Consider the following 57,671-nt stretch of genomic DNA (forward strand, 5'->3'; position numbering starts at 1 on the left):
TATTTTGTGGTGATACCCTCTTTAGCGCTGGATGTGGCAGACTATTTGAAGGCACACCCAAGCAAATGTTTGATTCACTAACTAAGATTGCGCAATTAAATAAAAACACTAAAGTCTACTGTACTCATGAGTATACGTTAGCTAATGTCGAATTTGCGCAAGAAGTAGACCCTCAAAACTTAGTACTTAAAGATTACAAAAACATTATTGAGATAAAAAGAGAAAATAAAATTGTCACTCTGCCTTCTACGATTGAACAAGAATTGAAAATCAATCCATATTTAAAAAGTTTAGACAACAAAAATTGTTTCTCGATCCCAGATGAATATAAAATATCGGCTAATAAACCTGAATCAAATTTAGCTAACATTCGGTCATATAAAGATAATTTCTAATTTGAAAATTTGATTAACTGAGCAAACTAACACACAACCCCTGCGTCCCCATATGAATACTTGAGCCACACAGATAGAAAAGGTACTATCTGTGTAATTTTGTATCCTTCATAAAAATTTAATAAAACTATAAAATGAATAAACCACATATTATTGGTTTTGCAGCGCTTATGCTAGCGGGCTGTCAAATCACAGATACTGATAACAGTCAGTTAATCCAAGTACAACAGCCTGCCAAACATGCAACAGCACAACCTAATGATGTTGTAGATGCTTTAACGCTATTAGCGCTTCAGGGCGACAATTCTGCAGAAGTTGAACTTGAGCCTACTCCGATATTTGATGACGTGTGGGAGCGAATTAATTATCAGCTATCAATACCTGTGCCACAAAACCGTGCAGTTGTTACAGAAAGAAATTATTATGCGAAACATCAAAGATATTTAGATAGGATCTCAACACGCGGTGCACCTTATCTATATTACATAGTTGAAGAAGTAGAAAAAAGGCAAATGCCTATTGAACTTGCCTTACTACCCATTGTAGAAAGTGCATTTGATCCTTTTGGCTACTCTCATAGAAGTGCTTCCGGTATCTGGCAATTTATGCCAGTGACAGGCGAGCGTTTTGATTTAAAACAAAACTGGTGGTATGACGGCCGTAGAGACATAGTGCAATCTACACGCGCAGCATTAGATTATTTATCATATCTTCATAAAACATTAGAAGGTGATTGGTTAAATGCAATTGCTGCATATAACTCAGGTGAAGGACGCGTATCGAGAGCAATAAAGAAAAATCGTAAAAAGCATTTACCAACCGATTTTTGGTCTTTAGATTTACCGGCAGAAACAACCGCCTATGTGCCAAAACTATTAGCTTTGGCAGATCTACTTAAAAATCAAAAAGAATTTAATGTTACTTGGAAAAAAATTGTCAACGCACAAGTCATTGACAGTGTTGATATTGGTTCACAAATTGATTTAGCACTTGCAGCACAAATGGCTGACATTAACATTACAGAGCTATATCGCTTGAACCCAGCATTTAATCGTTGGGCAACAGATCCTGATGGACCTCATAGCTTATTACTACCAATAGACAAAATTGAAGGGTTCACCAAAAGTTTAGCTAAAACAAGCTTAAAAGATCGCATCAGATGGCAAAGATATCAAGTTCAAAAAGGTGATAGTTTATCTGTAATCGCTAATAAGTTTAGTACCAGTACTGATTCGATAAAAACTTTAAATAAGTTAGATTCAAATATGATCAGACTAGGGCAACAATTGTTTGTGCCACTAAGTAATGGTCAAATTGATAATAAAAACTTATCTAGGCAGATGAAACTCGCCTCTAAAGGCTCAGCTAAGAAAACTCAAGAAAAAAGCACTTATATTGTACGTAAAGGCGATACACTCTGGGACATCAGTCATTCGCAAGGCGTTACAATTCAACAGCTAAGCAAATGGAATAAATTAAAAACCAGCGCCATGATAAAGCCAGGGCAAAAGCTATTAGTTTATAAAAATAAAACGCCTAAAAGTGGATTAAAAACGGTTAATAGAACAATTACGTACAAAGTAAGAAGCGGTGATTCGCTTGCAAGAATAGCCAATAAATTTAATGTTTCAATTTCTGAAATCATTAAATGGAATAAAATTAGTAAAAATAAATACTTGCAGCCAGGTCAAAAACTCAAGTTACTTGTGGATGTTAAAAAGACCTAAATTTCGCTTTAGAGGTTTCAACATGGATGTTGAAACTTTAAGCATAAGTATCAATTCCTATTAAACTTTGTACTTCATTTCTACGTTCTTGATGGGCTAATGCATTATATGCGGCAATTGCATTGCTTGTTTTATGATCAGGCTGATCATAAATGGTGCTAGACTTTTCATTTTTCAAATTCGTTTCAAATACTTTTATCGCTTCCTTACTATTGATATAACTTGTATTTGTTTCATTCGAATTTTTTGTATCGGCAATACGCTGAGCAAACAATGTTTGCTCAGCTTGGTTTTTAGCCGCATTACTATCTAGTTGTACGCTTAGTGGCTTAGCGTATACTAAACCATCCAACCCAGTACTGAACCCATTTATGATAGACATTTAAACCTAATTTTTAATGATTTTAACATTATTATTTTAGTATTAATCCAAACTGCAATAAGTTCGAAAAACTACTCTTTCCCTGGCAATTTTTGCCAAGTTACCGTATCACGCACATACATAGGTTGTGCTTGTGATGCACTGACACATTCACCTTTTCCATGTAACTGGGTTGCAATTTTCAACATATACTTCGCATTAGGTAAAATAATATCAGTTAAAAATTTTATATTATCAGCTTGGTGTAAACTTGAATAAGTTTCAAAGCCAGTGCCTACCGCAACAGCCTCTTCACTGTCTAATGTTAATAGCTCGGGCTTTATAACAATTTCTTTATCTATCAGTGTGGCTATGCCATCTTCGTCTGCACGGTAATGTGCAAAATAAACCTCAGACATACGAGCATCTATCGCTGCATATACATTTTTAGCACCCGTTTCATCAATTGCTTGTTGCGCCATCGTTTGTAACGTTGAAATGCCAATAACAGGGATATTTGCTGAAAATGCTAAGCCTTGTGTAATGGCAACACTGATCCTAACACCCGTAAAACTTCCTGGTCCACGGCCAAAAGCAATGACATCCAGATCTTTTAGTTTTATATTATCTTCTGTTAGTAAAGACTCAACCAATGGTAATATTTTTTGACTGTGTTCTTGCGGGCATACTTCAAAATGGCTCACGCTCACATTATTACTATCTGCTGATATTGCAGCTGAAAGTGATTCAGTTGCCGCATCTAGAGCGAGTATTTTTAAACTCATTAATTTATTCTCACTTTAATCTTAATTCTGTATAAATAACATTCTAATTTGGGATCTGAGCTAAAAACTCAGCTGCTTTATTTAAATCTCTTGTACGTGTCATTTTAGGTAAACTAGCAAGAAAAGTCTCTCCATAATGCTTAGTTACCAATCTATTATCACAAATAACTAATACGCCTTTATCAGTATGGTCTCTAATTAACCTGCCCACACCTTGTTTTAATGTGATCACAGCTTGAGGTAGCTGAATTTTTGCAAAAGGGTCTTGCCCTACCTGTTTACATGCTTTCATTTTGGCTTGTAATAAAGGATCATCTGGCGCGATAAACGGCAGCTTATCAATAATAACACAACTTAGCGTACTACCTCTAACATCAACCCCTTCCCAAAAAGAAGCTGTACCTAGCAAAACAGAATTGCCATGATGTACAAATTTTTCAAGCAAAATGCGTTTTGACGTTTGGCCTTGAACTAAAATAGGATATGGCACTGAAGATGCAATACCTTGTGCCACTAACTCCATCATTCTATAGCTAGTAAACAAAATAAAACAACGCCCTTTTGCGGCTTCAATTAAGTGTTTTGAAACCTTTACTAAAGCATGTGCCATATCCTGCGAGTTAACTTCAGGTAAATACCTTGGTAAACAAAGCAGTGCTTGTTTTTGATAATCAAATGGACTTTGTACAATTAAACTTTGCTTGGGTTGTAAACCTAAAGAGGCGTTAAAGTGTGATAATGACTCATCTACAGATAAAGTCGCTGATGTAAAAACCCATGACGAATCTAATTTATTCATTAAAGCATTGAACTTTTCAGCAACATCAAGCGGAGTAATATTAATACTGACATGCATTCGGGTTGTTTCAAACCAATAACTCAGGCCTTTATCACTGGTATCAAACATCAGCTCCAATAACGCTTTAAATGCAATACAGCGCTCAAAACAATGTTCTATTTTTGTGCTTCTTTCAAGCGCAAGTTTGATCACTTGATATAAGAAAGTAATATCATTAATAATGCGTTCTGCGGCAAATTTAACGCCTGAATGTTTTAATATCTGGCACCAATCACCTCTGCCAGAACCAATCGGAAATTCAAGCCTAAAGTCTTTTAAACTTGACTCTAACTTATCAATCGCTTTACCTAATTGGATCATATCAAATAATTCAGAACGGTATATTAAACGTAAATCTTTTATAAGTGCTAACAAAGCACGAGTACTGACACTTTGACCAAAGTAATTACTGGCAATTTCTGATAACTGATGTGCTTCATCAAAAATATAACCATCGGCTTGCGGCATTAATTCTGCAAACCCACTGTCTTTAACCGACATATCAGCAAAAAACAAATGATGATTAACAACAATTACATCGGCTTCCATCGCTTTCATACGTGCTTTTTTAATATAACAATCTTCATAATCAGGACATGTTTGCCCTAGACAGTTATCAGATGTTGAAGTGACATAAGGCAGCACTTTTGCCCCTTCTTCGATGCCAATACAATCTGCCATATCTCCTGATTGTGTATCACTCGCAAATTTTGCAACCATGGCAAGTTGATGTAGTACATCAGGATCATCTGTTGGCACATGAGAAATATGCTGATTTAGCCTCATTGGGCATAAATAATTCGCCCTACCTTTTAATAAAGCTGTTTTTTTACCAACTTTTAATGCAGATAATACATTGGGCAAGTCTCTATGATAGAGCTGTTCTTGTAAGGCTTTAGTACCAGTAGATATAATAATTTTTGTAATTGATTGTGGATTTTCATGCATTAACGCAGGTACTAGATAAGCAAATGTTTTACCTATACCCGTCCCTGCTTCAATTACTAGCTGAGATTTATCTTTGAGTGTACTTTCGATAGCACAGGCCATTTCAATTTGTGCATCTCGGGGCTTATAACCATCAACTTTGGATGATAAAGGACCATCTTTAGCAAAAAATGATGATACCTTACTAAGTTTTTTTGACATGAAATTATCCAAATTGATTTGAAGTCATATTTTACATTTTTTCTGTTCAATATCAGATAAAAATGATTAATTTAGATAATTAAATCACGTGACATCTCTTTTATGGTAAATTTACTTATGCCCAAGTATCAAGTTTATTACCCGTTTCCCCCTTATTCGACTTATTTGCTTCTTGTTTATCTTCCACAAGATCAGAATCATAAGCATTCACGGCTTTATTTTGATCATTAAGAAACTTTATTTTTGCGTCTTTAATACCTGCAACATAAATCAAACGTTTATTTAATGGTTCAATATGTGCAATCCTAGGTAAAAACGGCAGTAAATTATCCATATATGCCTCAATAATTACATTTTATATAACCTTATTATCGGCTGGAATAACATATTCTTTAAATGTCATAAAAAAACACTTGTATACAATTACGTTCCATGTTTTTATATAAACACTTTAAAAAGGAAATATTTATTCAATATTATCCTTAACCTAAATTAAATTGGAAAAATTATGCTTTTAATAAACCTGAACATTATTCACCATCATCATATGAACGAATAGCCTTTCAGGTTTTCGCTGGAAGGGTATTCCTAAAAGGAACCCGAGGCGAATAAAAATCAAACATTCATTTTCGCCCCGAGGTCTCCTCGGGGTTTTTAGTTTTAAGCCCCAAAATTTTTTACAAATAGCTTAACAAAGACTAAAAATTAACGGGAAATGAGAATGACAGATACAACACGTTTACGCATCGCAATTCAAAAATCAGGCAGACTTTCAACTGACTGCCAAAACTTATTTAAACAACTCGGTATTAAACTAAATCTCAGAGAGCAAAAGTTAATTGCGCACTCAACTAATATGCCTATTGATATTTTACGTGTTCGCCACAACGATATCCCAGGTTTAGTAATGGATGGCGTATGTGACTTAGGCATCGTAGGTGAAAATGAATTAGTTGAAATGCAAGCTGAGCGTGAACAACAGTCTTTACCATTTCAAACAAAGAAACTAGCTCAACTTGATTTTGGTTATTGCCGCTTAGCACTTGCTTGGCCACAAGAACTCGGAGAAGTTGATACTAACTGGTTCCAAAATAAAAAAATTGCCACAACTTACCCTGCAATTTTAAGCCAATATTTAAAAAGAGAAAACATCAACGCTAGTTTAGTAAATTTATCTGGCTCAGTTGAAGTTGCTCCTCGTGCTGGTCTTGCTGATGCAATTTGTGATCTTGTATCTACTGGTGCAACGCTAGAAGCAAACGGATTAAGACAAGGCGAAACTATTATGGAGTCATATGCCTGCTTAATCCAAAACCCAGCATTAGATTGCCCTAACAAAACAGCCTTAATTGAAAAGTTATTACCTCGATTAAAAGCCGTTAAACAAGCTAAAGAAAGCAAATATATTATGTTGCACGCACCAAAGACTCGTCTAAAAGAAATATGTGATTTATTACCAGGTACAGGTCAGCCGACCATGCTATCCCTTGCGGGTTCTGATGAGCTTGTTGCCTTGCACATGGTGAGTCAAGAAACACTATTCTGGGAAACCATGGAATCTTTAAAAGCATTAGGTGCTAGCTCTATATTAGTGATGCCTATTGAAAAGATGATGGAGTAAGCACGTGTTTAAGTGGAATGAGGAAACAACTGCTTCACAGGAATCAATTTTACAGCGCCCTGCTATTGCCATAAGCACTGATATTAAATCGGCGACACAAGCGATTTTAGCTCAAGTAAAGGAACAAGGCGATGAAGCACTTATTAAATTGGCACAAAAGTTTGATAATGTCTCAGAGCTTGATTTATTAGTATCTGCTGGTGATATTGAACAGTCAGAATCTTTGATATCAATCGAGTTAAAACAAGCGATTGAAAGTGCATATAAAAATATTTTAGCTTTTCACACAATACAGCAACCTAAAGATGTCATGTTAGAAACTATCCCAGGTGTTTTATGTGAACTTAAGTATCAAGCAATCGAATCTGTTGGTATTTATGTACCCGGTGGCAGTGCACCATTACCTTCATCTGTATTAATGCAAGGTGTACTGGCCCAATTAAGTGGTGCAAAAACAGTCGTATTGGCAACACCGGTAAAAAATGAAGATAAATTAAATCCTGCAATTTTATATGCAGCAAAATTATGCGGTATTAAAACCATTTTAAAATCAGGTGGTGCAGGTGCAATTGCAGCGATGGCATTTGGCACCCAAAGTATTCCTAAAGTAAATAAGATTTTTGGACCAGGCAATGCATTTGTCACTATGGCAAAACAACTGGTATCACAACAAGTACCAGGATTAGCGATTGATATGCCTGCTGGCCCATCTGAAGTATTGATTATTGCAGATCAAAGAGCTAACCCTGACTTTATTGCTGCTGACTTGTTATCTCAAGCAGAACACGGAGCTGACTCTCAGGTTGTTTTAGTATCAAATTGCGAACAAATAATTGAAAAAACTAAAGTTGCATTAAGCCAGCAACTCAAAACACTTTCCAGAGCTGAAACAGCAAGGGCTGCACTTGAAAACTCGGCTTTTATTTTAGTTAATTCAATTGAGCAGGCTTTTGAAGTCTCTGCAAACTATGGTCCGGAGCACTTAATATTGCAATTAGGTTCTTGTGAGCCGTATTTACCGCTCGTTAAAAATGCAGGTTCAGTATTTGTAGGTGACTATAGCCCTGAATCTGCAGGTGACTATGCATCAGGTACTAATCACGTATTACCCACTTATGGTTATTCGAAAGTTTGCTCTAGTTTAAATTTATTAGACTTTTACCGTACATACACAGTGCAAACAATTACTAAGCAAGGTTTAACTGATTTATCTAAAGCGATATTACCCATAGCAAAAGCAGAAGGGTTAGATGCACACGCAAAAGCGGTGAGCATTAGACTAGAACAAGGAGAAGGCTAATGTCTGATGTAAAACCAAATCAAACATCTGGGTTATTACCTGAATATATTGCGCAGTTAACTGCATACAGCTCGGCAAAAAGTGAAAAGCTGACAGGGTCAACTTGGTTAAATGCCAATGAAAACCCTTATGCAAAAAATATCACGATTAGTGCTGATGATTTAAATCGCTATCCAGAGCCTCAGCCTGAAAATGTGATTTTTCGTTATGCAAATTATGCTCAAGTAAATACAAACCAAGTTTTAATGACCCGTGGTGCAGATGAAGGCATTGAGTTATTAATTCGTACTTTCTGTGAACCAGGTAAAGACAGTATCGCATTATTTTTACCTACTTATGGCATGTATAAAGTCAGTGCACAAAGTCACAATATTGGTTTGAATGCGCTATCACAATTGGATTTACAGTCAGATTCAATAGCGCAATTAGTCGAAAAAATTGGTGATTCAAAATTAGTATTTATTTGTAACCCAAATAATCCGACAGGTGCTTTAGTAGATACCAAAAGAATACAGGCATTATCAGATGCACTACCAAGCAATACTATTTTAGTTGTTGATGAAGCTTACATAGAATTTTGTAGTGATTATTCAAGTACAAAACTAATCAATGAAATAACAAATATCGTTGTTTTACGTACCTTATCTAAAGCATTTGCATTAGCAGGGCTAAGATGTGGCTTCACTTTAGCTTCAACAACCATTTTAGCAGCGATGAAAAAGGTCATAGCGCCCTATCCTGTGTCAACCGTTGTCGCAACTATTGCAAAAAATGCCCTAGAGAATGACGCTATTACTAGCATGCGTCGACAGGTCAATATTTTAAATAAACTCAAATGTGAACTGACAGATTGGCTTGATACTTCTCCTCAAGTGGAACAAGTTCTAAGTGGGTCAGGTAATTTTGTAACTTTAAAACTAACAAGCGCAGCATATATTCAAGTAGCGAGTGAAATGGGATTGATCATGCGCCCTTTTAATTTATTTGAAAGTGACACTTGGTTAAGAATAAGCATAGGCAGTAATTCAGAGCTAGCTCAAGTAAAAATTTGGCTTGATACCATAAATAATAACAATTTAAGCAGTAAGAGATAATCATGCAGAAACCATATTTATTCATAGATCGTGACGGTACTTTAATTGATGAACCAATTGAAGATAAACAAGTGGATACGCTAGCCAAAGTTAAGCTAGAACCGGGTGTCATTACTGCTTTGCTACAACTGCAACAAGCTGGATATACCTTAGTCATGGTATCAAACCAAGATGGTTTAGGCACAGATAGCTTTCCGACTGCTGATTTTGATCTTGCGCAAGATAAAATGATGGAGATTTTTACCACTCAAGGCATTTCTTTTGAGTCAGTATTAATATGCCCACATTTTGATGAACAAAATTGTGATTGCAGAAAACCTAAAACAGGATTACTAACCAGCTTAATGCAATCTGGCAAAGTAGATTTAGCTAAATCTTATGTCATTGGTGATAGAGAGACTGATATTGGTCTTGCTAAAAACCTATGCTGTGAAGGCATTTTATATGATGGTGATTGGCAAAAAATAGTGACCCAATTAACGACTTTAAACCGCCAAGCAAGTATCAGCCGAGATACTAAAGAAACACAGATTTCTGTTAAGTTAAACTTAGATGAGTCTGCAAAAGGTAGCATTAGTACTGGTTTAGGGTTTTTTGATCATATGTTAGATCAAATCAAAACCCATGGTAACTTTATGTTAGATATCCAAGCTAAAGGTGACTTACATATAGATGAGCATCACTTAGTAGAAGATATCGGCATCGCTTTAGGTAAAGCACTTAAAAAAGCATTAGGCACTAAATCTCAGATAGCACGATATGGCTTTGCCCTTCCTATGGACGAATGTTTAGCACAAGCCCAAATTGATTTATCAGGTCGCGCTTCATTTGTTTTAAATGCTAATTTTAGCAGAAAGAAAACGGGGGATTTAGATGTACAAATGGTTGAGCATTTTTTCAAGAGCTTAAGTGATAATGCCGATTTAAGTTTAATTTTGAGCGTCAGTGATGGTAATTGCCACCACCAAGTAGAAGGTTTATTTAAGGTATTTGCTAGAGCATTACGTATGGCAATAACACAAGATAAAAGCCAAAGCTTAGCCAGTTCTAAAGGGTGTTTGTAAGGAGATGTCAGTGTTAGCAATTATAGATACGGGATGTGCCAATATAAATTCCGTCAGATTTGCCTTTGAGCGTTTAGGTATCACACCTAATATTATTACAGATGTGGATCAAGTTAAATCTGCTGAACGTATTATTTTACCCGGTGTTGGTCACGCTTCTGTTGCTATGGATCGGTTAATATCAGGCGGTTGGCTTGAAGCAATCAATACCTTTGAAAGACCTATTATGGGTATTTGCTTAGGAATGCAATTATTATGTGAGCATTCATCAGAAGGTAATGTAAACACGCTCGGTAAAATTAAAGGTAATGTATCACAACTTGAAGTTGGTCAACTGACAAGTCCACATATGGGGTGGAACAATCTGAATGTTCTTAGGCCTCACGCTTTAACAAAAGGAGTGTCTAGTGATGATCAGGTTTACTTTGTCCATAGTTTTGCGCATCAAGTAAATGACTGTACGTTAGCCTCAACCCAATATGGTCAAGAATTTTCAGCCATAGTGGCGCAAGACAATATCGCTGGGATGCAATTTCACCCGGAGCGCTCAGCTAAAGTTGGCGCACGCTTATTACAAAACTTTTTAGATTGGCAGATTTAGGTTTATAAAAAAATGATTATTCCAGCTTTAGATGTATTACAAAACAAAATCGTGCGTTTATACCAAGGTAAATATGATACTGCGCAATTTTACCCGTTTGAACTGTCAGAGCGCCTAAAAGAATATGCCCAATCAGGGGCTAAACAATTACATTTGGTTGATTTAGAAGGTGCACGTGATCCGAGTAAAAAACAATGGCAACATATTCAAAACGCATTAAAAGAGCTCAAAGTACCTTTTCAAATCGGCGGCGGCATACGAAGCGAATCGGATATCTCCACTTGGCTAGACGCAGGAGCATCCCAAGTAGTGATTGGCTCTATGGCTGTAGAGAAACGCCAAGAAGTCAGCGAATGGATCAACAAGTTTGGCGCAAAACACTTTGTGATTGCATTAGATGTAAATAAGACAGATTCGGGCTGGTTACCAGCAACACATGGTTGGTTAGAGGCATCTAAGTATAGTCTATCTGAGTTAGTTGCTTTTTACTTGTCTATCGGTATTACTGACTTCCTATGTACGGACATAAGTAAGGATGGCACTATGACTGGACCTTCATTTGCCTTATATGAAGATCTGTTAAACGAGTTTCCTCAGATAAAAGTACAAGCATCAGGCGGTGTAAGCTCTCTTGAAGATATCAAAAAACTCAATGAACTTGGTGTATCGGGTATTATTTTAGGCAAATCATTATTAGATAACGCGTTTACCGTTGAGGAGGCAATAGATGCTTAGCAAACGCATAATTCCTTGCTTAGATGTAAAAAATGGCCAAGTTGTTAAAGGTGTTAAGTTCAAAAGCCATGAAGTCGTTGGCGAAATATTAGATTTAGCCAAAGCTTATAGTGATGCTGGTGCTGATGAACTGGTATTTTATGAGATCAGTGCCAGTGTAGAAAAACGCTTATTAGATTTAACTTGGGTGGAAACCATAGCAAAAAATATAGATATTCCATTTTGTGTTGCCGGTGGTATTAAATCTGTATCAGATGCTGCCCGTGTTTTAAAACAAGGTGCAGATAAAATAAGTATTAATAGTCCGGCAATTGCCAGACCTGAACTTATCAAAGAATTACATGATGAATTTGGCAAGCAATGTGTTGTTGTAGGTATAGATAGCTTTTATGATGAAAAAACTAACGAATACCTTGTTTATCAGCTCACTGGCGATCCAAATGCCACAAGTAGAACACGATATAAAACATTAGACTGGGTAAAAAAAGTACAAGAATTAGGTGCTGGTGAAATTGTGCTTAACTGCATGAATCAAGATGGTGTTCGCAATGGTTATGATATTGAACAATTGAATAAAGTACGCAACATTTGTTCTTTACCTATCATAGCCTCAGGTGGTGCAGGTTCAATGGCTGATTTTAAAAATGTTTTTGAGCAAGCCAGTGTTGATGGTGCACTGGCTGCCAGTGTTTTTCACAAAGACATTATAAAAATTCCTGAACTTAAACAATATTTAGCTCAAAATAAAATAGCGACAAGATTATGTTAATAAATACAAATAATATAAAAGAAATAGATTTTTCAAAAAGTGAACTTATTCCAGCAATTGTTCAAGATAAAAATACTGGCATCATTTTAATGCAAGGATTTATGAACTATGAAGCGATGGAAAAAACATTAGACTGTAATATGGTGACTTTCTACAGTCGTTCAAAACAAAGGTTATGGACAAAAGGTGAATCATCAGATAATTATCTTATAGTGAAAGAAGTGCACACAGATTGTGATTTTGATTCTATTTTAATATTAGCTGAACCAAAAGGTCCAACGTGTCATTTAGGTACCCAGAGTTGTTTTGAAAATGCAAAACCAGATCTTGCGTTTATTGCACAACTTAACCAAGTCATATCCCAACGAAAAAATGACGATCCAAAGGAAAGCTATACAGCCTCATTATTTGCCAAAGATATTAGCAGAAGTGCCCAAAAAGTAGGTGAAGAAGGTGTAGAAGTCGCCCTTGCAGCAGTAAAACAAGATATTGATGAATTAAAGAATGAATCGGCAGATTTGTTATATCATTTATTGGTGCTACTGCAACGAAGTGAAACTGATATTAGTCAAGTAGTGAAAGTGCTCGAGCAACGTCATAAATAGTATTATCTTGTGATTAAAATCAAAAAAGGCATCAAGTTTGATGCCTTTTCTTTTTATTAAACAATATAAAAGGTATGCTTGTAAAAGCTAAATTATCTACCAAGGATAGAAAAATGAAACCTTATATCGCACTCATAGCTGCATCTTTCGCATTAAGCGGCTGCGTTAATACTTTATCTTCAGAACAAGAAACACAAATCGATAACATGTCATCGTGTGATAAAATTCAAGGGTTATTAACTTCATTTAATAATGAATTTGCTCCATTGAAAAAAAGTCGTGTCAAAAACAAATATATGGAAGTTTGGCAAGCAAGTTATAACTTAGTTGGAGAAAACTGCCAAATATCTAAATCAAATAACAATGCAATTAATTACATGTGTCAGCAAAATTTTTCAGAGAAAGACCAGGCAATTGCTATTTATTCTCAAGCAACGAGTTTTACACAGTCTTGTTTAAAAAATGACAAATGGAAGGTAAAAACTGACAATAATAAAAACTCAGTACGCACTACTTATTACTTAAATGAACAATCGCCTAGTATTTCAATTCATTCGGGAAAAACATTAGCTAAATTAAATGATGTTTGGATGGTATCTTTTGAAGTAGGAAAAAGATAAATCTGTACAATATGGCTCCTTTTTGGAGCCATAATTAAATAGTATTTTTATATGAGTTTTATTTTCAAATTTGGCTTTTCAGCAGATAATTCAATAATATGACCATTTCTTAATATCTTAAATGATATTCTCTTACCTTTTTCAACATTTTTCAAATAGTTAGCCATACTTAAATAATTACTTGCATCGCCTGTTATGTAAATATCACCTACTGCAAGTAAAATATCGCCACCCAAGATCATTTGTTGGCCTTCAATTTCAGCTTCTAATACACCGCCTTTTAATCCGACTTTATCCGCAAAGCTTTGTTTAGCAACTTTCTCAATTAACAAACCTGACTTTTGAGGCACATTTAGTGCCTTCGCTACTCCAGTTGGTAGTACCGTAAACTCTAAACCAAACCAAATTGTAGGTTGTTCAATTAAGATTCTTTTAACCATATTACTACTAGCAGCAAAACCTAAACCTTCATTACCACCGGATTGTGTTTCTATATAACTTACAACACCAATAAGTTCACCTTTACTATTAAATAGTGGGCCACCAGAGTTACCCTGGTTAATGGCTGCATCAGTCTGTAAAAACTCAATTTCGCCCTTACCTAAACCTTTTTGTGTACGGCGACCACTTAAGTGACCAACAGTTAATGTATGGCTTAATCCATAGGGCGTGCCAATGACAAAGACTTCTTCACCTATTTTAGTCTTTTCTGAATTTGCTATTTTAATTGCTGGAAAGTCTGACTCATTCGTAATTAATTTAATTAATGCAATATCTGCAGCTTGATAACTCGATAAGACTTTTGCTTTAAACTGCCCTTTACCTTGAACTTCAACAGTTAGCTCATCAGCACTGTTTACAACATGCGCAGCTGTTAAAATTAAACCTTCTGAATTTATCAGGGTGCCTGTACCTAAACTACTTGAAGTAAAAGAGACTAATTCATTATTCTGGGCTCTTACTTGCTCAGTATCTGAGTAAATTATGACAACAGATTTATCAAGTTTTTCATATAATTTACTGTAATCCTTAGCTGATACAAAAAAGCTTAAAAATATAAATCCCCAAGCAATAACTTTTAGCATACTTTTCCCTTTAATATGTTATAAAAAATTCGTCTATAATGATAACATAGTCAATAAAGATGTAACTGAGTTCAACAGATCTAATTTAAACGAAAATAATGCCAAAAATTAAAAAGACACAATATAAAACCGCGTGTATCGGACAGTGCTATCGTTTGAAAGGTTTTTGCGAAGGCTGTGGGCGAACAGATACTGAGATTCAAGATTGGATCCTATTAACGCAAAGAGAAAGAGACGAAATTTTAAAAATGCCAATCTCGCTGAATATCATAAATAATAAAGATTAGCTAAAATACTTACTAGGCGGTTTAGTTTTTATCTTATTTACGTATACTATAAAAGTTATTATTGTTATTTTCACTGGAAAGGAAGACGGAAGTTAGTGTCAAATCAATTAGAAACCTTACAAAACAAACTAAATAAAGCAATCAAAAATAGAGATATTATTGAAACAGCAAGGCAATCTCAGCTTGGTACCTTAACTCAGTTTGTTGCAAAGTTATCCCTTGTTTGTAAAGGCCAAGATTTAGAACTTGATAATAAACTAGCTAAATTTCGAGCATTATTAAATAAAGGTGTCGATTTTGAAGTGTTATCTCCTTTCATTGATGAAATTTCAAGTATTTTAAAAGCACAAGAAACCAAACAAGACTCTAACATCAGACAACTCCAGCAAAGTGTCAATGATGCTGGTAAAAAACTACAACAAACTAAAGGGGTACCTGATGACCTCCGCCGCAGTCTAAGAAACCTGCTGTCTAATGATTTAGATGGTATTAAAGCCACTTCTGACTTTATTCCTTTATTATCAAAACTTGTCGAAATTTACCATCAAGTGCTTAGTAATAAACATGGTAATTTAAATTCCGAACAACCTCAATTGGCGCCAAATTTAGCGCAAGAGCTATTAAACTTAACAAGTGAACTAGCTTTTGAAGGACAAAATGCCCTTGAGTTTGAAAAAATAAAAGCACTGATCAGTCAAGATTTTAAGCTTGAAGTATTATTAGACGCGTGCATTAGTATTATCCGCATTATCATTTCCAGTATCTCTAAAGAAAGAGATACGGCGCAGCAATTTTTACTCAATGTGAATGAGACCCTCACGCTATTGCATCAAACACTGCTAGATTCAGTGCAACGCTCAAAAGAAGTTGGTCATAAAATGGCTGATTTAAATAAAAAAATTGAGTTAAAAATTTCTCAACTTTCATCTGAAACAGAAGAAGCGTCAACAATTGATTCTTTAAAAATGATTGTTGGACAAAAGCTCGAAGCATTAACACTCGATATTAAGTTTAAAGAAGACCTTGAGCTATCAGAGAGAGAGTCATTAGCCAATACACTCAAAGAGATGCAAAACAAAATAAACTCTTTAGAAAGTGAGACTAGTGACTATAAAGAAAGATTAGCAGAACAACGATTTAAAAGCTTACAAGATAGCTTAACAAAATTACCAAATCGCGCAGCTTATGATGAAAGAATTGAATTAGAATACAATACTTTTAAAAGAAGTCATCATGATTTATGTTTAGTTGTCATTGATATTGATCATTTCAAAAGTGTAAATGATACATTTGGTCATAGTGCCGGAGATAAAACCCTGCAAGTACTCGCTAATGCACTTAAAAAGTCAGTGCGAGTTACAGACTTTATTGCCCGCTTTGGTGGTGAAGAATTTGTGATTATTATGCCTAATTCAGATCTAAAACAAATTGCAGCACCACTTGAAAAAATCAGAAAAACGATTAAAGCGATTCCTTTTAAATTTAAAAGTAAAAACCTGCGGATCACTATATCACTGGGTGCAAGTCAATTTAAAGTGAATGACAGCATAGTCGAGGTCTTTGATCGTGCAGATGCAGCACTGTATGAAGCTAAAAACTCAGGTAGAGATCGTATAATTTTTAAAAAATAATCGCATTTATTAAATTAAAAACTATATTTAAATTATATAGTTATTTAAGGAATGTGTATGAGTATACAATTAAACCCTATAGGTATATTAGATCTACTTTCACAATTGGAAGTAGATTCTCTTAAAAAATCTTCAACCAGCAATTTATATACGCTATTTAGAAATTGCTCATTAGCTGTATTAAATGTTGGCAGCCATACCGATTCAAGTTCTGAAATATACGAAAATTATAAAAATTTCGATATAAACCTATTATGCCGAGAACGCGGTATCAAAATTGAATTACATAACCCACCTGAAACTGCTTTCGTGGATGGCCAAATTATTAGAGGTATTCACGAGCATTTATTTTCTGTTATTCGAGATATTTTATTTATTCAAAGCAAATACGATAATAACCGCATTAATCTGACTGACTCAAACCATATTACCCATGTGGTATTTGATATGCTGCGTAATGCCAATGCCCTCCCCATCATAAAAGAGCCCAATATGATTGTCTGTTGGGGTGGACACTCTATTGCTGATAATGAATACAGATATACCAAAGAGGTTGGCTACCAACTTGGATTAAGGGGATTAAATATATGTACTGGATGCGGGCCAGGTGCAATGAAAGGTCCAATGAAAGGTGCAACTATCGGTCATGCTAAACAAAGGATCCGTGATAACCGTTATGTTGGTCTAACTGAGCCCTGTATTATCGCAGCAGAGCCACCAAATCCAATCGTAAACGAACTTACTATTTTACCTGATATAGAAAAAAGGTTAGAAGCATTTGTAAGGATCAGCCACGGGATCATTATTTTCCCAGGGGGTGCTGGTACAGCAGAAGAATTATTATACCTATTAGGTATATTACTTCATCCTGCCAACGAGCAGCAGTGTTTACCTGTTATATTAACGGGTCCTAAAGAAAGTAAAGCCTACTTTGATGAAATCTCTCTTTTTGTGCAAAAAACACTCGGTGATAGTGCCCTTGCAAAATTTAAAGTCATTATTGATGATCCTAATGCTGTTGCTGCTTATTTAAAACAAGAAATGGTAAAAGTAAGAGAGTACCGTAAAGAAAAAGGTGATGCCTATCATTTTAATTGGACACTAAAGATAGAACCAGAATTTCAATTACCTTTTGCGCCAACTCATGACAATATGTCCAGTTTAAACTTACATTTATCGCAACCAGCACAACAACTTGCTGCTAATTTAAGACGCGCATTTTCAGGTATAGTTGCAGGGAATGTTAAAGATGAGGGCATTCAAGAAATTAAAAGAAATGGTCCATTTGAAATACAAGGAGATCCTGATTTGATGAAAGATATGGATAGTCTTTTACAAGCTTTTGTTAAACAAGGCAGAATGAAGTTACCCGGCTCAGCATATGTACCTTGTTATAAAATTAAAGTCTGAAAATAATATTTGTTCAATTACGCCGCTTTTACTGATAATTATTGAAGAAATCGTTAAAATAATATGATTAAGGGCGCGTAATAATAATTCTATTAAGTTAGCGATCTAATTTAAATTGGAATTAAGCCCACACACCAATCACTGTAATGTATTAGATGTCAAAAACAAATACTTTGCAGTGGTTTGGTTTATAAAAAAAGGGCTAAACAAAAAACAATGTCAACACACGTATTATTAATAGATGCTTTAAATTTAATTAGGCGTATTTATGCAGTAGATAGTAGCCATAAGCACTTAACTGATGAACAAATAATAAACTCGGCTCATCAAAGGGTTATGAATGCGACAAATAAACTATTAAAACTATCACAAGCCACACATGCTATTGCAGTATTTGATGGTGATAAAAGCTGGCGTTATACCTACTATGAAAACTATAAACAAAATAGAAATGAAATGCCAACAGCACTTAAAAGCGCCCTCAGTACTTTTAAGCAAGGTTTTAATGATGCAGGGATCATGTCTTTTTCACCAGAGCAAGATGAAGCTGACGATATTATAGCAACGCTTGCTACTAAAATATCAGGTCAAAACATTTCGTGTACTATTATCTCTACAGATAAAGGATTTTTACCTTTACTGGATCAGCATATTTCAATATATGATTATTTTTCGCAAAAGTTCATCACACCCGTTGATATCAAGGATAAATTTAATTTACCAATTGACAAATTAGTAGAGTTTTGGGCTTTAGCAGGCGATAATACCAATGATATACCTGGTGTCAAAGGTATAGGTAAGAAAACAGCATTAACGATATTAACCGAAAATGCCAGTGTAGAATCAGCTTTAGCCAGTGACAATTTACCAGATAAGATAAAAATAAAACTGACAAACTCAATATCTGATTTTATAACTGCAAAGGTTTTAGTTACATTACGTACAGATATAAATCTAGGATTTTCATTAAAGCAATTAAGAGTAAAACTGAGTTAAAAAACTTATGACAAAAAAGATTTTTCGATACATTTTATTAGGCTTAGGTGTTTACGCAGTTTTGGCTGCTTCAGTGATGTTGTTTTATAAAGATGACCCTGCAACCATGAATTGGCAAGATCGCCAGTCATATAATAAACGCTTCATTTCTAATTTAAAGCTTAAAAACCCAAGATATTTTGATACCGTTATCGAAACTTTAGGATCTCCAGATCTGACTTTTGCAAAGAAAACCCCTACTGATACATATCAAATTTTGTATTACCGTACTCAGCATATGAAATCAGATGGCATCACAACAGTAGATGAGTGTACAGGTTTAATGTTTAAAAATAATTTACTCATTGCTTGGGGACCTGGCGCTGATAAAGCATACGAAAATATTTCACATGAATAAATTATCAGCCAAAGAGCTTGCTATTTTAGTCAGTGAAACACAAACTTTATTAGGTTTGTATTATCACAAAGATAAATGGAAAAGTATCTTTCCAACAATTAGCCTCTTATCTGAAAAGTTTGATCAATTTTATGAGTCAAATCCAAATGCAATGCAAGCTAGGCTCAGTTTTTATTTAGAAAAACAAGGTTATACAACAAACCTTGTTATTAACCAAATCATCATCGTATTATGTATTTGTCATAGTTTAGGTATCAATCACGTTATACGCCAGCAACTAATTTCAGCGTGTTTATGCCAATATATATGCATTCAAAAAGAAAATAATGCCATTGCGTCTAATCAAAAAATATCATCTCAAGGATTGAAGCTTTACAAACTTCATAATACCCTGACACTCAAGTTAATGAACTATGCCCAAATACCACAGGGAATAATACACACCGTATTTAATAATCTAACCCTATATAAGCAAGTAATTTTAGGAAAAAACCACTGCGCATTAATTGATATCAATACACTCATCATCAGTATTTCAACACTAATATCAAAAGAAATTACATTAGCAAAAAATAATAAAGCAAAAAGCTTAACCGCCGCTATTTCCACTTTATATATAAATTGCGAGCAGTCTAATGTACAAACTATTTTAAAGAAACTTTTAAGTTATTTACCTTGTGTTATGCCCGGTACTAAAATCAGTACTAAGCCAGATTGCTATCATATTGGACAATTCTATAAAAAAGATAACATTATTAACTTATGTTTTACGATCCCAGAGACTGAGAACTCAAGCAAAGGGCGCTTTTCTTTAACAAAAGATCAGACACAGCTAAATCGTGTACAGCATATTTGTTATGATCAGGGTGTTATATTTAAAATATGGTTTGAGCCTTTGGAAAATATTACCTCAAAGAATGAACTCTTAATCAAAGAAACTTTAAGCTGCAAAGTACCATTAGACAATATTGAATTACTAAAAAGCAGTCTTAATGCTAAAAATAACCATTCGGTTGAAGAATTATGTGAGTTATTAAATAACTATCCTTATATTTCACACTCATTATGTTTACTTGCTTCAAAGGCAAATAGAACCGAACAGCATATAGATTCAATACGCCATGCGATCATGATGTTAGGGGCAAATCGTACTCCTCTATTAATACTAAAAATAATATTAGAGTTACAATTAGATGCCTTAGGCATTGCCCAATGGTTTAATTTAAAGAATAAAGTGCGATCACTCGTACTAGCATGTGAGCAGGCAGCACAGGAAATTTATGATTTTCTACCTGAAGAAGCAAGCTTATGCATTTTAAATTATTGTTATCGTGTTTTAGCTGAAAAAAACAACCAAATATATACGCTAAGTGCTAGCAAAAATGATTTAAATCTAGACTCTCCTTTTTTAATAGAAACACTTTTAGGTATTAAAAATGTTTCAGATCATTCAACAGCCAATATTCAAAATAACATGTCTAAAGAATGGCTTGAGGCTATCAGAGCTCTGAAAAAAAAATCAGCGCGTGATTCAATATCAAAACCTTCCAATCATTTATATTGTTTAGGTTTAGCCCTACTTTGTATTAATAAAATTTACGAACCAGATTATGATTTTGATGCTTACGCCAATGAGTTCATCGCCAAGGCAGTGAAAAGTTTAAAACTTGAAAGTATCGATAAATACCTGAATACTTTATTAGAACAAAACTTCTGTAATCGAATAGATGTGAGTTAATTTAACTATTAACAAAAGCAAAAAGTAGCTAAAAAACCCCTGAGTTGTTATAAATATACTTTAAATCTTTATTCCAATTTAAAGGATGTTTAATGGCTAAGCGAACCATTACAGTAATAAAAGGCGACGGTATCGGCCCAAGCATTATAGATTCTGCTTTAGAGATATTAAAAGCAGCGGGTTGTGATTTTAATTATGAATTTGTCGAAGCAGGACTTGTAGCACTTGAAAATACAGGCGAACTTTTACCTCAGTCAACACTCGATGCCATTGTTAAAAATAAGATTACGCTAAAAGGCCCTCTGACGACTCCTGTTGGCGAAGGTTTTACTTCAATAAATGTAACCTTAAGAAAAAAATTCAATTTATTCGCAAATGTCAGACCTGTAAAGTCATTTATTGGTACCAAAGCCCGTTATGATAATATAGATATCATTACTGTACGTGAAAATACACAAGGCATGTATTCAGGGGTAGGACAAACAATAACTGAAGATGGCAGTGAAGCCCAAGCAATGTCAATGATCACGCGCGAAGGGGCTGAAAAAATCATTACTTTCGCTTATGAGCTTGCCTTAAGGGAAAACAGAAAAAAAGTAACCACAGTTCACAAAGCAAATATTCTTAAATCTACTTCAGGTTTATTCCTTAAAATCGCTAGAGAAATAGCACAAAAGTATCCTCAAATTGAATCAACTGAAATGATTGTTGATGCAACTTGTATGAAGCTTGTAATGACACCTGAAGAATTTGACGTAATAGTAACAACAAACCTATTTGGTGATATTTTATCAGATTTATGTGCTGGTTTAGTGGGTGGTTTAGGCATGGCACCAGGTGCTAACATAGGTGAAGATATTGCAATTTTTGAAGGCGTTCATGGTAGTGCTCCAGATATTGCAGGCAAAAACCTTGCTAATCCAACATCCGTTATTTTAGCATCGATACAAATGCTAGAACATTTAGATATGGCAGATACCGCTAGTCGGATCAGAAATGCAGTTGCAGGGGTGATTAAGTCAGGCGATAGAACTACCCGGGATTTAGGCGGAAATCACGGTACAACTGATTTCACACAATCTGTAATAGAAAGATTATAGTTTAAATACGATAACCCTTTATAACTAGTATGAAGGGTTTTTTATACTCAAAATAGCCAGAGTAGCATAAATAATTCAACTCATTGTACAACGCATAATTTATCCCTATTAAATATAAATAGTAACAATTAAAACATTATCTATTCATTTTAAAAACTTACTTGACATTAGAGTGAAAAAAACATAAAAATACGTTAATTAAAATTTAATAGTATTTAAACATGAAATTAGCATTTATTCTTATCAACATTCTCGTCCTGGTCACTTTAGTGCTACCAGAGTCTTGTTGATGTGAAAAGCTAATGAATGAATAAAGCCTCCGCATCTAACGGAGGTTTTTTTTTGCCTAATTTTAGGGAATGAGGAATTAAAATGAGTGATCAAAAAATGTCAGGGGCGGCATTGTTAATTAGAGCCCTAAAAGAATTAAATACAGAGTATATTTTTGGCTATCCTGGAGGCTCTGTTTTAGATATATATGATGCACTCTTTGTACAGGATGACGTAAAACATATTTTAGTTCGTCACGAACAAGCCGCAACCCATATGGCAGATGGCTACTCACGTGCAACAGGTGAAGTAGGTGTTGTATTAGCCACTTCCGGCCCTGGCGCAACAAACTGTGTTACCGGTATAGCAACAGCTTATATGGACTCTATCCCGATGGTTGTATTATCTGGCCAAGTACCTACAAGTTTAATTGGTGACGATGCATTTCAAGAAACCGATATTGTTGGTTGTTCACGTCCAATCGTAAAACATAGCTTTAACTGTAGAGATGCCCATAAAATCCCAGAGATCGTAGCTAAAGCTTTTTATTTAGCTAAGTCTGGTCGACCTGGGCCTGTCGTAGTTGAGCTACCGAAGGATATTTTGAATCCTGAATTAAAGTTTGATTTTGAGATGCCTGAAAATATAAAAATGCGCTCATATAACCCTACAAATAAAGGACATCCAAAACAAATAAAAAAAGCAGTTAACGCAGTTTTAAATGCCAAAAAGTTAGTCATTTACTCTGGTGGTGGTGTTGTATTATCAGATACTGCAGAGCAACTAACACACTTAGTAGAGTCTTTGAACGCACCTATCACAAATACACTTATGGGCTTAGGTGGTATCGATGGGACTCATCCTAATTTTGTTGGCATGTTAGGAATGCATGGCTCGCTTGAAGCAAATAAAGCGATGGCTGGTGCTGACGTAATATTAGCGTTAGGTGTGCGATTTGATGATCGTGTTACCAATAATGTAAATAAATTTTGTCCAAATGCAACGATTGTACATGTTGATGTTGATCCGACTTCCATATCTAAAACAATTCATGCGCATGTTCCCGTTGTAGGCGACCTTAAAACAGTATTTGACCAGCTACAAACTGAAATTGATAATAGTGATATACAAATAGACCGTGCAGCACAGGAAGATTGGTGGCGCCAAATTAATAACTGGCGAGATCAAAAATGCATGAGTTATTCAAAGGACTCTGACAAAATTAAACCACAAACAGTTATTGAAACCTTATATAAAGTGACCAATGGCGAAGCTTATATCAGCTCAGATGTCGGCCAACACCAAATGTTTGCAGCACAGTATTATCCATTTGCGAAACCGAGACAATGGATCAATTCAGGTGGTTTAGGCACGATGGGCTTTGGTTTACCTGCTGCTATGGGAGTTAAACTGGCGTTTCCAGATAAGGAATCTGTTGTTGTAACGGGTGATGGTTCTATTCAAATGAATATCCAAGAATTATCAACGTGTATGCAGTATGGATTACCCGTAAAAATAGTATCACTTAATAACCGCTCTTTAGGTATGGTAAGACAATGGCAAGATATGGTTTATTCTGGCCGACATTCATTTTCTTATATGGAATCACTTCCTGATTTTGTTAAATTAGCTGAAAGTTATGGTCATGTAGGAATTCGAGTTGATCATATTGATGAGTTAGAGCCGGCATTAGCTAAAGCTATGTCAATTAAAGATAGATTAGTATTTTTAGATATTAATATAGATGAAACAGAGCATGTATACCCAATGCAAATAAAAACAGGTGCTATTGATGATATGTGGCTTAAGAAAGGAGTAAAAGCATAATGCGTCGTATTTTATCCATTATTTTAGAAAATGAACCAGGTGCACTTTCACGTATTATTGGACTATTTTCACAACGTGCTTATAACATTGATAGTTTGACTGTCGGAACCACGGATGATAAATCAATTTCAAGAATTACGATTACAACACAAGGCAGTGAAAAAATTCTAGAACAAATTACTAAACAAGTTAATAAACTTGTAGATGTATTAAAAATAATTGATTTAACCGAAGTCAGTCACATCGAGCGAGAATTAATACTCATAAAAGTAACTGCGGCTAATGAAAAGGCAAGAGCCGCTGTAACACGCGTTACGGATGTATTTGGAGGTTCAATTCTAGATATGGGAAAATCGACTTATACATTGCAGCTGGTAAGTAGTACCGAAAAGCTCGCTTCTTTTATTGATTCTTTAAAAAATGAAACGGATATTATTGAAGTTGTCAGATCTGGCGCACTTGGTTTAAACCGAGGAGATAAAGCATTACGGGTTTCTTAATAGAATTGGTATAACCCACAAAATAAAGACAAAAAAAAAGGCTTGATATAATCAAGCCTTTTTAAATTTAATAAATTAATTATTAAGCGTTAACAGTGTCTTTTAATGTTTTACCCGCTTTGAAGCCAGGAACATTAGCAGCTGCTATTTGGATTTCAGCACCTGTCTGTGGGTTACGACCCGTTCTTGCTGCACGCTCTTTTACTGAGAATGTACCAAAACCAACTAAAGCAACTGAATTACCTTCTTTTAAAGAGTCAGATACAGCGCCAGTAAATGCGTCAAGGGCGCGGCTTGCTGCTGCTTTTGAAATTTCTGCATCTTCTGCGATTTTGTCAACTAATTGAGATTTGTTCATCTTTAGAATTCCTATCTTTATTATTTTAAGCTTTTGTCGGACCTATATTTATGTATTTTTAAAGAGTTAGCAATAGCTAAAGTAAACTTTTTTGATGAAAAACATAATTAAATTACATATTTTCTCTAAAATAGGGAAAGGCGCGGGAAAATAATGCTTTTGTTAACTCAAAACCTAGGTAACACCCCGCTAAGCTTACAACTGGAAGCATGAGTAAAATAAATAAATATGTAATATCCGTCATAGGAGCCCCTTTGAAAAATCCAGGGATTTAAATCAAAATTATGTATGATTTAAATCTTTAATACATACTTAGTCGTAACTGATATTCAAAAGGTTTAAATATTCTTGAAGTTTTTTACAAAATATTACGCAGATTTATAACTGAAACTAAGGACACCAAAGATAGTGTTTAAGATTTATTTTTTCATTAGTAAAAAGAATACCTTCGTCTACAAGCAATGAAAATTGGATCTTATACTGTTCGCTATCTAATGGAAATGAAATACGCCCTTGCGCATTAATAACTCGATGCCAAGCAAGTTTAGAGCCCTCAGGTAACTGCTTTAGTGTGGCGCCTACAAAACGTGCTAGCCCAGGTAACCCAGCTAATCGTGCAACTTCCCCATATGTGGTAACTTTGCCACTAGGTATCGCTTGAATGACTTGCCAGATCAGTTTTTGTTTATGCGCTGTTGAAGATTCTATAGTTGTCATATATTTAAGGTTAATTAAGCTCTTTTTGTAGAGCCATAATAGTAATTTTGTTTATCATATTTTACACGGTTTAATATTACACCATTAATTTTAGTATCTGACTGGTTTAATAGCTCTAAATCATGGTTAAGTTTAGCCACTGAGTTTTTTTGAATATCAACAACAAGGGTTAAACCACCCACATGTTTACTGATCATAAGCGCATCACTCACCGACAAAATTGGCGGGCACTCTAATATCACACGATCATATTTATTTTGTAGGGCTATAAGTAAATTCTCAAACCGTTTCATAGATAAGAATAGTAATGGATTCATTGGTCTAAGACCTGAAGCTAAAACATCTACATTGATATTTTCATCTTTAAAAATACACTCATCAAAACTATGAGTTTGTGCTAATAAATTTGTTAAGCCAGGCCTGTGTCTGGGTTCATTAAGCGCAACAGCAATCGAAGGGTCTCTTAAATCAGCATCAATTATAATTACTTTTTCTAGTTCTGAAAATGATTTAGCTAACTGCAAACACGTACTTGATTTACCTTCATTGGGTGTTAAAGAGCTAACAGCTATCAGCTTTTGTTTATTAAGCTCTCTATCTAAAGATATTTTAGTTCGAATGGAACGGATACACTCTTCATAAATATCAAACTGCTTACCATTACCTGAAATAATTGGCATCGACTTATTTTTACCACGACGTCGAACTTTAGGGATCTCGCCAATGACTTTATAACCGTAATGATGTGCAATCTGCCTAAATTTTCGATGTGTATCGGAAAAGAAATGTAAAATTATAACCAGTAATACAGAAAGCATAAAACCCATAACCAAAGATAGCACTGCTAATAAAGCTTTTTTAGGTTTAATTGGGTGCTTAGGTGTCACTGCAGGATCAACAACGATGATCCCCCCGCCTCTATTTATATCATTTAATAGTTCAGTTTCTTTTTGTTTTGCTGTGATTGAAGCTAACAACTCGATATTGGCATCTATATTTCTTTTAATTTTATCAAAGTTAATTCTTTTAGTGATCGCTTGTTCTAATTTTGCATTGGCGTCTTTTAACTTTAGCTGAATTAAGTCTATTAAATGCTCAACTTCTTTCATTCGAATGGCATATTTATTAATAACAGTGTTAATTTCAGATTTTATTTGTTCTTGTGTATCTAATATTTTATTTTCAATATATTGATATTTTGGATGTTTATGTAAATATCTGAGTTTAATTTGTGATAACTGAGCTTGCTGAGTTGATTCCAGTTGCGTTAATGCACTGATCATTTTTGAGTTAGCAATTTCAAAAATGTTCATAATTTGTTCTTGTGTGCCTTTCGCTGAGTGTATTTTATCATCTATACGCTTTAATTTTTCTTGTTCGAGCTTCAGTAATCTTAACTCTTTATATAATTGGCTAATTTCTAATTTAGATAATTCAACTAAGCTTGTTATATCTACAACATTGTTTTCTGTCCGATATTTTTTTAAATTTTCTTCTTCTTCAAGTAATTTGTTTTTAACATCTTCTATTTTAGAATTGATCCAATCACCACTTTTTTCATTATCATGACGCATCAAATTTGCTTGATAACTAACAAAATTATTTGCTATGGTATTAACAACTAATGCCGTAAATTGTGGAAACTCGCTTTCATAAGCAATTTCCAACATATTAGTTTTAGAGACAGTACTAATTTTTAAATTTTTCTGAAGTTGAAATTCATCCCACTTTTGTTTTTTTGATGCATTTAATAAAGATGAAGTATCTTCTAATCGCGATATAATTTCTTTTGCAAATTGTTTTGATTTTAATAACTTGATTGTTGTATCTAATTCTTCATTAGATGAAGAACCACCTGACATCAAAGATTGAAGTGGATTACTAGCTTTTTCTCCTTTAACCATAATTGTTGTTGAAGAACTATATACTTCAGGCATTTTATCAATAACAACAAGGCCAGTGAAAAATACCGAGGATGTGACAACTAAGATAAACCACTTTTTCATCCAAAAAAGCGAAATGAGATCAGCCAGATCTATTTCGTCATCTATGGGTTTAAAGTTAGCTTCTTGTTGAACCATAAATTAAAAGAAACTCTTTTCTATTTTGATCACGTCACCAGGCAAAATAATTGTTGAAGACTGTGCTACAAAGGTCGACTTATCGATCCCCCTTTGAATTGTCCATATTTTACGCGATGCCCTGTCTTTTAATCCACCAGAAAGCGCGATAACTTGCTCCAATGTGATATCAGGCTGATATTTATAACTGCCAGGATTACGCACTTCTCCATAAATAAAAAAAGGACGATAACTTGAAACTTGAATAGAAACACTCGGTGACACTAAATAACCGTCTTTTAATAATTCCTCTAGATGAGATTTGGCTTCTTTTTGTGTTAGACCGCTTAAATTAACACTGCCAAGAAGCGGTAAATCAACTAAACCTTGTTGGCTAATTTGCCCCGAATAAGCAAGATCACTCTCTTGATATACAGATATTGATAAGCTATCACCAGGCCCAAATTCATACCCTTGAGATATGCCTAAACTATAAGCTGGAAATGCCAGCCAACATATTAAAATTATCAGGCTCAATTTTACCATGTGTATGCTAACTCCATATTTAAGCTAGTTTGATTTATCTTAACTTTTCTATTTTCATTGCTTGATTCAGTGTCTGTTATTTTATGATATTGCAATTTTGAATTAAGCTGCATTCCTGAAATAACAAGCCAAGACCAAGATAATGACACTAAGTTTTTATTATATTCTCGAAAGGTTTGTTCAAAACTTTTCTTTTGTTTTTTCAACATAAGACTTAACAAATGCGTTTTAGATAACTTATGCGACCAATTTAATTGATAATCTGTATTTAATTGAGTCAAAGTATCGTTAGAGAATGAAATTTCGGAACGCTGAGAAGTAGAAATATTTACATGGTTTTGTTCTGATATGCTCCATTTATCCGATGCTAGCCAATAATGCCCATCATTGCTTGAGTCACCTTCACGCTTAAATATACCAGCTATAAAACTCAGTTTATGTGAACCGCCTACCAAAGTTTTTAAACCCGCTCCAAACTCTTGTAAGTCAGTATTTTTATCTGCGCGTTTACCTTGGCTTAATTTTACATTGGCTAATAAGTGGGTATCTTCTGTGATCTGATGACCGTATGTTGACGAAATTGCTTTTGTTTCATTTTGACTTAACTGATACCTACTTATACCTTGTTCGCTTTGGTTAATACTGAGGCTAAGATTTAAAAATTGACTTTTATAATCTCGACCAATATTTAAATCTATTTTAGCTAAATCATTTTTTAATGTAATCAAAGACACAGGTTGATCTACAAACTCAGCTCCTTCTTGACCTGGCAAAGTTTCATTTTTTGATTTATTCAATAATAAATCAGCTGAAGCTTGTTCTGATAAAAAGAAATGTATATTAGGTGAAACAGAATATCCTACAGCATTGAGTTGTGACTGCTCTAAATAAGATTTTTGATTTAACATAATAGGTAGAGATACAGCAAAACCTTCAAATAATTTTAAAAGTTTATAACTTGCACTGAGGCGCCCCGCACTATCAGACACTTGATTTGAGGTTTGATTATATAAATTATCTGTGTGCTCTAATGAAAAAGAAGTCTTAAATTCATTGATTTCCTTATCCCAAACCACATTTGCTTGGACAAAACTACTTAACAGTAAAAGCCAAATACTACATGCTGCGAATAACTTCAAAATACTCTCTTGCAATGTTAGGGCTTAAAAACGAGTGTAAACGTATTAATTTGTTACAAGTATAATACATTTGTCACTATAAACATACTAGGTGTTATCGTCAAATATATTAAATACTTTAATAAAACAACTGATTTTTAAAGAAAAATAAAATCACAAAGAAACTAATACCCAAAATAGATTAAATTGCATTCTGAAACAGCCAGAATTACACCTTATTAACAAGCAATACTTTATTCCTACATATTAAATAATCTATTCATATAGCTTCACACGTCCCCATTTTCGCATTTATTTAAGTTAAATGTTTCAAAAAAACATACAAAAAAATTTAACGTTTCCAAAATAGAACATATTTTGATATTAATTAGTTTTAGGGAAGCTTAAAATCAAAAAAATAATAATTTAAAAATAAAAAAGCAGCACTTGCTGTAGCTGCAGTGTTATCGGTTAGTTTATTACCGTCATTAGCTGCAGATGCATTTAACGGTGTTGTAAAAGGCAGTATTAATCCACATGGCTGCAACGGTAATTACTTTAAAACATAAAGGTAAAGGCATAACGCGTAAAATTATCGTAGATCAAGACGACAGCTATGTTTTACGTAAATTACCAATTGACTATTATTGGTTCAGAGCTCATTTATAACGGTTTATTAGTGCAAAATGGAACTGATATTGAGCGCATCGCAATATCAGGAAGTAAAATTTCAAGAGTCATTACATCATCATCAACGGCGCTATAACAGTAACTAGTGATGAATTAGCATATTTACCGGTTAATAACGGTTTTGAAAATATCGCTTTATATCTCCAGGTACAACACAAAGAGAAAGACTAGATTATTATGAATTAGGCGATGTAGAAGCAAATGGTACACCTATTTTATTAGCTGCTGGCTAACCATCATCGTTGGTGAATTACGTGATACTTTTGTACGTTAAGCTGGTATTGATGATCCTAACCGAATTGTTTCTGACAACTTAGACAGCATGTATTCTGACGAATTTACCATAGGTTACCAACAAGAAATATTGACTACTCTTTAATTAACTGGTGATTCAATATTTTCAGGATGAAGTCCCACTCATCACACTAAGCTTTATAACTTAACCTCAGATCTGCATAAGAAACTCTTTATCTAGCCGAGTTATTCTAATACTTGGCTGTTTTTCTTGAAAAGTATATGCAATTAACCCAGCGATTAAGTTAACCATAAAGCTTACGCAACTACGATGCCTCGAATGCTCTATCTGAGATATATTTTTTAATTGGCCAAAAACAGCTTTAACAATAAAACACTTTATAATCATTAATTTACCCAATACTTTCATAACTTTGGCTTTCATGTTTTTTCTAATTCCAGTTACAAAATTGATGTTTTTTTTCAGCAGGTTCGGCTTCTAATTTTTTAGATAAGTAACCCTTATCTCCATATAATTACCCCCATAAACCTTTTACCATATCTGGGATAGGGTTTCTGTCATCTACATTTCCTGCTGTTATTTTCACAGCTAAAATCCCACCTTTATCATTAATAATTAGATGAAGTTTAAATCCATAGAACCAACCCATAGTTCCTTTTCCTCGCTCGGCACTACCGTTAAAAACTTTATGTCTAGGAATACGTAACTGGTGACAAACTTGTATTTTAGTTGCATCAACAAAAGCTATCCCTGTCGGTTTTGCTTGTCGATGTGTCATATAGCTACAAAGCGGTGTGAGGACAGATTGCAATAGTTTTAGCATTCTCGTATAGCTAACCAATTGTCGAAATTCTTTACGCCAATATTGACATACATGATTGATATAATAGGTTTTAAAATCACAGTAACCAGAGCAATGAAAAGCAATAACAATCGTCATTACCTCACTCGTTGTAAGTTTAGAAGGCTTAATTCTTTGTTTAAGTCCAATTTCGATAAGATGATTTTGCCACTGAGGTTCAAATTTAAGACAGAAGTCATCGACATCAGTGAAAATAAGGTCTAAATTAATCATGCCCAAGTCCTTGCGATTAAAAGTTCTAGTCAAACGATCTGATCGCAACTTGGGCATTTAGTTCAATTCTTATGTGCAGCTCAGGTTAACTTAGGCAGTTAAATCAAATTTAAACTGCCTCTTTGTATTTATGATTTAACTGTCCATAAATTATCCATGAAAAAATTTTAATTTTGCCATATAGCAAATAATTAAATTAATCTGCTAAAAATGGATTAATAAGGTAGAGATCTTGGGTTTCATCTATTAATGGCTTTAACTAATAACCGATTAAAAAAGCGATATCACATATAGTAAATATCTATTAAATTCAAATATTAAGCAGTTTTTATTATTAAATCAAACCAGTAACAAAAGTCGATGATGAGAAAAAACGGTCTTAAAGACCGTTTCTAATATGATTAATAAGCTTAGTTTTAGCTTAAACTAAGTCGCCCCATAAATCGTATTCATCAGCATGAGCAATTTTAACCGTAACCATATCACCCGCTTTTAGTGATGTTTCACCATTTAAGTAAACAACACCATCAATTTCAGGAGCATCAGCGTAAGTACGACCAATGGCACCTTCGCCATCAACTTCATCAATTAAAACTTGCATCGTTTGCCCGATACGCTTTTGTAACTTAGCTTGGCTGATAGCTTGTTGTTTTAACATAAAACGTTCAAAACGATCTTGCATTATCTCTTCAGGTACAGGATCTGCTAATTCATTTGCTTTAGCGCCTTCTACAGGTGAGTATTTAAAACACCCTACTCTGTCTAATTGCGCTTCTTCTAACCAATCTAACAGTAATTGAAAGTCTTCTTCTGTTTCACCAGGAAAGCCAACAATAAATGTAGAACGAATAACAAGTTCAGGACAAATTTCACGCCATTTTTTAATGCTTTCTAAAACACGTTCAGCTTTACCTGGACGTTTCATCATTTTTAAAATTCGAGGGCTTGCATGCTGAAATGGAATATCTAAATAAGGTAGTAATTTACCTTCAGCCATTAATGGGATCACATCATCTACATGAGGATATGGATATACATAATGTAAACGAACCCAAATCCCCATTTTAGCTAGAGCCTGACACATATTTAGCATATCAGTTTTTACAGGCATGCCATTCCAAAAACCAGTTTTTGATTTAACGTCGACACCATAAGCACTAGTATCTTGGCTGATCACTAATAACTCTTTAACTCCGGCATTTTTTAAACGCTCAGCTTCAGATAAAACATCGCCAATCGGTTTTGAAACTAATTTTCCACGCATATCTGGAATAATACAAAAAGTACATTTGTGATTACAGCCTTCAGATATTTTTAAATAAGCAAAATGTTTAGGTGTAAGCTTTACACCTTGATCCGGCACTAGATCGGTAAAAGGGTTATGTTTAGGCTGCGCAGTAAACTCATGCACATGATCCATTACATTTTCGTATGCATGAGGACCCGTAATACCTAATACACCTGGATGTACTTCTTTAATTTCATCTTCTCTAGCGCCTAAACAGCCGGTTACAATAACCTTACCATTTTCTTCAAGTGCTTCACCTATTGTATCTAATGACTCTTGAACAGCACTATCTATAAAGCCACACGTATTCACGATTACGACATCAGCACCATCATAGCTACTAACAACCTCATAACCTTCAGTGCGAAGTTGTGTCAAAATTCTTTCCGAATCAACTAAATTTTTCGGACAACCAAGGCTTACAAAACCGACTTTAGAGCCAGTTGCTTCACTAGGATCACTACTAGAAGATTGTTTTTCCAATTCTTTTTTTGGTGTTTCAAGTGTTGTTGTTTGCTTTGGGTCAAAAGTATTGACTGACATAATCCGCCTTGGTATTTAATAAACTAAAATGTAGTTATAGCGTTTAGCTATTTTAATAGTGTGATTATACAGGAAAGTGCGTAAAGGGGGAATTAAGGTAATACCAACACTAATAAATATGTGATCAATCTAAATATCCAACACGGTATTAAATAATGCAGATCCTAAACATATTTAGATTAAACACCATATTTCTAACCAAAAGTAACTATGGAACAAACTCTATTGGATTGATTTTTAATCATAAAAGTATGTACGAAGCATATATCTAACCAAACACAGCAATAAAGTACATTATATATACCAACAAACTATAATAGACAGCATATTTCTAACCAAACATGAAAGGATCCGTTGCGATGTGCATCTATACAAACCAATACAAGTGCATAAATGCGTATATTTCTAACCAAAAATATGCAGATCCGTTGGATTTTTTACCTACACAAACAAGATTAAATAAATACATGCGCATATTTCTAACCAAAAACAGCAGAATCTCATATTCCAAGCTCAACTTATTGGTTAGAAATTTGGATCTATCAATAGATAAACATGATGTTTCTAACTAAAAAATCGAATAATGAATTGTTTTTTGTACAATAAATATCTGAAGACGCATATTTCGAACTAAAAAATAATGAAGCAGCATGTTTCTCACTAAAAATGTCAGGATGCTTTTTAAATAACGATAAAAGAAGATCACGATTCCTAACCAATTAATCGGATCTATAAATTGATCTAAAAACCAACAAAAGCAATAAAATTTGTAATGTAAAATTGAAATAATTGTTAATGGAGTTTTACAAATTGAATTTAATGCGTATTTAGGCTGTTAGTAACTTATTATTTTGGTCAGAAATATGGTTCTTATTAATCAGATCATCTGATCTTTTAGTTAGATCCTTTGATCGCATAAATTTAATTTAGTTAGAAATAAGGTATTTCATAGTCAGAAATGGTGATCTGAATGTGTATTAAAGCCAATTTAACTGTGGATAGATCTATATTAAAAATATTATTAGTGAGAAATACTGATCTGTAATGGTAAGAAATAAATATCTGTTTGGTTAGTTATATTGATCTCAACAAAGATCGTAATGGTTAGAAATTTAGGATCCTTTGGTTAGATATAAAATAATTAATAGTTAGAAATTCAGGTTCTGTTGGTTAGATATCACAGTCAGAAAAACAGTAAAAAACAATAATTACAAAGACTTAAAAACACTTACCTAACCAGAAACCACTCCTGATTTTAATCTTTAAATAGACTCTTTTAACCTAATCTTATAAAACTTCCTTTAATTTACCTTTTCATAGAAAAATATCTGATCAAAAAAAGATCTCAATTTCTAACCAAAGCTATCTTGCATGCTTTAAATATAAATTTTATGATCCCAAACACTTAATGATCATTCTAATAAGAAAAAGAGAACCTCTAATGCTAGCTACTACACCAGATTTCAAAGTAGATCCAAAAGAAGCTTTGAGATTACGTTTATTTGAAGTATTAGATGGTGATAAATATGATCTGAATTTAGAGCGTAAATATTCTAATTCAATTACCAGCATTGATTTGATCCCAAGATTTTATCGCGGTTATGGTGCAATAAAACCTGTTGCTGATCTGGCTTCAAACACAGTTTCAATATCTAACAATTTTTCTATTCAAGGAAAAGATTATACTTGTCGCGTACAGCCAGCAGTGATCCAAAGAATAGATCGTAAAACAAAAGAAAAAGTAGAGTTTTATGCCCTACCCTCAGATGCTGAAGAACTTATTGAAAAAGTTATTTTTTTGATCGCATCAACTAATGGTCTTGAAAGAAAATCAATTGGTGGCATAACGCGATACGGAACAAGTTTTAGTTTATATGAAATAAAAAAATACCTACAATTAATGGGTAAGACAAAAAGCTATGAACAAATACGAGAATCATTAACCATAATACGAGATTCAAAAACACGTATTAGTCAAACAGACCAAAATAACCCTAAACGTCGTGCTGAAATTACACATGATGTATGGTCTGATGCGGTATTAGAATTAGAAGGTAATGGTAGAGGCAGAGATCGCTGTTATATTGGTTTTAGCGACTTTGTTGTTCAAGAAATCTCAAATTTAAGTTATAGACAAATTTTATTTAGCCGATTAACTTGTTATGGGTCTACATTTTCACGCTACTTAGATCTATACCTTTCAAGTATGTGGACATCAGCAACATTAGATAGAAAAGAGCCTATTAGCTTACTGCGCATCATGGAGTCTTTTGGTAAACCCCAAGTATCAATTGTGACTAAACGCCGTGATATGCGCGCTGCTTTATTAGATTTACTTGAAAAGAATGTCATTAAAACTGTGCCTTCACCAATAAAAAAACGTATTAATGATGAAGAGTTTGATTATTTATATTATTTAGAACCTACAGATCATTTTGTTGAAGAAATGATTATATCTAACGGTAAATTAAAAGGCTTGAAGAGCTTATCAAATAAAATAACGGAAGATGAAATTAAAGAATTACCTGATAAAGTGGGACGTGTATACAGTGATTTTGTTTGTCCTGATACCAATGTGATCTAATTAAACTTTCGTAACTTCTTATTTTCAATAAAAAAAGCATGTTTTAATCATGCTTTTTTTATGATCTTAGATTTAGTAATCTTATTTTTTTAATGATAATGTGCCTTTAATTCGCTTTGGCTTTGTTGCTTTATTACCATGTGACTCTTGCGTTTTTTTACTGTGAGTTCTGTTATCTTTATTGAACGGCTTTTTATTATCTCGTTTTGACGGATTTTTGTTTTTTAACTCATTATCAGATGAATTATTATTTTTAAAACCTCTTTTGTTAGTCGACTCTTTATTACTATAACGTTCATCTTGTTTATTAGCGTTATTTTTAAAGAGCTTATTGTGTTGGCGTTTATTAGTGTCAACCGAATGCTCTTCTGTTTTTCCTGAAGTCTCAACAGAGCCATTTATTTGCTGCATTTCACCTTCAGTTAAATGACGCCACTTACCAACGGGTAAACCTTTTAGTGTAACATTCATAATACGCGTACGTTGTAATGTAATTACTTCATAGCCTAAATATTCACACATACGACGGATCTGACGATTTAATCCCTGCGTTAATATCATTGAAAATGTATCTTTACTGATTTGTTTTACTTTACATTTTTTAGTCACAGTGCCTAGGATAGGAATACCATTTGACATTTTTTGAACAAAAGTACTATTTATTGATTTATCAACTTTTACAACATATTCTTTTTCGTGATTATTACCGGCTCTTAAAATCTTATTAACAATATCACCTTCATTCGTCAGAAAAATCAAACCTTCTGATGGGCGATCTAATCGACCAATTGGAAAAATACGTTCAGGATAATTAATCGCGCGTATAATATTACTTTGAATTTTTCGCTCTGTCGTACAAGTCACACCAACTGGCTTGTTATAAGCAATATAAACAGCTTTAGGTTTTTCTTTTAAAGGTCGACCATTTACTTTTACAACGTCACCTTCACATACTTGCGTGCCTACTTCGGCTTTAAAACCATTAATAGTTACCTTTCCACTTTCAATATATTTGTCAGCTTCTCGGCGAGAACAAAACCCCGTTTCACTGATAAATTTGTTGAGGCGCTTGGTATCTGTCATAGGTGTTCCAATAAGTAAAAGTCAAAAATCAGCGACATTGTAAACGAGCAAGGCTAAACGACCAATCATTAAAATCGTAAAATGTAAAAAAGTCTTAGCGTTTAAACTTGGTTTCTAATAAAACAGAAGAATTTGTACGCTCTACGCCATCTAAGTTACCAATATCATCAAGAATACGGCTTAATTGAGCTAATGACTGTGCTTGTACTATCGCGATTAAATCATGCTCTCCACTTGTGGCGTAAAGTTCACTAATTTGACTGACTTGTTTAAGTTCTAAGTTTGTTTTTGTTGTCAGTTTTTGTTTCACTTTTATAGAAACATGTGCAGATACTAAATCTTGTGAAAACTCACTGCCATATTGCACTACGTAACCTTTAATTACACCGCTACTTTCTAGCTTTGCGATACGATTTTGTACGGTAGAACGAGATAAACTCAGGGCTCTAGCCAAGTCTGATACGCTTGTTCTGGCATTTGTTCTTAGTATAGAAAGTAGCTTTTCATCTTGTTCACTTATCATATTGATAACTCTTTTGGTCATATTGTTCATTATATTAGTCAAATTTAACAAAATAACACTGCACTTTGAATTAAATAATACACATAATTAATAAATCATAATAATTAGTGCTGAAGTTAGATTCATTTATACAAATGTGAACTAAACTTTTAGCCATATTTAATCTGCAAGTGAAGGGTTTTAAAATGCAAGTAACAAGAGAATTATTTAACGATGTAATGGTACCTAACTATGCGCCATCAGCTGTGATCCCTGTAAAAGGTGAAGGCTCACGCGTTTGGGATCAAAATGGTAAAGAGTTTATCGATTTTGCCGGTGGTATTGCTGTTAACTGTTTAGGCCATTGTCACCCTAACCTTGTAAACGCTTTAAAAGAGCAAGGCGAAAAAATTTGGCATCTATCGAATGTTATGACAAATGAGCCTGCTCTGCGTTTAGCAAAAAAACTTGTAGATGCTACTTTTGCAGAAAAAGTGTATTTTGCAAATTCAGGTGCTGAAGCAAATGAAGCGGCATTAAAATTAGCACGTCGTGTTGCACTTGATAATCACGGAGCAGAAAAAAGCCAAATCATCGCATTTAATAAAGCATTTCATGGGCGTACATTCTTTACTGTAACTGTTGGTGGCCAAGCTGCATATTCAGATGGTTTTGGTCCTAAGCCAGGTGATATTGATCATGTTGATTATAATGATTTAGCTGCATTTGAAGCGCTTATTTCTGATAAAACATGTGCTGTTATGATTGAGCCACTTCAAGGTGAAGGCGGTATTATTTCTCCTACTAATGAATTTATGCAAGGCGTTCGTGATTTATGTACTAAACACAATGCTGTGCTTATTTTTGATGAAGTACAAACTGGTGTTGGCCGTACTGGTGATTTATATGCTTATGAAGGTTTAGGTGTAACACCTGATATTTTAACAACTGCTAAAGCGTTAGGTGGCGGTTTCCCAATCGCAGCAATGTTAACAAGTACTGAAATTGCAAAACATTTAAAAATTGGTACTCATGGTTCTACTTATGGCGGTAATGCATTAGCCTGTGCTGTTGCTGAAGCGGCTTTTGACACTGTAAACACAGATGAAGTGTTAGCCGGCGTTAAAGAGCGTGAGCAACTGTTCCGTGACGGTTTTGCTGCTATTAACGAAAAATATAATGTATTTAGTGAAGTACGTGGTAAAGGTCTTCTTTTAGGGGCTGTATTAACAGAAGATTACGCTGGTCGTGCTAAAGATTTCTTAGTTGCTTCTGCTGAGCAAGGTTTAATGAGCTTAGTTGCTGGTGTTAATGTAATTCGTTTTACACCTTCATTAGTGATCCCACTTGAAGATATCAAAGAAGGTTTAGAGCGCTTTGAAAAAGCGGTTGCACAAGTAGTTAAAGGTTAATCACTTTTTAATTAATTAAACAGGCTAAATAGTTAAATAGATTAATTAGCCTGTTTTGATGTCTATAAAAGGTATGAGTAACTTACTATGCAAGTAATTAGACCTATCAAAAAATCTGATTTTGATGCTTTAAAACAAATTGCAATTGAATCAGGTCATGGCTTCACATCATTACCGGTTAATGATGAACAGTTATCAGAAAAAATATCAAGAGCAGAATTAAGCTTCAATAAGTCTGCATCATCACCTGGTGATGAAGGATACCTATTTGTTTTAGAAGATACGCAAACAGGTGAAATTCTTGGTACAACAGCGATAGAAGCAGCTGTTGGTATGAATGTGCCTTTATATCATTATCATAAAAGTAAATCTGTTCATCACTCTAAAGCACTTGGTGTTTATAACACTGTTGAAGTGCTGACGATGTGTAATGATTACACTGGTGCAAGTGAAATATGTACCTTATTTCTCAGAGAAGCATTTCGTAAGGGCTTAGCTGGAAGGCTATTGTCTCGTGTACGTTTTTTATTTATGGCAGAGCATCCAACAAGGTTTGCTGATACCGTTATTGCTGAAATGCGAGGCGTATCTGACGCGCATGGTCACTCTCCTTTTTGGGAATGGTTACAAGAGCATTTCTTCAGCATAGACTTTCCTGAGGCCGATCATCTGATTGGTATTGGTAGCAAAGGCTTTATCTCCGAGTTAATGCCTAAACACCCTATTTACGCCAATTTACTTAGTGAAAAAGCACAGGCTGTTATTGGCCAAGTCCATGAAAAAACAAAACCTGCACTGCGTTTGCTTGAAAAGGAAGGTTTTGAACATCGAGGTTATGTTGACTTGTTTGATGCCGGACCTACCGTAGAATCAAAACTTAATAAAATACGTTCAGTAAAAGAAAGCATAAACAGCAAAGTAACAATTTCTGATGATATTTCAAATGAAACTGTATTTGCTATTTGTAATACCAGCATTGCAGATTTTAGAGCGACATTCACGCCACAAGTGAAATACATCAAAGAGCAAGGTATTACCGTTATATCACCTGAAGTTGCCAAAGCACTTAATGTAAGTGAAGGCGATTCAATTAGATTTATCAATTTAACTTAAGGATGCACCTATGAGCTTCAATGTACAACTTATAAATGGCCAATGGCTTAGTGGAACTGGACCGAGCTTTTCATCAGTTAATCCTTCAAATGGTGAAGTTATTTGGCAAGGTGCGGGTGCATCAGCAGAACAAGTAAATAGTGCAATAAAATCAGCGCGCAACGCTTTTTATACTTGGTCAGATCTTGAAGCAAGCGCACGTATTGAAATATTCAATAAATTTGCACAGTTACTAAAAGATAACAGTGAAACGATGGCGACTGTTATTGCTAAAGAAACAGGTAAGCCTATTTGGGAAACACGTACTGAAGTAGGTGCGATGGCTGGTAAAATTGCCATCTCTATTAAAGCCCATGACGAACGTACAGGTACGACAGAAAATCCAATGCCGGGTGCAAAAGCATTTATTCGTCATAAACCACATGGTGTTGTTGCTGTATTTGGCCCTTATAACTTCCCAGGCCATTTACCAAACGGGCATATTGTTCCTGCATTACTTGCTGGTAATACAGTCGTATTTAAGCCATCTGAATTGACACCTATGGTAGCTGAATACACATTACAGCTATGGCAACAAGCCGGTTTACCAGATGGTGTAATTAATTTAGTACAAGGTGAGCTTGAAACTGGTAAAGCATTGGCTTCTCATAATGATATAGACGGTTTATTCTTTACTGGTAGCTCTAATACGGGTCACTTATTACATAAACAATTTGCAGGTCACCCAGGTAAAATTCTAGCACTAGAAATGGGCGGAAATAACCCACTTATCGTAAAAGATGTTGCTGATATCGATTCTGCGGTTCATGATATTTTACAATCCGCTTTTGTGACTTCCGGTCAACGTTGTACGTGTTCTCGTCGTTTATTTATTGAGAAAAGCGCTAATGGCGATGCTATTTTAGCTAAATTGATTGAAGCGACTAATAACATATTAGTGGGAGAGTCTTTTGCTGAACCGCAACCTTTTATGGGTGCGATGATCTCAGAAGCTGCGGCTTTAGGTATGGTAAAAGCACAAGCTGAAATATTAGCGATTGGTGGTGAGTCTTTAGTTGAACTTAAGCACTTACAAGCCGGAACGGGTTTTGTGTCTCCTGGTATTGTAGATGTGACAAATGCACAATCATTACCTGATGAAGAGCACTTTGGTCCACTATTAAAAGTTTACAGATATACCGACTTTGATGCAGCAATTAACGAAGGTAACAATACTTCATTTGGTTTATCTGCAGGATTACTAGCAGACGAGCAAGCCGATTACGATCATTTCTTTAAGCGTATACGCGCGGGTATCGTAAATTGGAATAAACCTATTACAGGTGCGTCCAGCGCTGCTCCTTTTGGTGGTATAGGTGCCAGTGGTAATCACAGAGCCAGTGCTTTTTATGCTGCTGACTATTGTGCATACCCAGTTGCTTCTGTTGAAGCACAAAAAGTAACTATGCCAGCAACTTTAGCACCTGGTTTGTCAGTTTAATAATTAAGAATACGAGTAATTAGGGAGCAATTTTTTGCTTGCTTATATCAATTCTATTAAGTTAGTGAACTAATATAAATTAGGATAAATTTTCAAGAGCAAGGCGCTTGATTGAGCAATAGTAGGCTATTGCATATTTAGACCATTTAGATTGATCACATATTTATTGGAATTGGTATTATCATTAAGATTTAGGAATTAACATGCACACAAATGTAGATACACTTTTTGAAAACTTATGGACTGATTACCTAGCAGTCACACCTTCAGCTAAAAAAGTTCATGAATTATTAGGCTCTACACAGCAAGACGATGTGATCAATGATCATATTGCACTTCGTACTTTTAATATCGAAAAAGTAGGTTTAGAAAAGCTAGCTGCACATTTTAAAGCAGTTGGTTACACTGAATGTGGTGAATATCATTTTGATTCAAAACATTTATATGCAAAGCACTTTGAACATTCAGATCCAACTAAACCTAAAGTCTTTATCTCTGAGTTATTAGTTGAAAAGTTCTCTGATGAACTACAAAAAGTTATCACAGATATTGTTGATCAAGTAGATGAAGCTGCGGTTACAGCTGAAAACTTTATTTATTCAGGTACTCACTGGTCAATTGATTCTGATACTTACAAAATGTTATTAAAAGAAAGTGAATATGCAGCTTGGACTGCGGCATGGGGCTACCGTGCCAATCACTTTACAGTAAGTATTAACTATTTAGCAGGTTTTGAGACAATTGAAGCTGTAAATCAAAAATTGATAGATGCTAATTTTGAGATGAATACAACAGGCGGACTTATTAAAGGGTCTCCAGAAGTATTACTTGAACAGTCATCAACACTTGCTGATAACTTCAATGTTAAATTTAGCGATTGTGAGATGCAGATCCCAAGCTGTTTTTACGAGTTTGCTTTACGTTATAACAAACCTGATGGCGAAGTATATACAGGTTTTGTTGCTGCTTCTGCAGATAAAATATTTGAAAGCACAAACGCTAGATAATATAGAAGAAATTTAATATTCGGCTTTATCCAAGCCTAAAACGCCAGTTATTCTGGCGTTTTTTTGTTTTGAGGAGTTAATACTTTTGTAAAATAGCTAGTTTAGCTTTATAGAGCTTTTCTTGCTTCGCTTCATGTGTTTTCTCTAAGGCAATTTCCATGAATTTCTTAGAAGCACCTTTTTTATCAAGCGCAAAGAGTGACTTCGCCGTCCCTGCATAACCATAATGTAAATAAGGAGCTATTTCGATTACTTTTTTATAATACTTGATAGCCCCAAAATACTTCTGATTATTGTAATGCTCATCTGCTAACGTAAGCCATCTAAATGGGCTGGGATCTGTCGCATTATCAATTTTAGTTTGTAGCTGTTCTGCTGCTTTTGTTTTATTTTGTTTAACTAATAATAGTTGGTAATTAGTGAGTAAATTTAAGTTGTCCTTACTGTATTTTAAGCCATGAAGATACACTTTCTCTGATAAATCATATAGATCTAGATTTCTATATATTACAGCAAGTAAATTAATTGAACTTAAGCTTTTAGGTGCAAATTTTAATGACTCTAATGCTAACCAGCCTGCTGTGTTTAAATCATGTTCCAATAAAGCTTTTGCTGCTAAGTTTCTATAATACATAGAAATAAACTTTTCATATGTTGCTATACCATTAGACCAGTTATTTCTACTTGGGAAATAATCGACAATGATCCCGGGTTTATAAAAATAAACCATCTTATCTACTTCAATAAATGTGGGATCGTAGAGTTTTGTTCTAACGTGATTAGAGGTTAATTGAAAATTAGACTCTTTGAAATATACAGGGGCTGTAGTGACTTCACTATATGCAAATTTAATATTTGCTAATTTAGCATAAGCCGTCGTTAATATCGCTAAAGAGATACAGTTACCGGCTTTATTATCGATGGTTTCTTGTGCTGTATAGGTCTCACCATAATAATTAAATGCATGTAGGTTATTTTCTAGATAATTATAAACGCGTTTATGTGGGAGTATTTGCTGACGATTCTCTGCGTTATAATATTCAAAAAATTTGTTTTGTTCAGCTTTTGTGAATTCAAACAATTTATCGCTGGTAATTATATCTGGTTTTATACCAAATATTTGAGTATCTACGAGGGTTATAATGTTGGGGATTTCATTTTTAGGTGTTGTTTGTTTAGTTGATTCACAACCACTTAGTAAAATGCTAACACAAAAAATTAATATAAAATGGGATAAGTCAGTATTTAATAATGTAAAGATAAGACATTCCTTGTTCTTGATTGAAATATCAACATATAACTAAACAATAATCACTGTCAATATTAAAAACCATAAATAACAAAAGCTTATCATTTTTAACTTTAATGCTACATTGTGTTTTTTTATCATCTGTTAAGCTATCTAAAAGAACATTAAGCTCACAAATTGCTCGGTTGCTTTATCTGCTAACTGCATCAATGTTTTTTCTTGATCATCATCAAAACCTAAGCTGAACAGCATACCTTCTAATTCAATGAGTATTCCATTCATAATGTCACTCGATTGTTTATTATAATTATTTATTTTTTCACAGGTTTTGGATATTTGAATATCAGATGTATTGATGATTTTTTTGATCGTCCATAACTTTGATCTTCTTAATTGTTTGGTGCGACCGCTGCTTCCACTCTATTTCTACCTTTTCCTTTGGCTTCATATAAAGCTAAGTCTGCACGTTTTAGTAGATTTGAAAAATGCTCATCGGATTTTATTAATTTAGCTAATCCTATACTCACAGTAACAGTCAATCCTTCAGGTTTTAATTCTTCGATTAGTTTAAGAATTGCATTTGCTTTCTTTTGTGCATCAACAAAGTGACAGTGGTCGAATATGACTACAAACTCTTCACCGCCAAAACGTGCAGTGATATCTTCTTCTCTATTACCAGTTGAGAGCTCAGTTGCTACCGCTTTTAAAATCAGATCACCGCAGTGATGACCATGTGTATCGTTTATCGATTTAAAGTGGTCTATATCAATCATTAGTACACATAATGGATATTTGTGCCTCAAAGCTTTTGAAACTTTTTGAGTTGCAACTTCTAACAAGTAATGACGATTATATAATCCGGTTAATTGATCATGCATTGCCATGCTTATTAATTTATCGTGCTGTAACTTTAATGTGATATGGGTATTTACTCTAGCGACAACAATTGCTGGTCGTATTGGTTTTGTGATGTAATCAACCGCACCTAATCTGAGGCCTTTAGTCTCGTCTTCATCTCCTTGACGTCCTGTTACAAAAATGATTGGAATTGATGCCGTGGAATCTTTATCTTTTAATTTTTCACACACTTGATAACCACTCAATCCTGGCATTTCAACATCTAATAGGATCAGATCTGGTTCAATATTGTCACTTATCAGTTGTAAGCATTGTTCACCACTCGTTGCTATTTTTAGCCTATAGTCGTTCTTTAAACATGCTGCGAGTAGTTGAATATTTGTTGGCGAATCATCGACTATTAATATTAGCGGTTTATTATTCATTATTAGACCCTTCGCTATTGATTTCTTTTGTAATATGATTCGAAATTTCATCTATATTCTCTAATGCAGATAATATTTCAAATTGGCCAATCTGAGTTTCGAGTAAATTCAATTTATCTATTAAATGTTTATTTAAATTCCATTGCAGAAAGTTTGAAATTTCATCAGGCTCAACATAATCATTGTTTTCTATTCGCAGCTTTATCTCAGTCAGACTTGCTATTAATTCAGTATATTGTTTTATTGAAACAGCTTTACTCGGTTGTATTTTTTCATGTGTTGTTTCGTCACTAATATATGACTTAAACAGATTTGTGATTTCTGTATAGGCAGCATCTAATTGTAAATAAAGGGGATAATACTGTTTTGTTATTGCTGATTTACCTGCTTTTTCGAACTCAGATGAAAAGTGTTGTAACTTTAATGCACTGAGATTTGCTGCAACGCCTTTTATGGTATGGGAAATTGATTTTATAGATTCATTATCTTGATTATTAACAGCTGTTTTTAATTCAATTAAACGTGATGGCATTTCAGTGAGAAATATTTCGATAAGCGACTTTAATAATTTTTCTTTATTTAATACTCGCTTGAGTGCGCTATCTTGCTCCCAAGCTACTAAAGTTTCAGAATCTTCATTTTCTCCATTATTAGGAACTTGCAATAATTCCTCCTCATTATTTGTAAATTTGATGGAATCAATTTTTATATGTTGATAATTTTTACCACTGAGCCATAACTTTAATTTTTCTTGTAATGATAATGGATCGATTGGTTTACTTAAATAGTCATTCATACCGCAATTAATACATTTTTCTCGGTCTCCCTGCATAACGTTGGCAGTCATTGCAATAATGAGTATATTTGTATATCTTAGGCCCGCATCACCACTACGTATCGCTTGAGTGGTTTTATAACCATCCAAAATTGGCATTTGGCAATCCATTAAAATCAAGTTAAATGGTGAATCACTTCTTGATCGTTTTAATACATCAATCGCTTCTTGGCCGTTGTTTACAACATCAGATTTGTACCCTAGTTCATTTAAAATCCCCATAGCTACAAGTTGGTTTACTTTGTTATCTTCTACTAATAATAGTTTTATATTGTGGTTTTGGTTTGTGGGTAGTAATGTTTGCAAGTAATTCTGGGTAACAATAGGGGATGCGTTGTGGCGAGCTTCACCATTATCAACAACAACATTGAGTGCGTTGAACAAATCTGATGTTGTGGCAGGTTTAGGGAAATAAGCATCAAAACCAATTTTAGCGAAAAAATCGATTTCATCTGAATTAGATATTGATGTCATCATGACCAGTTTTAATTCACTAAGCGTTTTATTATTTTTAATCTGTTTACCGAGTTCTGCACCATCCATATCTGGCATTTGCATATCGAGTAATGCAACATCAAATTGTGTTGTATTGAGTATATCTAAAGCTTGAGCTGCACCGCTTGATTCATGAACATTTGCGCCCCAGTGCTCGAGCTGGCCTCGTAGGACTTCTCTATTTGTTTTATTATCATCTACTATTAAAATACATAATTTACTAATATCAATTAGGGGTAGTACTTTTTGAGATTGTGTACTGTTTTGTAATTCCACAGTAAATGTAAAGCAACTGCCTTTGCCTTCTTCACTTTCAATTGAAATCTTCCCGTTCATTAATTCACAGAGTTTTTTAGATATAGCTAAACCAAGACCTGTACCACCATATTTTCTTGTTGTTGAAGCATCGACTTGAGTAAAAGTATCAAATAGGCTATTTAAGTTACCTTTTGGGATCCCAATACCAGTATCTGTAACTTGGCATTTGAGTTCTAATAATTCACTGTTTACTTGTGTCATTGAAGCACTGATCCGTACCTCCCCTAAATTTGTAAACTTAATTGCATTACCTACAATATTAGTGAGAATTTGGCGTATTCTGCCGGGATCGCCTTTAACCATTGAATATTCGATCTCTGTTAGATCTAAGATCAATTCTAGGCTTTTCTCATGGGCACGAAGTGCCATTGATTCTGTGAACTCTCCAAACATACCCCGTAAATTAAAATCAATATATTCTAAGTTCATTTTACCGGCTTCAACTTTAGAAAAATCTAAAATATCATTGATTAAAACTAATAATGATTCAGCACTGGATTTTGCTAAAGATGCTTTATGGAGTTGATCAACATTGAGCTCAGTATTGAGCAGTAAACCTAACATGCCTAGTACACCATTCATTGGTGTGCGAATTTCATGGCTCATACTTGCTAAAAATTCACCTTTAAGTTGGCTATTTTGTTCTGCAGATTCAGTCGCTTGTTTTAATAGTTTTCTGGCATTCTCCCTCATAACAGCAGCAGCAAACAGATTTGTTATTTCATCCATTAAATCCAGATATTCACTTATTTCTATATTAGAATCACAGTAAAAAAATAACCCGCCGATCGGCTCACTTAACACATCAGAAAGATGGTTGAAAATAGGGATCACAAGCAAGTTATGGTTAAGTACTTCAGGTAAATCACTGTGTTTTTTAAAGTCACTGTAACTATCTTTTATTAATAAGATATTTTTACTTTCTAGCACTTCTTGAGTTAGTTTATATATCCTATTAATTTGTTCTTCTTTAATTGTATCTTTTGAAAAGTGACCACTAAAATGACATAAACTTAAAGTATTCTCTTCAAATAAATATAAACCTGCTTTTTTGTGGTTTTGTAATATTGGAATTTCAAAGCTACTTTCTAAAGCTTCTTGTATACGACGTTTTAAAGAACTATGTTGTGCGAGGTTTTGTGCAATATTAAATTTAATATTAGTATTTAAATGCAGCATTTTATTCTGCTGCTCTATGTGTTTTCTTTTTGTAATATCTGTACGAATCGCAATATATTTAAATACTCTACCTTTATTATTTAAAAAAGGAATGATGGTTGTATCTACCCAATATAATTCACCTATTTTATTTTTGTTGCAGACCTCTCCATGCCAGACTTTTCCCTTTACGATTAGTTGATACATATCTTTAAAGAAAGATATTGGGTGGTAGCCGGAATTTAAAATTCTATGGTTATTATTTAATAATTCATCTTTATCATATCCAGATATTTGGCAAAATCTCTCATTTACATAGGTTATTGTGCCTTTTATATCTGTGACAGCAACAATGGAGTGCTGATCTAGTGCGTATTGTTGGTGTGATAATTCATCTAGGGCAGCTTTTACTTCATGATTACTTTTTTTAATATTTTCCTCATATTCATTACGCGCTAAGATCATGTTATTAAAAGAACTCGCTAATTTACCAATTTCATTATTTGATTGGATAATAACTTTTTGACCAGCTTCTCCTAGCGCAAAATTTAGACTTGCTTTAGCAAGTTCATTTATAGGTATTGTTATTTTTCTAACTTGTATAATGGCAATAAATAGCATTATTACCATGATAATGAAAACAAAGATTGATGAAGTGGATAACATTGAATTTGCAGCTGAAAGTGCTTCTAGTTCATTCACTTCGCTGATTAAAATCCATTGAATATTCCTCAGATTAATAATTTTATGGACGCCAAAAACGGCATTAGCTTTAGGCCCTAAATAGGCGGTAGAGATAGTTGTATGGTCAGCTTCCGTAGGCATCAGGTTTTTATTTGAGAGTTTTTTATTTAAAACCTGCTCCCAATCATCTCTAATAGGGGTTTGTAAAATACCATTTTGATCAACGATATAGTGGGTATGGGAACTACTATTGAACTCTTTATATGTAATTAAATCAAAAACAGGTTTTAAATTTAATTGCAAAGCAAAGACACCTATGAGTGAATTTGATTCATCATAAATAGGAGATGTTATAAAACCAGCTAATCTATCAAGAGATGGTTTATATCGTTCTATTCCGGAGAACTGTATTTTACGGGTTTTTATAGTGTCTCTAAACGCTTTTGAAAATTTTGTTTTTGCGTATTCTCCTGATATTAAGTTTGTGCCAAGATCATTTTCTTTTTCAACTGAAAATAAGATGTTACCTTTAACATCAATTAAAAATAAGTCATATATAAATTGATAATTAGTTTTAAAATTTATTAAGTCGGATTGAGAAGTGGTAACGCGATTTGACCAATCAGAGCTTTCAACAAAAGATTTTAGTGAAAAATTACTCGTTCTAAAACCATGACTCAGATTTTTAATTAAAGCTAAGTTGGCTTTTGATTTTGATTGATTTTGTACATCTGTGAACCGATATTCAAACCAATTTGAAATATATTTTTTTTTAAAATAAGAGGATTGGTTTAATTTTTGTTGTGCAGAGATCAGCAAACTAGATTTGGCTTGGTCATAATTAAACCAAGAAATGAGACTCACAGGGATCAAAGACAAAAGTATAAACCAGGTAATTAACTCTTTGAATAATGATTTATTTTTATTTTTAAGCAAGTGATCGATTCCATTAGTAACTTACTAATCATAATATACTTTAGTTTTTTTATTTTTGTAAACAATACTACAAAAATTTTATATTTCTGATTTCTAGATTTAAATTTGAAAGTCGTTAAATTAATGGACGGATTGTTGGGTATATGGAAGGGATAACACTCTAGATGCACTTCAAAAGCGAAGCACATCTAAAGTTATGCAATTAATTTACTTTGAGCCATTTTACAAATTGTCTTGCTTGACTCTTTGTATCAAATTTTGTGCTCTTTTGACCTTGGCTATCAGCAAAAATCACTTGTAAATTATTAATTGAGATTGTCTGCACTGGATGTGCAATTTGGATCTCAGACCCATTATATGTATAAGACATAATAAAACTCACTTTTTTTGTTTGTCTTAAGAGTAGAAGTAAACATCTACTAATAAAACAAAATTTAGTTACAGCTTCATTACAGTTTTGACGATCAGTTAATATTTATTGTTTTATTCAATAAAATTTGGGTTGTATATTAAAGGTCTAAATAGAGATTTAATATGATATTCGCCGTACGATAATTTAGCTTATTATTTTTTAAATGCAGGCTTACTGGATCAAGGCAAGAAAAGGCATTACTGCTGGTTAGGTAAATATTAGAGGAAGATTAACTAACTAGACTAGAGACTATATAGTAATAAAATAGGAAGTGCAAATATATTTCTATTCGCACTTCAAATCGATCTGTTTATTTTTTGCTGAGCTTTTCTATAAATAAGATTAACAATAAGCCGAATAACATTAATGAAATTGCCATAACTTGCTTAGGATCTTGCCCTGTTAACTGCAAAAAGGTATCTGGTAAGATATTCTTTTGGCTTAATGGTTTAATGATCCCCTTAGAGTTTGTATATGTAGTAAGCACTTGTTTCCATGGCCATAATAAATTTAAAGAACCGACTAAAAATCCAGATAACAATGCGAAAGTGATTTGATGATAATGTTTAAGTAACCAAGTTAATACTCGTGAAAAGGCCATTAAGCCGATAATACAACCTGTGATAAATAAAAATATTAAATCAAATGCTAAAGAATTAACTGCACTTAATACATGTGCATACATGCCAAGTAATAATAATATAAAACTGCCAGATATGCCGGGTAATATCATTGCACAAATTGCTATAGCACCTGCTGCTGTGTAATACCACCATTGTGGCTCAACATCGGTTGGGCTTAATGTGGTGATAGTAAAGGCTAAAGCAGCACCAAAAATACAGCTTAATATGGTTTTAATATTCCAAGTTTCGACTTGTTTAGCAATATGTATAAATGAGGCGATTATTAAACCAAAGAAAAATGACCATACATAAATAGGATGGTTAGCTAACATAAAAGTGATGATTTTAGCGAGTGAAATTGCGCTTGTGAGCAAGCCCGAAAATACCGCTAATAAAAAATTACCATCAATATGCTGCCATAACGATTTAATATTATTTATTAGGCTACCCTTTTGAAATAATAGTTTAGCCGCTTCTAAATTAACGCTTTGAATAGCATTGAGTAATCTTTGATAAATACCGGTTATAAAAGCGATGGTACCGCCTGATACACCTGGAACAACATCTGCTGCTCCCATTCCTGCTCCTTTAAAAAACAATAATAAATAATCTTTTTTTGTTTGTTTACTCACTGACATGTTTGCTTAAAAATCCTTATGTTCAAAAATGATAAATAGTTCTTAATTGACATCATTCTATCAGAATTGTTCATTAAATTTACTGTAAACATTTTATATGCATTTTTGTTTAATTTTAACCCTCTTTCAGCCTCAATTATTTGCAATGAAGATCAATTTAAGTTAGCTTTCGAAGCCTTATAATTATTAGTTTGTAGTGTTAATTTGGCGCTTAATAAAGGCCTGTATTTTTAAATAAAAATAAAAATTAAGTTGGATTTGTATGGATTGGATAACAGTTTTACCACCGATTGTGGCTATCACAATTGTATTGTGGAAAAAAGAAGTCATTTTGGCTTTGTTAATGGCAATATTTTCGTCTGAACTGCTATTGGCTTTTAAAGAGCAGGAACAGTCATTATTTATGGGCGGGATCACTGCAATTGAACGCATTACTGCTGTGTTTAGTAGCCCAGGTAATACTAGAATACTTATTTTTAGCTTATTAGTAGGTGCATTATTGGCATATATACGCCACTCGGGCGGTGTAACAGCGACTGTTCAAATGTTAATGAATAAAGGTGTAGCAAAAACACCCCGTCAGGTTGGTTTAATGACCACTTTTACGGGCATGTTTATTTTTATTGAATCAAACCTCAGTGTGCTTACCTCAGGTATTTTATCTAGAGGTTTATTTGATAAGTTTGGTATGAGTCGTGCGAGACTTGCTTATATCATTGATAGTACAGCTGCACCAATTTGTATTTTAGTATTATTAAATGGCTGGGGAGCGTATGTATTAGCACTGCTCAGTGGTTATGAATTTAATGATTCTGCAGCTTCAGTTTTATGGGGCACAGTGATTTATAATTTCTATCCCCTTATAGCAATCGCACTTGTGTTGTTTACTGTACTTTCTGGCAAAGTCTATGGCCCTATGAAAGATAGTGAGATCAAAAGCGAAGTTAATGCGAAACACGAGCATGAATTTGAACCAACAAAAGCACGTTTTATGTTATTACCACTGGGTACTATGATATTTGGCATGATTGCTTTTATGTTCTATACGGGCGGTGGTGATTTAGCATCTGGAAGTGGTTCTAAGTCTATTTTGTGGGCTACAGCTATGGGCTGTTTTGTTGCTTATATTATGATGTTATTTACAAAAAAGTTTTCACACCAAAAGCTTGTTAAAATAGGCTTTTCAGGTATGTCGGAGTTATTACCTTTGGTCACAATTGTGCTTTTCTCTCTTGCTTTAGGCGCGAGTTTAAAAGAGCTGGGTACAGGTACTTTTATAGCAGGTATTGTAGGTGAATTTTTACCTGTATTTATGATACCTGTTGTTCTGTTTATTGCCGGTGCAATTATTGCTTTTACGACGGGCACATCATGGGGCACATTTGCAATATTAATACCGCTAGCTGTACCATTGATACACTCTTTAGGTTTACCGCCTTCATTGATTATTGCTGCCGTTTTAGGTGGTGGCATATTTGGTGATCATTGCTCTCCAATATCGGATACCACAGCTGTATCAGCAATTGCATCTGGATGTGATTTATTAGAGCATGTTAAAACTCAATTACCTTATGCATTATTTGGTGGTGCGATAACTTGTATCGCCTATATTATCGCTGGTTTATTAATGTAAAATAGTTAAAGTCAAAAAAAGGAGAAGCATTTGCTTCTCCTTTTTTGTTCTTATTCAATTTATAAAATGAATATTACTTCGATAATTTTAACTTTTGGCCTTTAGCGCCTTTACGTACACCAGAAATCTTCTTTCTGTTCATTATACGCGCTTCACCAGCCGCTTGTGAGCTTGCATTATTAGTACGACCACCACGTTTTAAATGGTTAGGTTTGTTATGCAAACGTTTAACTAATGCATCACGGTTACTCACTTCATAACCCGCAACATATATACGACGAATTTTAGTGCCGATTAATGTTTCAATTTCTTCAAGTGTTTGCTCTTCTTCACGACTAACAAAAGAGACCGCTTGTCCTGATTTACCTGCACGGCCAGTTCTACCGATACGATGAACATAATCTTCTGCCAACCAAGGTAAATCAATGTTGATTACACGCTCTAACCCTTCAATATCGATACCGCGAGCTGCCACTTCTGTTGCTATTAGTACGCGAATTTTACCTTCTTTAAATTCACGAAGAGCACGTCTTCTGTTACCTTGTGTTTTATCCCCGTGGCAAACGCTGGCTTTAATACCATCAAGGTTTAACTCTTTAACTAAGTCGTCTGCTGTTTCTTTAAAATTAACAAATACCAAAACTTGTTGCCAATTCTTTGTACCTATTAATTCCGATAATAGCTCTTGTTTTTTGCGTTGCTCTACTGGATATACAACATGTTGTACAGTGTCTGCAGTCGCATTGTCTTTTGATGCTTGTACAATTTTAGGGTTTTTAAGTACAGAAGCTGAAAACTTTTTCATAGCACTTGGATAAGTTGCAGAAAATAATAAAGTTTGACGTTCTGATTTAGACGCTTCCATTAATTTATTGATTTCAGTAATAAAACCCATATCTAACATACGATCAGCTTCATCTAGAACTAAAAACTCAACGTTTGAGATGCTTACATTACAAGAGTTAATGTGATCTATTAATCGACCTGGCGTTGCAACAATAACATCAACACCTTGTTTTAGCTTTTTAGCTTGAGTATTAATATCTACTCCACCAAAAACTGCCGCAACTTTAAGGTCCATAAACTGACCGTATTTCTCGAAGCTTTTTGCGATTTGTTCAGCTAATTCTCTTGTCGGTGCTAATACTAATACGCGTGCATTTGCTGTCATTCGTTCTTTAGGCGCATCAAATATTTTTTGTAAAATAGGTAATGCAAAAGCGGCTGTTTTACCTGTACCAGTTTGTGCATTTGCTAATACATCGTGTCCTTTTCGTACCAAAGGGATTGCCAGGCGTTGTATCGGTGTCAACTCTTGGTAACCACATTCTTCGACGGCACTTAGAATTTCAGGTGCAAAGCTAAAAGATTTAAAATTCATGCTATATTTCTCACTAATGGCACAGGTATAAAATTGGTCGCGCATTATACTCTAACAAACACCAAATGTCCTCTTGTTATTTATTTCAACTATTTACTTATTTTGCTTTGTTTGTTTTATTGCAGAATAAGTTCCCTTTATGGGTATTGTTGCGTTTTTAGATGATTAGTTTGTAACAAAAGATATTTATAAAAAATAGAATAGTTAATTTTAAACCTTCCTTTTTATTAATAATCAGATGCTTACATTGATACTGGTTTTTAGGATATCTCATGTTAATAATGATTCTCGTTCAAATTGTAATATTTATGTAATATAAGTTGAATCAATCCCTTATTTAAACTAGAGTGTGTTCCGCTTTCGATAGATCAAATAGTTATAATAATAAATTTCTTTAATACAATAGATTATAAAAACTTATGAATAAAACTTTACTTACTTCTGCCCTTCTTGGCATTTTCTTAAATACAGCTGTGGCTAACGACCTGTCATCCTCAGAACATACGGTTTCAACTAATGTTGGTATAACCAGTAATTATATATGGCGTGGTATTACGCAATCAGATAAAAAACCAGCGGTTTCTGCAGGTGCTGATTATAATCATCAATCTGGCTTTTATGCTGGAACTTGGTTTTCAACAGTTGATTTTGGTGATGAAACTGACTTTGAATATGATTTTTATTCAGGTTATACAACTGAAATTAATGGCGCTGATGTGGATTTTGGTTATATATATTACGGTTATCAAGGCGGTGAAGATAACCATTTCAGTGAAGCTTATATCAAAGTAAGCATTGATAGCCTGAGTTTAGGTGTTTCAACATTAGTTGATAGTCAATGGGGTGATAGTTTTACAGATTCTACCTATTTTGAAGGTAACTACACATTTGAATTAGCGAATGATTTATCTTTAGATTTACATGCGGGTTTTTATGATTTAAAAGATGCTAAAAATTATCGTGATTTTAGTATTGCCCTATCTCATATCAGTGGTTTAAGTCTAATGGTAACAACTGTAGATGGTAATGAAGCATTTGATGATGATTTAATATCTGTCTCATATAATCGCAGTTTTGATCTTTAAAAAATACATTCATAAATATAAAGCCGCTTAGTTCCCTAAGTGGTTTATTTTCAATTGCTAATGGAACAGTAATGAAACTTAAATCTAAATTAATATTTCAAGCTATATTTTTAGCACTAGTACCCGCACTTATAACTGCTTTAATCATTACATTAGAAGCAAATCAGGCCTCTTTTAATGCGCTAGAAACTAAAACTAAAGAAAGACTGGTCTCTTTACGAGAATTAAAAAAAACACAAATAGAATCGTATTTTGATACAATTAATTCTCAAATTATCAGTATGTCAAAAAACCCTGCAGTGATTGATGCTTCTAGCGATTTTATATCATCTTATAATCAAGAAAATATCGATTTTAATGCAACAACTACTAATAAAAGTAATCTTTCTCGATATTATCAGTCTGACTTTACGAAAACTTTTAATGAAAAAAATCCGAATTCAAAAATTAATGCTAATTCAAAATTATCACAGCTAAGTGACCGTAGTGTCCATTTTCAAAATAAATATATTTCTTCTAATCAATTTCCGCTAGGAAGTAAAGATCAATTAAACTCAGGTGGTAATACAGATTACGATACAACACACGAAAAATATCATGGTATGTTTCGTGATTTCTTAAATTTGTTTGGGTATTACGATATATTTATTGCGGATGCTAAAACCGGTAATATTGTTTACTCAGTATATAAAGAATTAGATTTTGCCACTTCATTAAAGCAAGGTCCTTACTCAAACTCTGGTATTGCAGATGCTTTTAGACAGTCAGTTGGTTCATTTGATGTAAATCACACCGCTTTAGTTGATTTTAAAAATTACTTTCCATCTTACAACTTCCCTGCTTCGTTTATATCATCACCTATTAAAAATGCGTTAGGTGAAACAATTGCTGTGCTTATTTACCAAATGCCAATTGATGGTATTAATAATACCATGACCAGTAAACAAAAATGGCAAGATGTCGGTCTAGGCTTATCTGGTGAAACTTACCTTGTCGGTCAAGACAAACTGCTTCGTAGTGAAAGCCGTTTTTTAATTGAAGATAAAACAAATTACATCAAAGCATTAAAACAATCATCACAACAGCCTAATACAAATAGAATAGAAACAAACGATTCGGCAATAGGTTTACAATTTGTTGATACTAGTGGTGTATCTCAAGCTTTACAGGGGATTGAAGGGGTTGATATATTCGCAGATTATAGAGATGTACCGGTATTATCTGCTTATACATCGATCAATTTTGGTCAATTAAAATGGGCTTTAATGGCTGAGATAGATGTTGATGAAGCGTTTTCGGATGCATATAAATTATCTGATGACTTATTTTTTTATTCCATTATATGCTTAATCGTTATAGCAATATTGAGTATTTTAATTGGCTTATATATTACTAAAGTACTTGTGTCACCCATCAACTTACTTGTTGATCGCATAACTGATATTTCAGAAGGTGAAGGTGATTTAACTGCATCTCTGTGTCTTGCACAACGTAAAGATGAAATTGGAGATGTAGGTAAAGCTTTTAATAAGTTTGTAGCACATATCAGAAATGTAATTATAGATATTGATAAACATGCGGGTCAACTAGCTTCAGCGTCAGAAGAGTTATCATGTGTAACAAAAGAAACGAATGAAGTTGTGACATTACAAAAAAGTAAAACAGATCAAGCATCTCAATCCATGGTCAATTTTAGTAGTAGCATTACTGAAATAGCAATGAATACAGAGCAAACTGCCACTTTAACGGATCGTGCAAATCAAGAGTCTATTAATGGTGCCCAAGTGGCGAGAGACTCTCAAGGTGCGATTAACAATTTGGTGGGCTCAGTTGAGCGTGCATCGACTGAATTAAAAGAGCTAGAAATACAAGTACAAGATATTAGTAGTATTCTAGGTGTGATTGATAGCATCGCAGACCAAACTAATTTACTTGCTTTAAATGCCGCGATAGAAGCCGCAAGAGCCGGCGAATCAGGACGCGGTTTTGCAGTTGTTGCAGATGAAGTCAGAATGTTAGCTGGTAAAACACAACAGTCAACGATTGAAATTCAAAATAAAATATCTGCACTTAAAGAATCATCAAATCGTTCAGTAAGTGCTATGAGTAGTGCATCTCAGCAAGCTATTGATGGAATTACTCTGGTAAAAGATACCACTAGCAGTCTGCATTTAGTGACAGATCTAGTATCAGATGTAAGCAAC

Annotated in this window: 50 protein-coding genes and 1 pseudogene (2 of these 51 running past the window's edge); 29 read left to right on the forward strand and 22 right to left on the reverse strand. The window is 34.0% G+C overall.

The features are described 5' to 3' along the window. Both gloB and KO527_RS14840 read left to right on the forward strand, forming a co-directional pair. Positions 1 to 395: the 3' portion of a hydroxyacylglutathione hydrolase gene (gene gloB, locus KO527_RS14835; protein ID WP_216041060.1), read on the forward strand. Its footprint begins 373 nt before the window's first position; 395 of the gene's 768 nt are visible here — the last part of the coding sequence; the start codon falls outside the window, past its left edge; the stop codon is at positions 393 to 395. Positions 396 to 529: 134 nt separating this feature from the next. Next, positions 530 to 2,122, forward strand: coding sequence for a LysM peptidoglycan-binding domain-containing protein (locus tag KO527_RS14840; RefSeq protein WP_216041061.1), 1,593 nt, complete (start codon positions 530 to 532; stop codon positions 2,120 to 2,122). 37 nt (positions 2,123 to 2,159) lie between these two features. Here KO527_RS14840 and KO527_RS14845 read toward each other — a convergent pair whose 3' ends face one another. The 4 genes from KO527_RS14845 to KO527_RS14860 all read right to left on the reverse strand — a co-directional run bounded on the left by KO527_RS14845 (position 2,160) and on the right by KO527_RS14860 (position 5,589). Next, positions 2,160 to 2,504, reverse strand: a complete 345-nt coding sequence (locus tag KO527_RS14845) for a hypothetical protein (protein ID WP_216041062.1) — start codon at positions 2,502 to 2,504, stop codon at positions 2,160 to 2,162. A gap of 71 nt (positions 2,505 to 2,575) precedes the next feature. Beyond that, positions 2,576 to 3,268: a tRNA (adenosine(37)-N6)-threonylcarbamoyltransferase complex dimerization subunit type 1 TsaB gene (gene tsaB / locus KO527_RS14850; RefSeq protein WP_216041063.1), complete on the reverse strand. Its 693-nt coding sequence runs from the start codon at positions 3,266 to 3,268 to the stop codon at positions 2,576 to 2,578. Positions 3,269 to 3,311: 43 nt separating this feature from the next. Next, on the reverse strand, positions 3,312 to 5,255 hold the full coding sequence (locus KO527_RS14855) for an ATP-dependent DNA helicase (protein ID WP_216041064.1): 1,944 nt from the start codon (positions 5,253 to 5,255) through the stop codon (positions 3,312 to 3,314). A gap of 115 nt (positions 5,256 to 5,370) precedes the next feature. Next, positions 5,371 to 5,589, reverse strand: coding sequence for a hypothetical protein (locus tag KO527_RS14860; protein ID WP_216041065.1), 219 nt, complete (start codon positions 5,587 to 5,589; stop codon positions 5,371 to 5,373). A 387-nt stretch (positions 5,590 to 5,976) separates the two neighbouring features. Here KO527_RS14860 and hisG point away from each other — a divergent pair, with 387 nt between their 5' ends. From hisG to KO527_RS14905, 9 genes are all read left to right on the forward strand, one after another. Then, positions 5,977 to 6,876 carry an ATP phosphoribosyltransferase gene (gene hisG, locus KO527_RS14865; protein ID WP_216041066.1) on the forward strand — a complete coding sequence of 300 codons (900 nt, stop codon included), beginning with the start codon at positions 5,977 to 5,979 and terminating at the stop codon, positions 6,874 to 6,876. Between the two features lie 4 nt (positions 6,877 to 6,880). Beyond that, positions 6,881 to 8,176, forward strand: a complete 1,296-nt coding sequence (hisD, locus tag KO527_RS14870; protein ID WP_216041067.1) for a histidinol dehydrogenase — start codon at positions 6,881 to 6,883, stop codon at positions 8,174 to 8,176. Then, entirely contained in the window at positions 8,176 to 9,270 is a 1,095-nt protein-coding gene (gene hisC / locus KO527_RS14875) for a histidinol-phosphate transaminase (protein ID WP_216041068.1), read from the forward strand. Before hisD ends, hisC begins: the two co-directional genes overlap by 1 nt. Positions 9,271 to 9,272: 2 nt before the next feature. After that, positions 9,273 to 10,334, forward strand: a complete 1,062-nt coding sequence (gene hisB / locus KO527_RS14880) for a bifunctional histidinol-phosphatase/imidazoleglycerol-phosphate dehydratase HisB (protein WP_216041069.1) — start codon at positions 9,273 to 9,275, stop codon at positions 10,332 to 10,334. A 10-nt stretch (positions 10,335 to 10,344) separates the two neighbouring features. Beyond that, positions 10,345 to 10,935, forward strand: coding sequence for an imidazole glycerol phosphate synthase subunit HisH (hisH, locus tag KO527_RS14885; RefSeq protein WP_216041070.1), 591 nt, complete (start codon positions 10,345 to 10,347; stop codon positions 10,933 to 10,935). A gap of 12 nt (positions 10,936 to 10,947) precedes the next feature. Continuing rightward, on the forward strand, positions 10,948 to 11,670 hold the full coding sequence (gene hisA / locus KO527_RS14890) for a 1-(5-phosphoribosyl)-5-[(5-phosphoribosylamino)methylideneamino]imidazole-4-carboxamide isomerase (RefSeq protein WP_216041071.1): 723 nt from the start codon (positions 10,948 to 10,950) through the stop codon (positions 11,668 to 11,670). Beyond that, the gene (gene hisF / locus KO527_RS14895; protein ID WP_216041072.1) at positions 11,663 to 12,439 is read left to right on the forward strand and encodes an imidazole glycerol phosphate synthase subunit HisF; all 777 of its coding nucleotides are present in this window, start codon (positions 11,663 to 11,665) and stop codon (positions 12,437 to 12,439) included. The genes hisA and hisF overlap by 8 nt, the downstream gene beginning before the upstream one ends. Next, positions 12,433 to 13,044, forward strand: coding sequence for a bifunctional phosphoribosyl-AMP cyclohydrolase/phosphoribosyl-ATP diphosphatase HisIE (gene hisIE, locus KO527_RS14900; RefSeq protein ID WP_216041073.1), 612 nt, complete (start codon positions 12,433 to 12,435; stop codon positions 13,042 to 13,044). Before hisF ends, hisIE begins: the two co-directional genes overlap by 7 nt. A 113-nt stretch (positions 13,045 to 13,157) precedes the next feature. After that, complete coding sequence (locus KO527_RS14905; protein WP_216041074.1) at positions 13,158 to 13,664, forward strand: hypothetical protein; 507 nt, start codon at positions 13,158 to 13,160, stop codon at positions 13,662 to 13,664. Between the two features lie 47 nt (positions 13,665 to 13,711). Here KO527_RS14905 and KO527_RS14910 read toward each other — a convergent pair whose 3' ends face one another. Next, positions 13,712 to 14,749, reverse strand: coding sequence for a trypsin-like peptidase domain-containing protein (locus KO527_RS14910; RefSeq protein WP_216041075.1), 1,038 nt, complete (start codon positions 14,747 to 14,749; stop codon positions 13,712 to 13,714). Positions 14,750 to 14,847: 98 nt separating this feature from the next. On the opposite strand from KO527_RS14910, the gene KO527_RS14915 reads away from it, so the two are divergent. From KO527_RS14915 to ilvN, 9 genes are all read left to right on the forward strand, one after another. Next, on the forward strand, positions 14,848 to 15,036 hold the full coding sequence (locus KO527_RS14915) for a DUF1289 domain-containing protein (protein WP_216041076.1): 189 nt from the start codon (positions 14,848 to 14,850) through the stop codon (positions 15,034 to 15,036). 95 nt (positions 15,037 to 15,131) lie between these two features. Further along, positions 15,132 to 16,667 (forward strand): GGDEF domain-containing protein, encoded by a 1,536-nt coding sequence (locus KO527_RS14920; protein ID WP_216041077.1) that lies wholly within the window; start codon positions 15,132 to 15,134, stop codon positions 16,665 to 16,667. A gap of 57 nt (positions 16,668 to 16,724) precedes the next feature. Continuing rightward, on the forward strand, positions 16,725 to 18,077 hold the full coding sequence (gene ppnN, locus KO527_RS14925; RefSeq protein ID WP_216041078.1) for a nucleotide 5'-monophosphate nucleosidase PpnN: 1,353 nt from the start codon (positions 16,725 to 16,727) through the stop codon (positions 18,075 to 18,077). 216 nt (positions 18,078 to 18,293) lie between these two features. Beyond that, positions 18,294 to 19,073 (forward strand): flap endonuclease Xni, encoded by a 780-nt coding sequence (gene xni / locus KO527_RS14930; protein ID WP_216041079.1) that lies wholly within the window; start codon positions 18,294 to 18,296, stop codon positions 19,071 to 19,073. Positions 19,074 to 19,080: 7 nt separating this feature from the next. After that, positions 19,081 to 19,470: a DUF3192 domain-containing protein gene (locus KO527_RS14935; protein WP_216041080.1), complete on the forward strand. Its 390-nt coding sequence runs from the start codon at positions 19,081 to 19,083 to the stop codon at positions 19,468 to 19,470. Next, positions 19,463 to 21,208, forward strand: a complete 1,746-nt coding sequence (locus KO527_RS14940; RefSeq protein WP_216041081.1) for a hypothetical protein — start codon at positions 19,463 to 19,465, stop codon at positions 21,206 to 21,208. The genes KO527_RS14935 and KO527_RS14940 overlap by 8 nt, the downstream gene beginning before the upstream one ends. Before the next feature lie 92 nt (positions 21,209 to 21,300). Further along, positions 21,301 to 22,308, forward strand: a complete 1,008-nt coding sequence (locus tag KO527_RS14945) for an isocitrate dehydrogenase (protein ID WP_216041082.1) — start codon at positions 21,301 to 21,303, stop codon at positions 22,306 to 22,308. 372 nt (positions 22,309 to 22,680) lie between these two features. Further along, the gene (locus KO527_RS14950; RefSeq protein WP_216041083.1) at positions 22,681 to 24,405 is read left to right on the forward strand and encodes an acetolactate synthase 3 large subunit; all 1,725 of its coding nucleotides are present in this window, start codon (positions 22,681 to 22,683) and stop codon (positions 24,403 to 24,405) included. Then, entirely contained in the window at positions 24,405 to 24,905 is a 501-nt protein-coding gene (gene ilvN / locus KO527_RS14955) for an acetolactate synthase small subunit (RefSeq protein ID WP_216041084.1), read from the forward strand. The genes KO527_RS14950 and ilvN overlap by 1 nt, the downstream gene beginning before the upstream one ends. An 82-nt stretch (positions 24,906 to 24,987) precedes the next feature. On the opposite strand, the gene KO527_RS14960 is transcribed toward ilvN, so the two are convergent. The 6 genes from KO527_RS14960 to KO527_RS14980 form a co-directional block, all read right to left on the reverse strand. Continuing rightward, positions 24,988 to 25,263 (reverse strand): HU family DNA-binding protein, encoded by a 276-nt coding sequence (locus tag KO527_RS14960; RefSeq protein WP_042148472.1) that lies wholly within the window; start codon positions 25,261 to 25,263, stop codon positions 24,988 to 24,990. 112 nt (positions 25,264 to 25,375) lie between these two features. Beyond that, positions 25,376 to 25,507 carry a hypothetical protein gene (locus KO527_RS26295; RefSeq protein WP_289847701.1) on the reverse strand — a complete coding sequence of 44 codons (132 nt, stop codon included), beginning with the start codon at positions 25,505 to 25,507 and terminating at the stop codon, positions 25,376 to 25,378. Between the two features lie 146 nt (positions 25,508 to 25,653). Then, on the reverse strand, positions 25,654 to 25,980 hold the full coding sequence (locus tag KO527_RS14965) for an MGMT family protein (protein ID WP_216041085.1): 327 nt from the start codon (positions 25,978 to 25,980) through the stop codon (positions 25,654 to 25,656). 14 nt (positions 25,981 to 25,994) lie between these two features. Beyond that, complete coding sequence (locus KO527_RS14970) at positions 25,995 to 28,061, reverse strand: polysaccharide biosynthesis tyrosine autokinase (protein WP_216041086.1); 2,067 nt, start codon at positions 28,059 to 28,061, stop codon at positions 25,995 to 25,997. A gap of 3 nt (positions 28,062 to 28,064) precedes the next feature. Then, positions 28,065 to 28,586: a polysaccharide biosynthesis/export family protein gene (locus tag KO527_RS14975; RefSeq protein ID WP_216041087.1), complete on the reverse strand. Its 522-nt coding sequence runs from the start codon at positions 28,584 to 28,586 to the stop codon at positions 28,065 to 28,067. Further along, positions 28,580 to 29,725: a hypothetical protein gene (locus tag KO527_RS14980; protein ID WP_216041088.1), complete on the reverse strand. Its 1,146-nt coding sequence runs from the start codon at positions 29,723 to 29,725 to the stop codon at positions 28,580 to 28,582. Before KO527_RS14980 ends, KO527_RS14975 begins: the two co-directional genes overlap by 7 nt. Positions 29,726 to 30,320: 595 nt before the next feature. Between KO527_RS14980 and KO527_RS14985 the strand changes: the two genes are divergently transcribed. Next, positions 30,321 to 30,470 (forward strand): hypothetical protein, encoded by a 150-nt coding sequence (locus tag KO527_RS14985; RefSeq protein WP_216041089.1) that lies wholly within the window; start codon positions 30,321 to 30,323, stop codon positions 30,468 to 30,470. A 369-nt stretch (positions 30,471 to 30,839) separates the two neighbouring features. On the opposite strand, the pseudogene KO527_RS14990 reads toward KO527_RS14985, so the two are convergent. Both KO527_RS14990 and rimO read right to left on the reverse strand, forming a co-directional pair. Continuing rightward, positions 30,840 to 31,725, reverse strand: a pseudogene (locus KO527_RS14990) (IS982 family transposase). 421 nt (positions 31,726 to 32,146) lie between these two features. After that, entirely contained in the window at positions 32,147 to 33,556 is a 1,410-nt protein-coding gene (gene rimO / locus KO527_RS14995; RefSeq protein ID WP_216041090.1) for a 30S ribosomal protein S12 methylthiotransferase RimO, read from the reverse strand. A gap of 1,441 nt (positions 33,557 to 34,997) precedes the next feature. On the opposite strand from rimO, the gene KO527_RS15000 reads away from it, so the two are divergent. Then, positions 34,998 to 36,140 (forward strand): hypothetical protein, encoded by a 1,143-nt coding sequence (locus tag KO527_RS15000; RefSeq protein ID WP_216041091.1) that lies wholly within the window; start codon positions 34,998 to 35,000, stop codon positions 36,138 to 36,140. Between the two features lie 81 nt (positions 36,141 to 36,221). Here the strand turns inward: KO527_RS15000 and rluF are convergent, their stop codons facing one another. Both rluF and KO527_RS15010 read right to left on the reverse strand, forming a co-directional pair. After that, positions 36,222 to 37,223, reverse strand: coding sequence for a 23S rRNA pseudouridine(2604) synthase RluF (rluF, locus tag KO527_RS15005; RefSeq protein ID WP_216041092.1), 1,002 nt, complete (start codon positions 37,221 to 37,223; stop codon positions 36,222 to 36,224). A gap of 94 nt (positions 37,224 to 37,317) precedes the next feature. Beyond that, on the reverse strand, positions 37,318 to 37,746 hold the full coding sequence (locus tag KO527_RS15010; protein WP_216041093.1) for an Lrp/AsnC family transcriptional regulator: 429 nt from the start codon (positions 37,744 to 37,746) through the stop codon (positions 37,318 to 37,320). Positions 37,747 to 37,931: 185 nt separating this feature from the next. On the opposite strand from KO527_RS15010, the gene KO527_RS15015 reads away from it, so the two are divergent. The 4 genes from KO527_RS15015 (at position 37,932) to KO527_RS15030 (ending at position 42,737) form a co-directional block, all read left to right on the forward strand. After that, on the forward strand, positions 37,932 to 39,137 hold the full coding sequence (locus KO527_RS15015) for an aspartate aminotransferase family protein (protein ID WP_216041094.1): 1,206 nt from the start codon (positions 37,932 to 37,934) through the stop codon (positions 39,135 to 39,137). A gap of 87 nt (positions 39,138 to 39,224) precedes the next feature. Next, complete coding sequence (gene astA, locus KO527_RS15020; RefSeq protein WP_216041095.1) at positions 39,225 to 40,250, forward strand: arginine N-succinyltransferase; 1,026 nt, start codon at positions 39,225 to 39,227, stop codon at positions 40,248 to 40,250. 10 nt (positions 40,251 to 40,260) lie between these two features. Continuing rightward, a complete protein-coding gene (gene astD / locus KO527_RS15025) occupies positions 40,261 to 41,730 on the forward strand; it encodes a succinylglutamate-semialdehyde dehydrogenase (protein ID WP_216041096.1) in 1,470 nt (489 codons plus the stop codon). Positions 41,731 to 41,933: 203 nt separating this feature from the next. Beyond that, positions 41,934 to 42,737, forward strand: a complete 804-nt coding sequence (locus KO527_RS15030) for a DUF1338 domain-containing protein (RefSeq protein ID WP_216041097.1) — start codon at positions 41,934 to 41,936, stop codon at positions 42,735 to 42,737. Positions 42,738 to 42,813: 76 nt separating this feature from the next. On the opposite strand, the gene KO527_RS15035 is transcribed toward KO527_RS15030, so the two are convergent. The 6 genes from KO527_RS15035 to KO527_RS15055 form a co-directional block, all read right to left on the reverse strand. Next, the gene (locus KO527_RS15035; RefSeq protein ID WP_216041098.1) at positions 42,814 to 43,818 is read right to left on the reverse strand and encodes a hypothetical protein; all 1,005 of its coding nucleotides are present in this window, start codon (positions 43,816 to 43,818) and stop codon (positions 42,814 to 42,816) included. 321 nt (positions 43,819 to 44,139) lie between these two features. Continuing rightward, entirely contained in the window at positions 44,140 to 44,268 is a 129-nt protein-coding gene (locus KO527_RS26300) for a hypothetical protein (protein WP_289847702.1), read from the reverse strand. A gap of 107 nt (positions 44,269 to 44,375) precedes the next feature. Beyond that, positions 44,376 to 45,269, reverse strand: a complete 894-nt coding sequence (locus KO527_RS15040; protein WP_216041099.1) for a diguanylate cyclase — start codon at positions 45,267 to 45,269, stop codon at positions 44,376 to 44,378. Continuing rightward, positions 45,262 to 49,695: a response regulator gene (locus tag KO527_RS15045; RefSeq protein ID WP_216041100.1), complete on the reverse strand. Its 4,434-nt coding sequence runs from the start codon at positions 49,693 to 49,695 to the stop codon at positions 45,262 to 45,264. The genes KO527_RS15040 and KO527_RS15045 overlap by 8 nt, the downstream gene beginning before the upstream one ends. A 202-nt stretch (positions 49,696 to 49,897) precedes the next feature. After that, the gene (locus KO527_RS15050) at positions 49,898 to 50,065 is read right to left on the reverse strand and encodes a hypothetical protein (protein WP_193216504.1); all 168 of its coding nucleotides are present in this window, start codon (positions 50,063 to 50,065) and stop codon (positions 49,898 to 49,900) included. 352 nt (positions 50,066 to 50,417) lie between these two features. Continuing rightward, positions 50,418 to 51,308: a DUF368 domain-containing protein gene (locus KO527_RS15055; protein WP_252733731.1), complete on the reverse strand. Its 891-nt coding sequence runs from the start codon at positions 51,306 to 51,308 to the stop codon at positions 50,418 to 50,420. Positions 51,309 to 51,630: 322 nt separating this feature from the next. Here KO527_RS15055 and KO527_RS15060 point away from each other — a divergent pair, with 322 nt between their 5' ends. Then, positions 51,631 to 53,001 carry a Na+/H+ antiporter NhaC family protein gene (locus tag KO527_RS15060; protein ID WP_216041102.1) on the forward strand — a complete coding sequence of 457 codons (1,371 nt, stop codon included), beginning with the start codon at positions 51,631 to 51,633 and terminating at the stop codon, positions 52,999 to 53,001. 73 nt (positions 53,002 to 53,074) lie between these two features. Here the strand turns inward: KO527_RS15060 and KO527_RS15065 are convergent, their stop codons facing one another. After that, a complete protein-coding gene (locus KO527_RS15065) occupies positions 53,075 to 54,382 on the reverse strand; it encodes a DEAD/DEAH box helicase (RefSeq protein ID WP_216041103.1) in 1,308 nt (435 codons plus the stop codon). A gap of 419 nt (positions 54,383 to 54,801) precedes the next feature. Between KO527_RS15065 and KO527_RS15070 the strand changes: the two genes are divergently transcribed. Both KO527_RS15070 and KO527_RS15075 read left to right on the forward strand, forming a co-directional pair. Next, positions 54,802 to 55,467, forward strand: coding sequence for a TorF family putative porin (locus KO527_RS15070; protein ID WP_216041104.1), 666 nt, complete (start codon positions 54,802 to 54,804; stop codon positions 55,465 to 55,467). Positions 55,468 to 55,538: 71 nt separating this feature from the next. Continuing rightward, positions 55,539 to 57,671 carry the 5' portion of a methyl-accepting chemotaxis protein gene (locus tag KO527_RS15075; protein WP_216041105.1) on the forward strand. It continues 192 nt past the right edge of the window, so 2,133 of the gene's 2,325 nt are visible here — the first part of the coding sequence; its start codon is at positions 55,539 to 55,541; its stop codon lies off the right edge, out of view.

Source organism: Pseudoalteromonas sp. C2R02 (assembly GCF_018860845.1).
GTDB lineage: Bacteria > Pseudomonadota > Gammaproteobacteria > Enterobacterales > Alteromonadaceae > Pseudoalteromonas.

Excerpts from the sequence above, each read along its gene's own strand:
- KO527_RS14945 (WP_216041082.1), top strand. The coding sequence starts at position 21,301 with ATGGCTAAGCGAACCATTACAGTAATAAAAGGCGACGGTATCGGCCCA.
- KO527_RS15000 (WP_216041091.1), top strand. The coding sequence starts at position 34,998 with ATGCTAGCTACTACACCAGATTTCAAAGTAGATCCAAAAGAAGCTTTG.
- KO527_RS15040 (WP_216041099.1), bottom strand. The coding sequence starts at position 45,269 with ATGAATAATAAACCGCTAATATTAATAGTCGATGATTCGCCAACAAAT.
- hisIE (WP_216041073.1), top strand. The coding sequence starts at position 12,433 with ATGTTAATAAATACAAATAATATAAAAGAAATAGATTTTTCAAAAAGT.
- KO527_RS14970 (WP_216041086.1), bottom strand. The coding sequence starts at position 28,061 with ATGGTTCAACAAGAAGCTAACTTTAAACCCATAGATGACGAAATAGAT.
- KO527_RS15010 (WP_216041093.1), bottom strand. The coding sequence starts at position 37,746 with ATGATAAGTGAACAAGATGAAAAGCTACTTTCTATACTAAGAACAAAT.
- hisA (WP_216041071.1), top strand. The coding sequence starts at position 10,948 with ATGATTATTCCAGCTTTAGATGTATTACAAAACAAAATCGTGCGTTTA.
- KO527_RS14985 (WP_216041089.1), top strand. The coding sequence starts at position 30,321 with ATGTTTTACGTAAATTACCAATTGACTATTATTGGTTCAGAGCTCATT.
- xni (WP_216041079.1), top strand. The coding sequence starts at position 18,294 with ATGTCAACACACGTATTATTAATAGATGCTTTAAATTTAATTAGGCGT.
- KO527_RS14965 (WP_216041085.1), bottom strand. The coding sequence starts at position 25,980 with ATGACAACTATAGAATCTTCAACAGCGCATAAACAAAAACTGATCTGG.
- KO527_RS14860 (WP_216041065.1), bottom strand. The coding sequence starts at position 5,589 with ATGGATAATTTACTGCCGTTTTTACCTAGGATTGCACATATTGAACCA.
- hisB (WP_216041069.1), top strand. The coding sequence starts at position 9,273 with ATGCAGAAACCATATTTATTCATAGATCGTGACGGTACTTTAATTGAT.
- KO527_RS14905 (WP_216041074.1), top strand. The coding sequence starts at position 13,158 with ATGAAACCTTATATCGCACTCATAGCTGCATCTTTCGCATTAAGCGGC.
- KO527_RS26295 (WP_289847701.1), bottom strand. The coding sequence starts at position 25,507 with ATGACGGATATTACATATTTATTTATTTTACTCATGCTTCCAGTTGTA.
- tsaB (WP_216041063.1), bottom strand. The coding sequence starts at position 3,268 with ATGAGTTTAAAAATACTCGCTCTAGATGCGGCAACTGAATCACTTTCA.
- KO527_RS14950 (WP_216041083.1), top strand. The coding sequence starts at position 22,681 with ATGAGTGATCAAAAAATGTCAGGGGCGGCATTGTTAATTAGAGCCCTA.
- astA (WP_216041095.1), top strand. The coding sequence starts at position 39,225 with ATGCAAGTAATTAGACCTATCAAAAAATCTGATTTTGATGCTTTAAAA.
- KO527_RS15060 (WP_216041102.1), top strand. The coding sequence starts at position 51,631 with ATGGATTGGATAACAGTTTTACCACCGATTGTGGCTATCACAATTGTA.
- rimO (WP_216041090.1), bottom strand. The coding sequence starts at position 33,556 with ATGTCAGTCAATACTTTTGACCCAAAGCAAACAACAACACTTGAAACA.
- KO527_RS15055 (WP_252733731.1), bottom strand. The coding sequence starts at position 51,308 with ATGGGAGCAGCAGATGTTGTTCCAGGTGTATCAGGCGGTACCATCGCT.
- astD (WP_216041096.1), top strand. The coding sequence starts at position 40,261 with ATGAGCTTCAATGTACAACTTATAAATGGCCAATGGCTTAGTGGAACT.
- KO527_RS26300 (WP_289847702.1), bottom strand. The coding sequence starts at position 44,268 with ATGAATGGAATACTCATTGAATTAGAAGGTATGCTGTTCAGCTTAGGT.
- KO527_RS15030 (WP_216041097.1), top strand. The coding sequence starts at position 41,934 with ATGCACACAAATGTAGATACACTTTTTGAAAACTTATGGACTGATTAC.
- KO527_RS15065 (WP_216041103.1), bottom strand. The coding sequence starts at position 54,382 with ATGAATTTTAAATCTTTTAGCTTTGCACCTGAAATTCTAAGTGCCGTC.
- KO527_RS15050 (WP_193216504.1), bottom strand. The coding sequence starts at position 50,065 with ATGTCTTATACATATAATGGGTCTGAGATCCAAATTGCACATCCAGTG.
- ppnN (WP_216041078.1), top strand. The coding sequence starts at position 16,725 with ATGAGTATACAATTAAACCCTATAGGTATATTAGATCTACTTTCACAA.
- KO527_RS15015 (WP_216041094.1), top strand. The coding sequence starts at position 37,932 with ATGCAAGTAACAAGAGAATTATTTAACGATGTAATGGTACCTAACTAT.
- KO527_RS14915 (WP_216041076.1), top strand. The coding sequence starts at position 14,848 with ATGCCAAAAATTAAAAAGACACAATATAAAACCGCGTGTATCGGACAG.
- ilvN (WP_216041084.1), top strand. The coding sequence starts at position 24,405 with ATGCGTCGTATTTTATCCATTATTTTAGAAAATGAACCAGGTGCACTT.
- rluF (WP_216041092.1), bottom strand. The coding sequence starts at position 37,223 with ATGACAGATACCAAGCGCCTCAACAAATTTATCAGTGAAACGGGGTTT.
- KO527_RS14855 (WP_216041064.1), bottom strand. The coding sequence starts at position 5,255 with ATGTCAAAAAAACTTAGTAAGGTATCATCATTTTTTGCTAAAGATGGT.
- KO527_RS14845 (WP_216041062.1), bottom strand. The coding sequence starts at position 2,504 with ATGTCTATCATAAATGGGTTCAGTACTGGGTTGGATGGTTTAGTATAC.
- KO527_RS14935 (WP_216041080.1), top strand. The coding sequence starts at position 19,081 with ATGACAAAAAAGATTTTTCGATACATTTTATTAGGCTTAGGTGTTTAC.
- hisF (WP_216041072.1), top strand. The coding sequence starts at position 11,663 with ATGCTTAGCAAACGCATAATTCCTTGCTTAGATGTAAAAAATGGCCAA.
- KO527_RS14940 (WP_216041081.1), top strand. The coding sequence starts at position 19,463 with ATGAATAAATTATCAGCCAAAGAGCTTGCTATTTTAGTCAGTGAAACA.
- KO527_RS14910 (WP_216041075.1), bottom strand. The coding sequence starts at position 14,749 with ATGCTAAAAGTTATTGCTTGGGGATTTATATTTTTAAGCTTTTTTGTA.
- KO527_RS14975 (WP_216041087.1), bottom strand. The coding sequence starts at position 28,586 with ATGGTAAAATTGAGCCTGATAATTTTAATATGTTGGCTGGCATTTCCA.
- KO527_RS14960 (WP_042148472.1), bottom strand. The coding sequence starts at position 25,263 with ATGAACAAATCTCAATTAGTTGACAAAATCGCAGAAGATGCAGAAATT.
- hisC (WP_216041068.1), top strand. The coding sequence starts at position 8,176 with ATGTCTGATGTAAAACCAAATCAAACATCTGGGTTATTACCTGAATAT.
- KO527_RS14840 (WP_216041061.1), top strand. The coding sequence starts at position 530 with ATGAATAAACCACATATTATTGGTTTTGCAGCGCTTATGCTAGCGGGC.
- KO527_RS15070 (WP_216041104.1), top strand. The coding sequence starts at position 54,802 with ATGAATAAAACTTTACTTACTTCTGCCCTTCTTGGCATTTTCTTAAAT.
- hisG (WP_216041066.1), top strand. The coding sequence starts at position 5,977 with ATGACAGATACAACACGTTTACGCATCGCAATTCAAAAATCAGGCAGA.